The organism is Sphingomonas montanisoli (assembly GCF_008274695.1).
Classification (GTDB): Bacteria; Pseudomonadota; Alphaproteobacteria; order Sphingomonadales; family Sphingomonadaceae; genus Rhizorhabdus; species Rhizorhabdus montanisoli.
This window is the reverse complement of sequence record NZ_VTOU01000006.1, coordinates 1-55,935: the sequence shown is the minus strand read 5'-3', so window position 1 is coordinate 55,935 and position 55,935 is coordinate 1. Positions and strand designations below refer to the sequence as shown.

Sequence of the window (55,935 nt, the reverse complement as noted above, 5' to 3'; positions counted from 1 at the left end):
GCTTTCTGGTCGCAGCTTCCGGGTAACTTTGCGTGGCGTGCGCGGCCGGCGGCGATCACGTCACGCAATTTCGCCGCCCTCTCCCCCTTCCACACCTTTCCTGCCGGCAAGGCAGAGGGCAACCATTGGGGCGCTGCCATCGCGTTGATGAAGACCGCGGCCCAGTCCCCCTTCTACTTCAATTTTCATGTGAACGATCTCGGCCATACGCTGATCATCGGCCCGTCGGGTGGCGGCAAGACTGTCGTCCAGAATTTTCTGATGGCGCAACTCGAGAAAACCGGCGCGCAGCAGATCTTCATCGACAAGGACCGAGGCGCCGAAATCTATGTACGGTCATCCGGAGGCACGTATCTGGCGCTGCGCAACGGCGTGCCGACCGGCTTCGCGCCGCTCCGGGCGCTCGAGCAGACCCCCGGCAACATCGTCTTCCTCGGCAGGCTGATCCGGCATCTGGTGACCCCCTCGGGCACCCAGCTCGGCGTCACGCAGGAGCGGATGATCGACGAGGGCATCCTTTCGATCGGACGTCTTCCCCCGGAAGAACGGTCTATTCTAGCGCTACGTCAATTGCTCGGACAGCGCGATCCGGAAGGGATAGGCGCGCGGCTTGAGAAATGGTCACGCGGCGGAGCGCTTGGCTGGGTGTTCGACAATGACCGGGACGAATTGACCCTCGAGGCCCGGTTCATCGGTTTCGACATGACGGATTTCCTCGACAATCCCGAGATCCGCACGCCGCTCATGATGTACATGTTCCACCGGATCGATGCCTTGCTCGATGGCCGTCGCCTCGTGATCGACATCGACGAGTTCTGGAAGGCGCTGGGCGATGATGCCTTCCGCGCGTTCGCGCAGGACGGCCTGAAAACCTACCGGAAGCAGAATGCCTTTCTGGTCTTCGGCACGCAAAGCCCGGCCGACGCACTGCGCTCGGACATCTCGCATAGCATCATGGAGCAGGTCGCAACCAAGATCCTCTTGCCCAACCCGCATGGCCGGGAGGTCGATTATATCGATGGTCTTGGCCTCACCCGCGCCGAGTTCAAACTCATCAGAAACGATCTGATCCCCGAAAGCCGGCGCTTCCTGGTCAAGCAGGGTCACGATTCCATCGTCGTGGAACTCGATCTCGGCGGGCTGTCCGACGAACTGGCCGTCCTCTCGGGCACCACCGAAACCGTTGGAATCCTCGATCAGGTTCGCCGCGAACATGGCGACGATCCCAGCGACTGGCTGCCCGTCTTTCACGAGCGCCGTCGGGTCACCAGCAGAAGGAAAGGATAAGGTCATGAAGGTAATTCAAGCGCTGGCGATTGTCGGCGGACTGGCAATGTCCATGCCGGCATTTGCGCAGGGCATCCCGGTCTATGATTCCAGCACCTTCCTGCAGACGCTCTCGACGGTGAAGAACACCCTGTCGATGATCGAACAGGGAAAGCAGCAGATTTCGCAGGCAACCGAGCTCTACAACAGCGTCAACAAACTGACGAACGTCAATCAGATTGCCTCGTCCCTGAACACCGATGCCGTTCGCCACCTCTTGCCGAGCGAAGCACGGGATATTCAGCGCCTCATGTCATCCGACACCACTGGCCTCGGTAGCCTTGGGACCGCCGCAGATCGGATCCGTAGCAGCAACCGCGTCGAGCTTCCCGAGCTGCGCCCCGATGCGACGTCTTTCGAGCGCTCGAACCGCGATTCGATTTCTCGCAATGGAGAAATGGCGGCGCGGGATGCCGCCATTGCCGAAGCAGCTTATGGCGTCACGACGAAGCGGACGACAGGTCTTGAGGAGTTGCGATCATCGCTCGACACCGCATCTGATGCAAAGGACGTGATGGATATTCAGGCCCGGATTGGCGTCGAGAATGCGCATATCCAGAACGACGCTGTCCAGCTTCAGGCACTTCAGATGCGGCAGGCCGCCGAGGCGAGGCTGCGTTCGCAGCGAGATGACGAAACCGGCCTCGCCAAGCTTCAGCAGAGCCTGAGTAGTCGGCCGTGAAGGGGAGCGTGGCGATTCTGCCCGTTCTGACGGCCATGCTCCTCAGTGGTTGCGGACAGCCGGTCGGCAAGGCGGACCTGAAGTCCGATCCCAAGCTGCGCGCTGAAATCCTCGCCGCGTGCGCCGACGGCACCCACACCAATGCTCAGGAGTGTAGCAACGCAAAAGACGTCGAGAACGCTGACAAGCTCGAGCGTTCGCTGGGCCATAAATAAGCGGGGAATTGGCCATGGCGTCCACACTCTTCGCGGATATCTACACCAACATTGACGGTAAGCTCGATCTCTTCCTGAACGAGCGTCTCACCAACGTCATTGATGTCGTGCGGGGACCGCTGGCGCTTGGCCTAGTCATCTACATCGCCCTGTTCGGCTACATGGTGATGCGCGGAATCGTCAGCGAGCCCTGGGGCGAGCTCGTCTACCGGATGGTGAAGCTGTGCCTGCTCTATGTCGCGGCTACTACGGTCGCTTATTCCGAGTGGATCACGGACCCGCTTTTCCACGGGATGCCGGATGCCATCTCCCAAGCGCTTGCGGGCAAGACCATCACCAGCGTCGGTGCGGTTTTCGACGATTATTTCGGCCAGGTCGATTCCATCGTTCTCATCATCAGGACCGAGGCCGCGACCTATCTGGACATCAACCCATGGAAGCTCGTCCTGCTTACGCTGGCAGTCGCGATTTACGGATTGGCAGGTCTCTCCGCGGCAATCGGATTTGCGATAACCGTGTTCGCGAAAGTGGCGCTTGCTGTCGTGATCGCGCTCGGGCCGATTTTCATCGCACTGTCACTGTTCGAAACCACGCAGCGCTTCTTCTACGGTTGGCTCGGACAGGTGTTCAACTACATCGTCCTGATGGCGGTGATCATCGCCATCACAGCGCTCATCACCGATCTCGGCGCCACCGCGCTTACAGCGGCCCAAGGGACGCCGGACGTTACGATCGGCGCGGTCTTGTTCGCAGTCTACATCTTCCTCGGCACAATCTTCTTTTTCCAGGCCCCCTCGATCGCGACCGGCATTGCCGGGGGCGCGTCCGCCGGCATCGGCGCTTTCGCCGGCTCTGCGTGGGGGTCCATGGCGGCACCGTTCCAGCAACGCCGTATCGCTCGCAACAGTCGCAATCTCGAACGGGCCGCTCAGCGCGGCGGTTCGGTCAGCCGCGCATGAGGAAGGAACACCCAATGACGAGGCCGTCCACGATAGTCCGTGCGCTCCGACGAACGGCCATCGTCATCGCGCTGCTCCCAACGCTCGCCCAAGGGGCTTCCGGGCCGAAGAAACTGCCCGTCTGCAATGGCAAGCACCTGCGCGACGTCAACATCTATGGGAGCGTACTGCCGGGCTCGCCCATCCCCGCCGTGGTGGCGCCCCCTGCCTCACCACCCGTGCCGCAGATCAAGCAACCAGCTGATCGCGGCACACCGCCCCCGCCCGTTCCTTTGTCCGAGAAGACATCGGCGCGAACGGCTCCCAGCACCTATGGAAGCTGCTGATCATGCGGAATCAGACCGAAGGTGTCCCGGCCAAGGACGCCGAACTCTATTTCGGCCACGCCCGATCCTGGGATCAGGACCGTCAGCGCAAATCGTTACGGTCCGAACGCATCGCCTGGATGGTGGCCGGCCTGGGCCTGCTTGCCGCAACCGCGGAGGGTTTCGCACTCGCGGGCCTTGCGCCGCTGAAGACGGTCATGCCGTACATCATTCGGGTCAACCAGACGACGGGCGCCGTCGACGTGCAGACCACCGTCACCCAGAAGCCGATGCGCTATGACGAGGCGGTCACGAAATTCTTCCTCGCGCAATATGTCCGGACCCGGGAAAGCTGGTTGCCGGCGGCGGCCGAAGAGAATTTCCGCGCCGTCACTATCCTGTCTGAACCAGGCGAGCAGCAACGCTGGGGCCGGTTTTTCAGCTCGAACAACGCCGCGAGTCCACAGGTCGTGTGGGGCAAGGGTGCGGTCGTGCAGGCCCGCGTGCGCAATATTGCCTTCATCAACGATCGTGTCGCCAACGTCCGCTTCACGCGAACAGTCCAGACCGATACCGACACGCAGAGCAGCGACTGGATCGCGACTGTCACCTTCCGGTACACGAATGCGCCGATGGCGGAGGGCGACCGCTATCGTAACCCACTGGGGTTCCAGGTCGAGAATTACCGCGCGGACCCCGAGGTGGTGCGGTGAACCGCCTTCTTCCCATAGCGGGCCTTCTCGCCATTTTAGCGACACCAGCGCTCGCGGAGGACACGCCGCGCGGCGGGCCGGCGGATCCACGTGTGAAGTTCGTCGAGTATCAGGAGACCCAGGTCTACCGGATCGTCGGCACATTCCGGACGGCGACCCAGGTCGTGCTCAGCGCCGACGAGACGATCGAACATGTCGCGCTCGGCGACACCGTCTCCTGGGAAGTGGCGGTTGCCGGTCACATTCTGTTCCTGAAGCCGCGTGAGCGGGCCGGACCGACGAACCTTATCGTCACGACCAATCGCGGGGGTGGGCTGCGCAACTACGCCTTCGAACTGACAGCACGCCGGGGACCGATCGGCAGCGGGAGCCGCGATACGTTCTTCCAGGTTCGGTTTCGCTATCCGCGCGATGATGCTGACCGAGCCGCTCGCATGCGCGCGACGCAAGAAGCACAGCGCGTCGCGGCATTGCAGGCGAGCGCCGTTCGGGGAGCCCTTGACCACGGCGTCATCGATGGACCGCGCAATCTGAACTACAAGGTCCAGGGTGCGAGCGATCTTCAGCCGTCGGAGATCTCCGACAACGGCCAGTTCACGGTCCTGCGTTTCCCCGGCAATCATGAGATACCGGCGATTTATCTCGTGCGCCCGGACGGCTCGGAGACGTTGGTCCCATTCGATGTCCGGGACGAGTTCGTGGTCGTTCACGCCGTGGCGGCTCAACTGCGGCTACGCCGGAACCGGGAGGTGCTGTGCATCTATAATCTCGCGCCGACACCCTTCGGCGTCGATCACGGCACCAACACAGCGTCGCCGCATGTCGAACGCACCATACAAGACCCGAAGGAGTGAGCGCGATGGACGAGTCTGCGGCCGAGGCCCCTCGTCGCCCGCAAGGCGATCCAACACCTGAACGCGACGAAATCATCCGCGAGCGCGGCATCGATCCGATCGGCGGGATGACACCGGCAAAGCGGAATACCGCCCTGATTTTCGCCGGTACGGCGATGGTTCTCGGCATCTTGTGGGTCAACTCGGGGCCAAGCGCCAACAATGCCGGCAGCCTGATGGGCAAACCGGAGTCGATGGCCAAACGCCCCGATCTGGCAGCGCGCGAGACCGTCGCGTATGATGCCGTCGCGGCGAAACCCAAGCCGCTTGGCACTCTCGCCGCAGATCCCAACGCACCCGTCATCAATCCTCCGGCTGGCACGCAGGTCGTCGGCCCTGACGGACAGATCGTTCCTGCCATGCAACCGGGCGCAGCGCCGGCGGGCGCGCCGCAGAATACGCGCCAGAACCTGGCCGACCAGGCACGGCGATCGACATTGATCGCCTATGGAGGGCGCGATGCGCTACAGCCATCGGCGGGTGGAAGTGGCGCAGGTAGCGGCACCGCCAGTCCGGACGGTGGCGATGGTGCAAACGATACGGCCGCCCGCGGCGCACCCAATGCGCTCGACGCGCTTCGACAGAGTTCGGCGGTCGGCGAGGCACGGGCCTCGATGCTGCCCAATCGCAATTATCTCGTCACCGCCGGCACGCTGATCCCGTGCATCCTCCAAACAGCGATGAATTCGGCGCAGCCCGGTTACACCTCGTGCCTGATTCCGCGCGACGTCTATTCGGAGAATGGCCGTGTCGTGCTCATGGAAAAGGGCACAAAAGTCCTCGGCGAATATCATGGCGGCATCCAGCAAGGGCAGAACCGCCTGTTCGTGTTGTGGACGCGGGCCGTCACGCCGCAGGGCGTGCGCATCGACCTGGCTTCGCCGGGGTCGGACGCTCTTGGCCGCGCCGGCATCGCCGGGTCCGTGGACACCTTTTTCTGGGCGCGCTTCGGTAGCGCGTTGCTGCTCTCGCTGGTCGACGACGCCGCTTATATCGCCGGTCAGTCCGTCTCCGGCGGCAGCAACAATTTCAACAACACGACCCGCACGCCGAGCGAGGGGGCGAGCATCGCGCTCCAGAACAGCATCAACATCCGACCGGTGCTGAAGAAGAACCAGGGCGAGGAGGTCGGGATCTTCGTCGCCAAGGACTTCAACTTCGCCGACGTCTACAATCTCGAACTGCGGCGCTGAGGATGAGCGATACCGCTGTCCTGCGCCATTATCTCGCGCCGATCCTGCCGTTGCTGGAGCCGGTCGAGGTCACCGAATTGGTGATCAACAAGCCCGGCGAGGTTGGCATCGAGGATCATCGCGGTTGGCATTGGCATAGCGTCGCCGAACTCGACAGCGACTGGCTGGCGACGCTGGCCGTCGCGGCCGCAAGCTTCACCCGGCAGGACGTAAATGCCGAGACCCCGATCTGCTCGACCATTTTGCCCGGCGGGGAGCGATGCCAGATCGTCATACCCTCGGTGACGCCGAACGGTGCGCCGTCCTTTACGGTGCGCAAGCCTTCCCGGGTCAACCTTGCGATCGATCAGCTCGCGCAGACCGGCCTGTTCAAGGGAACCCGTTCAGCGGCGCTTGGGCTTGGCGAGGTCGATGCCCAATTGGTTGCGCAGCGCGACGCCGGCGACTGGCCAGCTTTCTTCAGGACCGCCGTTGCGGCCCGCAAGAACATCCTGGTGAGCGGCGCGACCGGATCGGGCAAGACCACCTTCGCCAAGGCGCTAATCCAGTTGATCCCGCCCGACGAGCGGTTGCTCACGATCGAGGATACGCGCGAGCTCGTCGTCGAGCATCGCAATGTCGTGCACATGGTTTATTCGAGCGAGCGACAGGGCCTGGCCAAAGTCGGCCCCAAGCAGCTGCTCGAAAGTGCGCTGCGCATGCGGCCCGATCGCATCCTCCTGCAGGAACTGCGCGACGGCACTGCCTTCTTTTATCTGCGCAACGTCAACTCAGGCCATCCCGGCTCGATCACGACCGTCCATGCCGGCTCGGCCATGGGCGCCTTCGAGCAGCTTACCCTGCTGGTGAAAGAGTCGGAGGGCGGACGCGATCTGGCCCGCGACGATATCCGTGGGCTGTTGCACATGCTCGTCGACGTCGTCGTCCAGACCCGCAAGCGCGCCGGAAAATTCGAAGTCGAGGAGGTGTATTTTGACCCGACTGTCGGACGCACGACCACTCACTAAGGTCGCGATCGTCGCGGGGATGCTCGCGGCAACCTTTTTGGCATGTGCCTTGTGCGCGGTGCTGGTCGCGCTCGTCGGCCTCAACCAGATCGGCCCGCGCACGCAGGTCTCGGCGATACCCGGATGGCTTTGGTACTATCGCGGCGACCCGCTGCTACGTCTGTGGCTGGAGCGCGGTGCGCTGGTCAGCGGCGCCATCGCCTTCGTCATCCTGCTCATCATCCTGAAGCGGGGGCGCACGCTCCATGGCGAGGCACGGTTCGCGCGCGAAAGCGAGATCCGGCGCGAACATCTGCGCAGCAACAGCGGGATCATCGTCGGGCAGAAAGGCGGCCGCTATCTGGTTTTCGGTGGCACAGAGCATGTTTTGCTCGAGGCGCCGACGCGCGCCGGCAAGGGCGTCGGCGTGGTGATCCCCAATCTTCTGAGTTGGGCGGACTCGGTGGTGGTGCTCGATGTGAAGCGCGAGAATTGGGACATCACCGCAGGTTTTCGCGCACGGCATGGCCAAGCGGTTTATCTGTTCGATCCGCTCGATCCCGAAGGGCGAAGCGCCCGCTACAATCCCTTGAGCTTCATCGACCGGCTCGACGACACCGATGTGATCAATGAACTCCAGAAGATCGGCGGCATGTTGTTTCCGGCTCCGGAAAAGGCTGATCCGTTCTGGGCGGAAGCGGCGCGCGCCGCCTTTGTCGGCGTCGGCGCCCTTGTCGCGGCCAACCCCGCCCTCCCCTTCACGATTGGCGAAATCTATCGGCGACTGACGACGGGCGATCCGAAGGTCGAACTGCCGAAGGTCGTCGAAGAGGCGCAGCGCCGCGGCCAGCGGCTGAGCCAGGCCTGTGTGTCGGCGCTGAGTGACTTCACCTCCGCGTCGGACAACACATTTTCGGGCATCAAGCAGACGATCACCTCGAAGCTCAATCTCTGGCTCAATCCCTATGTCGATGCCGCGACGTCAGAGACCGATTTCGATCTGCGCCAAATCCGCCGCGAGCGGATATCGATCTATCTTGGGGTCTCGCCCGACAATATCGACCGGATCGCGCCCGTCTATAACCTCTTCCTCCAGCAGCTGATCGATCTCAATACGCGAGAACTGCCTGAGAATGGCGGCCGCGTGCCAGTGCTCATTCTGCTCGACGAATTCGCCCGCCTCGGCAAGGCACCGGTCATCGCATCGGCTTTTTCCTATGTTGCAGGCTACGGGCTTCGCCTGTTGCCAGTCATCCAGAGCCGGTCCCAGCCCCGCGGTATCTATGGCGTGGACGTCACCGACGAGATCATCGCCAACTGCGGTCTGGAGATCGTATTCACACCCAAGGAGCTGAAGGTCGCCAACGAACTGTCCGAGCGGCTCGGTTTTTTCACGATGAACGTCAAATCGAAAAGCCGGACAATTCATGGCCTGCTCGCTAACCGCAGCATATCGGAATCAGACCAGCGGCGCGCGCTGATGATGCCCCAGGAACTGATGCAGATGCCCAAAGGCGACCTTCTGCTGATGCGCGGTGGCATTCCGCCGGTCAGGGGCCGCAAGATCGAGTATTTCCGCTCGAAGCGCTTCACGAGCCGCATCAGTGACCCGCCCAAGGTCGCGCCCCGCCCGATCGCGATCAACGCCGTGTCGTCCGCCGCCAAATTGGCAGGCGGGGCGAGCAGCAGTGATCCGTTAGCGCAGGCCCTTAGCGCGAAGCGGGCTGCTCTGTTGAACGACGGTCCAGAGACTGCGGCAACGGAGCAGGCGCAACCCAGCGCGCGCGCGTTGACCGATGACGAACTGTCGGGCTTTGCCGAAATCACCGATGACATGTTGGTGCTCGGCGACATGGTGGATCTGCCACCCCCCGGCGACGAACAGGCCGCTATCGCCTTTGTCACGGCGATGACGGCCCGGGCCGTTCTTGAGCCCGTGGGCGCAGGCGCCCAATCTCCAGCATTTGTGACCGAGAGGCATGACCATGGCAGAGAGTGATCGCAAGCAATCGGGTACGGCGCGGACTATTGCCAACAGCGTTGGCATTGACGCCGCCGAACGGGGCAAGGCGCAGGCGCCTGGGTCGGCTCCGCCGGAAAAGTCCTCGCCTGGGGGAGCGAAGGATAGTCCCACTGAATCGCCTGATCATGTCCGCGCCGCTGGTGCGTTGCGAAGCGCCCCCAAGGTGCTTTCCCTCGAGGCGGGCGATGTGCCGGACAGCGTGCGGAAGCGCTATTATGCCGACAAGGCAAAATGGTCGGGCGAACCCGCCTTTTTCACGACGGCGCAAGCAAAGGATCCCGCGTTTCGCGATCAGGGCCGGCGCTTGGTCACGGCGACGGAAAGCCAGGAGGTCGTCAAGGATCTGGTGGCGATCGCACAACACCGCAATTGGGATCGGATTCACGTCACGGGATCGGAAGAATTTCGGCGATCGGTCTGGATCGAGGCCAGTCAAAAGGGGCTCGAGGTACGTGGTTATAAACCCAACGATCGCGATCTCCAGGAGCTCGACCGGCTCCGCGGAGAGACGAACCGTAATTCGATTGCGCCCATGGCAGCAGCCCGTGATCTCGATGCTGTCCGCGGGTCATCCGGGACGAGTCGGCAGAGCGATGGCAATGGTTTGGAACGACCGGATGCCCGGCGCGGCGATCGTGGCAACACGCCGAATGATCGTGCGGCCGATAGTCAGATGCGCGTGATGGAAGCGGTGATCCGACGGACATTGTTCGACAATCCCGAAGCGGTCGCGCGGGTGATGACAGTCGCCCGCACGCAGCTCGATGCGCATATTGCGGCGGGACGGAACATCCGGCCGGCAATGGTCAAGGATGCCTCCCCCAACGTCAGGCAGGATATCGTCCGCGGCCGTGACCCGGCCACTCCCCCCATCCCTCGTCCTGGGCGCGAGCCCAAACCCCAGGAACGCAGCCGGTCTCGGTAACCGGGCATCGGTCTTTGTGCCGCAGTCCCTCTACGACAGATGGCTCAGGCGATCGGCTCTGGTTTAAGAACCGTCCCTTTTGTTCGTCCGTGCCGAACATTTTTCATGGTTGATAAGCCGCGAGCGGCCCAACCCAAGCCTGTCGGATGTATACTGTCTGCGCGGAGCGTCCCACAAAGCGCGACAATCTTGCCAGATAATATAATCGCCGTTATATCGAACGCGCCATACATCGCCCAGAGAGGCTCAAATTGCGCGAAGGATATAATCTCAAGACGCTTGGACCTCGTGCCGCTCAGCTGATCGTCGAACTGAACGAGCGCCGTCAGCCGATTTTTTCGCTCGCGGACGTCACCGAGATCACAGGTCTGAGCCCATCATCGGCACGCAGCCTCGTCGCGAATACCGAAGCGCGCGGGATCGTCACGCGCCTAAAGCCTGGTCTCTACAATCTGGTGCCATTCGAGCGGGGCCGCGACACCGAGCATGTGAGCGATCCTTACCTCATCGCAAGAACGCTGGTTGGCGACGCGGACTACTTCATCTCCCACGGCAGCGCCCTCGAGCTGCACCGCATGGTCACCCAACCGCAGTTGGCCATCATCGTCTCCTGCGCCAAACGGCTGCGCCCGCAGCACATCCATGGGTATGAATTCCGCTTCGTCGACGTCAAACCGCAGGATTTCTTCGGTCTGACCGAGATCTGGATCACATCCGAAGAGCAGGTCAGGGTTAGCGACCCCGAGCGGACCATCATCGATGGTCTCGACCATCCGCAATATGTCGGTGGTGTCACGGAGGTTGCCAAGGGACTCTGGATGAAGCGCGACACGCTGCGGGTAGAGTTGATGATCGAATACGCGCTTCGCCTCGGCGTTGGCGCGGTGATCCGCCGCCTGGGCTATCTGCTGGAATTTTACGGGCTGGCCGACGCAGCCGCATTGGAGCCTTTGCGCGTGCGGCTGACCCCGACCTATCAGCGCCTCGATCCCCTGTTTCCCAATGAGGGCCGGATGCTGGCCCGATGGCGCATCCGGCTCAACGTCGAGCCCGACGAACTCGATATAATCCGGAGCAGCTGATGATTCCCCAGCGCGATCTCTCCCGTATCGCCAACGGCCTTCTCAAGCCGCGCGGCCGCCGCGTTCCCGAGGCGGTGATCGAACGCGACTATTGTCTGGCCTGGTTCCTGACCGGTCTTGCCCAGCATCCTTTGCGCGAATTTCTCGCCTTCAAGGGCGGGACGGCATTGCGCCGCTGCTGGTTCGAGAATTACCGCTTCTCCGAGGATCTCGATTTTTCGCTGGTCAAGCCGATCGAACTGGACGCGATCCTCTCAGGCCTGAACGAGATCTTCGCCATCGTCGAGACGGCTTCGGGGATCAACATGGCCTATGATCGGCCGGACCGGCATGGCCATCAGAACACGCACACCTTCTATCTGAGCTACAAAGGCCCCCTGCCCGCGCGCAGCGACGTAAAGGTCGATATCACGATCAATGAGGTGTTCTGCTTTCCACTCGCCGAGCGTCCGATCCTGCGGACGTTCGAGGAATTTGCGGACCTGCCCGAAGGCCCGACCGTCCTCGCCTACAGCTTGGCGGAGATATTCATCGAGAAGCTGGCGGCCCTGTCGGACAAGGCCCGCACCGAGCCGCGCGATCTCTATGACCTTTGGAATTTGCTCGAGGAGCGTGACATCCGACCAGCGGAATATCTCGCCGAGTTCGCCCAGAAGCTCGCCCTTCGAGAGCGCACGCCCAGTGGCGTGACCGCCGCGATCGCCGCGAAAGAGAAGCGTCTGAGTACCCTCTGGACTGGACGATTACAGCAGCAGATGAGCGATCTGCCGCCATTCGAAGGCGTGTTTCGCGATGTTATGCGCGTTCTGCGCGAAGCCGACCTGCCGGAGTAGAGTGCGCTGTTCACCGCCCCGACGATGGGCGTAAATTAATAGATTTGCTTGCTGATTCTGCCAAAGGTTATGGTGGTCAAGTTCGGGGGATGAGTTGGACGACACGCAACGCTTTGCCTATGGGCTCAAGTTCGAGAACGCCTTTCTGCGCGAGCGCGGCAAGGCGTTCGAGACCCTGTTCGCCCGTATCATGGCGCATGCCTTTCCGGGCGATTTCCAACCCGTCCGTCCTTACGGTCCGAAAGGCGACCTGAAATGCGATGGCTTCCGGGCCAGCGATGGCACCGTGTTTCAATGCTATGCGCCCGATGCAATGAAACTCGAACCCCTCCTTGCCAAGGTCGATGAAGATTTCGCAGGCGCGCTCGTCCATTGGACGACAAAAATGCTGCGGTGGGAGTTTGTCCATAACGACAGTCGCGGCCTCCCGGCCGAGGCCGTCAAGAAACTCGCCACGCTCAACGCCGCGAATCCGAACGTCGCCTTGGCCGTCTGCGGCGAAGCGGAATTGCGGCTGATCGCCATGTCGCTCGCGCTCCACCAGCTCGAAGATCTCTTTGGCGCCGTTCCATCGGGCCGTGTGCTGGAGAAGCTCGATTTCGAGGCGTTGCGGCCGGTGCTGCTGGCAATTCAACGGCAGGAACCGGACGCGGAACCATCGCTGGTGGCGCCATCGGCGGCAAAGCTCGAACGCAATGCCCTCTCCCAGGACGCAGCCGGGCTGCTGCGACAGGGCCGCCGCCGGGAGCAGTTGGTCGAAGCCTTTTTTGCCGGCTGGCCTGATCCCGACCTCGGCGAAGAGATCGCACAAGCGTTCCGGGTGCGCTATCAGGCCCTGAAGGCGGTCGGGCTATCACCGGATGATATCTTCGGCGAGCTTCAAGCTTTCGCGGGAGGTATGACCGGAGAACCAGCGCGCCAGGGCGCGGTGCTCGCTGTGCTTTCCTACTTTTTTGAACGTTGTGACATCTTTGAGGACGCGATTCGAATCGACGCGATATGATTCTACCGACCAAACATATCCGGCCCGATCGGGCGCTCCTGGCGGTTGGTGCCGACGTGCTCGGCTGCCTGCGCGAGCCGATGACCGTCTCCCGTCTCTGGGATGAGATACGCATTTCTCGCAGCGATCGGGCGGTGTCGGCACCGATCAATTATGACTGGTTCGTGCTGGCGCTCGACCTGCTGTTTATCGTGAAGGCCGTGCAGTTCGATCGTGGTCTGGTCCAGAAGACCGTTTCATGATCCACGGCCTTTCCAGCGACCTTCCGAGCTTCAAGAGCTTGGCCTTCCGGCCCGGGCTGAACATCCTTCTCGCTGACAAGAGCGATGGGGCGACCGATCGGCAGTCCCGCAATGGCGCCGGCAAAACCAGCCTTGTCGAGCTGATCCACTTCCTGTTCGGCGCCAATGCCGACAAGGACAGCATTTTCCGCTCCGATGAACTGGCAGGCTTCAGCTTCGAGGCCCGCGTCGATATCGGACCGACGCTCGTCGATGTCGCGCGATCCGGCACCAAGCCATCCCGCATCCGATTGCAGGGCGACACATCCGATTGGCCGATCGCCCCGTCTCTCGAAGCCAAGACCGGCGATCTGGTCATCAGCAACGAAAATTGGCGCGCTGCATTGGGCGCGCTGCTTTTCCGCCTGAACCCGGATGTGGACGACGAAGCAAACGGCCGCTTTCGGCCGAGCTTTCGATCTCTATTCTCCTATTTCGTGCGGCGGCAGAATAGCGGCGGGTTCGTGTCGCCCACACAGCAATCCTCGATGCAGCAGGCTTGGGATCAGCAGGTAGCGATCAGTTATCTCCTGGGCCTCGACGCGAGCGTGCCGCAACAGTTTCAGGAGGTCCGCACGCGAGAGCGCGCGATGGCGGAGTTGCGCAAGGCGGCGAAGGACGGCAGTCTCGGCCGTTATTTCGGCACGGCGGCTGATCTCCGGACCCGCATGACGATCGCCGAAGCCCGTGCCAGAAGGATGCGCGAGCAACTCGACACCTTCAATGTCGTTCCAGAATATTCGGGGATGGAGCAGGAGGCTTCGCAGATCACGCGCGAGATTTCGACACTCAGCGACGACAATACCGCTGATCGGGAACTGATCCTACAGCTGCGCGCGGCGATCGACAGCGAGCTTCCGCCGGCGACGACCAGCCTGGACCGCCTCTATCGCGAAGCCGGTGTCGTACTGCCGGGATCGGTCGGTCGCCGCTTCGAGGAAGTGGAAGAGTTTCACCAGGCGATCGTGCAAAATCGGCGATCGCATCTGACGTCCGAGGTCCAGGCCGCGGAAGATCGTATCCGTACGCGCGATCGTGCGCGCGAAACCCTTGATGGCCGTCGTCGGCAGCTGATGGGCATCCTCCAATCCGGCGGCGCGTTGGAACATTACGCAGCGCTCCAGCAGGAAGCCGGTCGCGCGGAGGCGGACGCCGAGGGACTGAGACAACGCCTTACGACGGCGGAACAGATCGAAAGCACGAAAGCCGAACTCGACATTGAGCGCGCCCGGCTCCTGAAGACGCTTCAGGACGATCATCACGAGCGTCAGAGCATCATCGAGGAAGCGATCCTCGTGTTCGAGGATCTGTCCAACGCGCTTTACGAAAAAGCCGGGAGCCTGACGGTCAGCGCCACGCCCAACGGTCCCCAAGTCGATATTCGTATCGATGCCCAGCGCAGCAAGGGCATCACCAACATGCAGATATTCTGCTTCGATCTCATGCTGGCCGAACTGACCGCCCGCCGGGGCATGGGGCCGGGTTTCCTGGTTCACGACAGTCATCTGTTTGACGGGGTCGACGAACGGCAGGTGGCCAAAGCGTTGCAGCTCGGCGCCGATCATGCTGCCGCGGTCGGATTCCAATACATCGTCACGATGAATTCGGATGCTTTGCCGAAGGACGGCTTTCGTGACGGCTTTGATGTTAGTGCCTATGTGCTCGACACCAAGCTGACCGACGCAACCGAAACCGGCGGGCTATTCGGACTGCGCTTTAACTGAAGTACGCCCCTACCCCAACTTTTCGACGTCTTTAGCGCTCGCGATCAGGGGCCTTGCGTTTATCTTTGTCCGACTCAGCCGAGGGCAAAGCATCCGATTTACGGCTGGGGCTGTCCGCTGCCGCCGAACTCCGATCGGCGATCATGATCTCCCGCGCGCGCTCCAACCGCCGCGACACCGCCGCCGGCATATCGGCCACGAACCCCGCGATATCTTCGGCCAGTGCGCGATCCTCGTCCTTCCCGGTTGCCGCCAGCGCGGCCGCGGCCTCTGCGTAAGCCCCCCGGATCTGCTTCTGGCGGCCGAGTGCCAGCACGTCCTCCACCCGCCGCTCCGGGTTCTGTGACCGTGCGAACGCCTGCGCGCGCTCTTCGATCAGACGGTTGAGATCCAAATCCCTCCCCTGCCCGGCTGTCCGTGCCTCCAGATGGTGCACCGGCGAGCGCACCCGCTTTTGAACATGGCCGCGCGCGCGGCGCGGCGTCGCTTCGGCGGCGATGCCGCGCTGACGCAATTCATGGGCGAAGCTTTCGCGCCAATGATGAAGGTCGGCCTTGCGCGGATTGAACCGCGCGCCGTCCGCCCCCTGGGTCGCGACGGTCAGATGGACATGGGGGTGAGCGGTGTCGGTGTGGAGCGCCACCATATAGCTGAACTGCCCTTCGAACTCGGCGCGCGCAAATGCCTGGACGGCATCATGGATCGTTGCGGCATCGGTCGTACCGCCGGGCATCGACAACACCATCGACATCGAGGTCGGTCGCTCCTTGCCGTAAGGGTTCATCGCCTGATCGATCATGTCCCAATCGGCCGCGATCGCCTTCAGGCGCTTTTCGTCGGTGATGATCTCGCCTTCGCTGCTGCGAACCTCGAGCTTCCCGTGCCGTGATATATACCCAAAATGTTCGGCGAGGTGCTTGGCCCCACGCTGCTTGCCCGAGATTTTGACCATGACCTCGGGCGCCTTGCGCACGATCCGCTCAAGCTTGGCGCGCGCCTCGGCCGGCGATAACATCGGCGCACCGGCGCTCCCGCCCCTGCCCTTGCCCTTGCCACCACCCGAACGAATCCGCAGCGTCCCTCCACGCAGGCTGCGCTTGCCCCCGGTCGGCGGTCGCCAGGCTTCCATCAAACTGGGGAGCGGCAGGACGCCGTCATCATCCTCAGCCATCGGGCGTATCCCAATAGCTCAGGTCACCTTTGAGCGCGCGGCCAAGCGCGCGCAGCTGGTCGGCCACCTCGTCGCGGAAGGAGGCGACCCGCGCGGCCTCACGCGCCAGGTCGAGCCGCGAATCCACCATGGTCGCGGCATGAAGGGCATGGACCGCCTGGTTGAGATTGATGCCGATCCGGTTGAGCTCGCGCCAGGACTGCGCGATCTGTACCCGGTCGGCGCGCGGCGGAAGCGGATGTGTATGAAGCCGCCGACGCAACAGCATCACGAGCCATTCGGTCCGTTTTAGCCCGCGCGCATCGGCGGCCGCGTCGAGCCTCTCAATATCCTCGCGCGTGAGCCGAAGCTGCAGCCGGTCAGTCGTGCGGGTCCGAGGCGAAGCCGTCTCGCTCGACCTGTCCCCGGCGTTCTCAAGCGCATCGTCGATCAGCTTGCGCAGGAGCGCTGAGCGACCGCCGGCGGCAGTCGCCCTAGCATCGAAGCGCGCCGCGAGATCATCGGGCAGACGGAGGCCAAAAAACGCCACACCCCATTGCTATTGTTTAACAATGACGGCGCCAAGCCTATCCGGCCCTCACCTAAAACCACTCGTCTTATAGTCTGCTCAAGCAGACTCCGCCCGTCCTTAAGCCAAGTATCTCATCCCATCTGACATCGCAAAAAAGCAGAATATTTCCGAGCGATCCAATCCGCCCGATCCGCGAAAATGAAGACAGCCGCGCCCCTGAAGAAGGGGCGCGGCTGCCAAAACTGTCTGAAAAGCTCGATCGTTTCTACGCGGAGTGAGGGGTGAATGAGTGAGCGCCCGCCCCGCCCCGCCAATGGCCTACCCCACGGCGATGTCAGTTACGGGCGCTTCGACCTCCTCGCCGTCGTCGAACACCACCCGGACCCGCTCGGGCAAGACCAAACGTCCTGTCCGCCCGCCCAGGGTCACCCGAACCGCATCAAGGGGCCGGGGCTGGAAAGACACCTCCGTTCCGAACATCGACCGCAGGCCGGCACCGGCACGCACCGACCTTTTCGGCACAGCGCGCTCAGTGTCCTGCCCATTTGAGAGAGCCGGCACGACATGCAATCCGGCATCGGGCGAAGCCTCGGATGCCTTGAGCCCCGCGATGAACCGGCCGCCCTCGGCCAAGGTCACGCTTTCAACACCAAGCCGCTCGACATAGGCGCGCACCGCCTCGCCATGGGTTCGGGCAGCCCGGTGCAGGTCGTAAAGCAGCCGAATTGGCATCTGATCGATCGCTGCTCGCAACCAGGGCGCCATGTCGGCACAGGCGGCATAGAGCGACACGAACTGCTTCGAGCGGCCGAGCGCGCGGGCGATCTCCGCCTGGGTGACGCCGGCGGCCAGCATCCGTTCGATCCCGGTCGCGAGATCATGCGGGGTCAGGCCCGCGCGCTGATCATTCTCAACGATCTGATCGGCGAGCGTGTCGGCCCGGTTCACCACCGCCATCACGATCGCCGGAATAGTCTCGCGCCCGGCAAGGCGCGATGCCCGAAAGCGCCGCTCGCCGACGCGGATGACATGAAGCCCGTCCCCATTTTTCGGGGCGACGATAATCGGCTGCAGGACGCCGCGCGCCGCGATCGAAGCGGCAAGATCCTCGAGCTCGGTCTCGTCGAACACGCGCCTTGGGTTTTCGGGGTCGGCGATGATCCAGTCGAGCGGCAGATCCTCGACGCGCCGCGCGCTGTCGTGGAGACCGACAAGCAGTCCGAACTCTTCGGCGCGCTGATCGAACTTGCCCATCACGCCGCACTCAGGCGACGGTCATCCATCCGGCGGACTATTTCGGCCAGGATCGGTCGGATTTCGTCAGCCGCTGCTTTCGCGCCGCTGCCTGTTTCGCGCCAGACCGGATGATGCTGTTCGGCCGAATGCTTGTAGGTCGGTCGCGCCTTGATGAAGGCAGGAAACATCAGTTTCTCGCCGACGGCGCGGGCGAGCTTGACCGCATTGTCCATTTCGCGCCGGTCGAACGGATTGACCATCGAGGGCAACAGCCCGAGAAAATCGACCTTGCGCCCGCCTCTCGCCCCTTCCGCTTTTTTGAGCGCGGTGAGCAGCATCTTGGCGCACTCGATCGAATCCTCGGCGACCTGGACCGGCGCGATCACCGCGTCGGCCACCGCCATCGCGCTCAAGGTCAGCTCATCCCATTTGGGACCGGTGTCGATGACGATATGATCGAAATGGGCACCAAGTGCGGGAAACCGGCCGAGGAAGTCGCGGACATCCGCGGCTGCCTTAACCATCTGCAGGCGCGGATCAGCGGCGAAAACCGTGATGCCTGGCGCATCGCTCAGGTCGAGCCGCGCCTCGGGATCGAACAGGTCCGCTGCGAACCACCCGGTCCGCTCGCTGGCGAGCCGGCGCGTGGAACTGCCCTGCGGATCAAGGTCTAGAAACGCGACCCGGTTGCCGGCTTGCTCGGCAAGATACCAGGCAAGGTGCGTTGCGAGAAAGGTCTTGCCGACCCCGCCCTTGAGGAGGCTGACGACGATCGTTCGCATCGGCGCCGCGCCGTCAGGATTCATAGTCGTGCGGACCATCGCGCAGGTTGCGCTCATAATGCTCGCGCGACGACCGGTCGCCGCCCCCGCCGATGCCGGGTCCGACGTAACGGAACAGGTAAACGGTGATGACGAAGCAGGCGAATGCGAACAGCAACGCATGGTCTGGATGACGCGAAAAATAATCGGCCACGGCGGGTCTCCTTGGCATGTTCCAGGGAAACCGGTCGGTCCCCTCACCGCGCAGCAAAACGCGGCCGCTCTCGCCGCGCAGCCTCCCCTCTCGTGCCGGGAGCAAGGCCCGATGGAATGTCTGGGCGGCACCGACGATAGTCTGCTCAAGCAGACTTTTCGGCCATCCCCCCGGTCAGGGGGATGGCCGGGGTCACCATCGCTCGGTGAGACATTTTTTTGCGCAGCCCGGAGGCAGCTCCAGCGGGCTCGGTTGGCGCGACGCGATCAGCGCTCGCGGCTGACGCCCTGGTCAGTCGGCAGGCTCACGCAACCGCCACTGGTGGACCAGGGCGACGATCTTGTCCTCATAGCCGAGCTGGTCGGGATAGATCGCGCCGTGATGATCGCCCAGATAGACGAACGACGGCCATGTCGGCCGCAACGGCGTGGTCGACGCCGAACAGGTCGGCAAGATCGAACCCGCCATTGTCCTGCGCATTCCACCAGGCGAGCAGGAAGTTGGCGGCGCGGCGCGCCTGCCCCGTGTCCGAGGCGGCCAGATCGAAAAGCCGGTCGAGGGCTTGGATGACAGGCTCGCTCATCTGCGAATCCTTTCGGTAAAAGGTGGCCCCGACAGGGTCGGGGCCATGATAGCTCAATATTCGTGGGTGAGAAGCAGCGTCAGCACGCGGGTGGTGACGTCGGGATCGGTCGGATCGGGCGATCCATAGGTCAGCGCGCGATCATAATAATCGATCTTCCAGTACAGGGTTTCGCCGGCAAATTCGAAGCGCCCGAAATCACGCTCGCCATGGGGATCGACGTCGGGACCAAAGGCGTCATAGTCGCGCACGGTGCGCAGCAATTCGGCGCGACGCTGGAACCCGCGAAACAGGCTGGTATCGCCGATCAGCTCGGCGACGCCGGCGGTCATGACCACCTGGTTGACGCCCGGGCTATGGATGGACTGGCGCAGGGTATCATTGAGCCGCGCGATGGTCGCGACGCGCTGGTCTGCGGATAGGACTTTGTCATTCTGGGGGTCGGCCATGACGTTCGACTTCCTGATCTGTGTCAGACCCCGCCTATCGGGGCCTTTCGACAGGCGACCGGACCGCCGGGGCATAGCGCGCCCGCGCACCCGCAGGGTCGCAACGGATGTGGAGAAGCCCGGCATCGGGCTTGCGCTGGCAAGTGCCGCGGCGAGGACGCCAAGCCAGGAAGGGACGATCGGTGCAGCGGTGATAGGGAAAATGGAACGGCATGGCCGACTTTTCGGACGTGCTGCTGGACGCGCGACTAAGGGCTTCGCTATCCCCTCGATCATGACAGACACCGCCCGGATCATTGCCCTCTGGCCACGCTGGACATCGAGCGTGGGCGTGATGCAGCGGCTGCAGATCCAGGTTCGCACCCAGTGCCGCCGCTGCGGCGCCCTGATGCGCGCCGATCTGGACGATCTGGTCGCCCGCTATGGCGCAAGTGCGTCGCTGATCGATCGCCAGGAACGATGCCGGATGGTCGCGTGCGATGGCGCGACCTTCTACCTTGGCGCCCGGCGGCATGGCGAACCGTGGCGGATCCTGCTCGATGCCGCGGCGCTGCGCGACGGGCTGAGCCTGTGCCCGCCAGCGCATCTCGCCCATGGGCGACCAGCCCCTGTCGCGAATGCCGCAGACCTGCTCATTCCAGGGCGTCGTTGACGGCCTGCCCCACGGCAGGGATCGTGACCCGCATGGGCCGAGACCCGGCACGGGGCTCGGGGCGTTTCGCCTAGAGCCCGGTCCGGCGCAGCCGGAGCCGCCCTCCCCGCTCAAGCCCCCTTTGCATCGCCCAGATCACCGAACAAACGACGCAATATCTCGTCCAGGCTGGCGACCTTCTCGAACCTGGATATCCGCACCTTGCGGTGGTTCGGCCGCTCGTTCTTCTCGCCCTCCGCCGTGCCCTTGCTATGTTTGGCGACGGCAAACGAACTGATGTCCGGCAAAGGTTCGCCTGGCCCCGCGCCGAACCACAGATAATGGTCGAAGAGGAGGTCCGGCGTCACCACGATCCAGATGACGCATCCGTTCGGCTTCTCCATCAGCTTGAGGCTGATCTTGACCTCATCGGTCTTGCCGCCGACGATTTTGGTCTTGAACTGGATATGGCGGGTCACGCGGCCGCGGGCCATGACCAGATCATAGCCGCCCGCGTCGAATTCGGAACGCAGCACCTCGACGTCGGTCACACCCAGTTGCCATAGGCGGCGCAGCGCGTCCCCGACGAAGACATGCTCCACGATGCGCTCACGCAGGGTCGAGTGGATGAAATGCGGGCTCGCTTCCTCGGTAAGATCGTCCAATCAGCGCTCGCACAATAAGGGCGGGGGCGAACGCCCCCGCCTGAAGGTTTCAGCTGAACGGATCATATTCATTGATGACCGCGACGTCGCCATCGAACTCATCGGCGGTGATGACGGCGAACTGCGTGCCGATCCCGATGACCATCGTTGCAATCATGAGGGTTCTGGAGAGGCCGAGCGCGTGGAGGCGGGCGATCTTGATGTCGGTGAACATATCGAGGCTCCTTGCCAAGCCGGCGGGTTCATCCCCGCTCGACTGGCGCCCGATGTGTTCGGCCGGTGGCCGCGATCACTTTTTTGCCAACGGCCAAAAAGCCGTAGCGCAAGCGACCGGACCCTTTACGGGTTGATCGCATAAGGCCTCCGGCCGGACCAAGGATTGCGCCTCAAAGAGCGGGGTGGACCCGCCTGACGCCAGGATTTGGGCTTCGCACCGACCTTTCTAGAATGTCTCCAGGGTCGGCTCTTGCGCAGATCGCGCGGTCTTGGGCAGGATGCTGGAGAGCTCATCCATCGAATATGGTTTGTTGAGCCGTGCGAACCCGCTGGCTCCTTCGTCGGCTAGGACATGGCTATAGCCGCTTGCCAAGATGATCGGCAGGCCGGGATAGAGGGTGGCCTCTTGCCGTATGTTCTTTTTTTGTTCTATGTTTCTCTCATGCTCCGAGTCGATGAAGATAGCCTGACCCTCCATCTCGAGGTGTCGCTCGCAACCGCCGAACCGGCACTGGTGACGGATATTCGCTGCGGTGACGCGGCCGCACGGCGGCGTGCGGTGGCGCAGCTGGCCCGGCATCTGGCGGTCCGATTGCGCTGCTATGATATTCTCGCTGACGAGCCCGCCGCGATGGCGGGGACATTGCCGCTCTTCCCCGACGCATGACGAACACCTCGTCCCGATCCCATCGCTGATGCTCATAGCCTTGCTTCTCGCTGTCGCGACCGTCCCCGCCGGGCAGATGTTCACCTGCACGCCCATCAGGGTGTGGGACGGCGATGGACCGGTCTGGTGCCGGGAAGGACCACGGATTCGGCTTGGCGGAATAGCGGCACGCGAAATCGACGGCTCATGCCGGCGGGGGCAACCCTGCCCGCGCGCGAGCGGCATTGCCGCGCGGGACGCGCTGGTCCGATTGCTTGGCGGCGCCAGGGGCCGAAGCGGCACCGGCCATATCCTTGTCACTGGCCCGAGGCTCCATTGCCGGTCAACCGGCAACGCAAAAGGGGATCGCACCGGGGCCTGGTGTTCTGCGCCGGGGATCGGCGACCTGAGCTGCGCCATGATCGCGACGGGCACAGTGCTGCGATGGCAGCGCTATGCGGCAGGCCATTGCCGCTGACAGGGCCTGATGGTCTGCCGCATGCCAACGGCTCATCCCTGCACGGTTTGGGGCGCGATTGCGATCGACGAGAGGTCGTTCGTTGGATCTACTTGGATGCCCGCTTCGCTCCGTTCGGAATAGCGATCGACGAGCTGATCCGCATGCGGCCGCAGCAGGACGGTAAAGCGTACAAGCTCCTCGACCACATCGACGATGCGATCATAATAGCTCGACGGCTTCATGCGGCCGTCATCGTCAAATTCGGCGAACGCCTTGGCCACGCTCGACTGGTTGGGGATCGTGAACATGCGCATCCACCGGCCAAGGATGCGCAGTGTGTTGACGCTGTTGAAGGATTGCGAACCCGCGCTGACCTGCATCACAGCCAGGGTCCGCCCCTGTGTCGGGCGCATGCCCTGATACGCCAGAGGCAGATGGTCGATCTGGGCCTTCATGATACCGGTGATCTGCCCGTGCCGTTCCGGGCTGCACCAGATCTGCCCTTCCGACCACAAGGAATGCGCCCGTAGTTCGGCAACGGCCGGGTGGTCGTCCCCTTCGACCTGGTCGGGAAGCGGCAGATCAGAAGGATCGAATATCCGCGTTTCACATCCGAAAAACTGGAGAAGCCGCGCAGATTCCTCCACGACAAGCCGCGAGTAGGATCGCTTCCGCAAGCTGCCATAGAGGAGAAGAATGCGTGGCGGCGGATCGTTCGGGCCGAGACCAAGCGCGGGCCTCTGGTGGGCATAGGCCATCTTCAGACCCGGCAGATAATCCGGCTCGGATAGCTGGCGCAGGCGTTCAAAAGCCATGATGTCCTCGCTCATCGGCCCTGCTCGGGCACGGTATCGGGAAACCAGCGGCGACCGAACCAGAAGGCGACATTCACCAGCAGGATCAGCACTGGCACCTCCACCAGTGGGCCGATGACGGCTGCGAAAGCGACCGGGGACGCCAGCCCGAAAGCGGCGATCGCGACGGCAATGGCCAGTTCGAAATTATTGCCGGCAGCCGTGAAAGCCACCGCCGTCGTGCGTGGATAATCGCTGGCGATCAGCTTGCCCATGAAAAAGCTGATCGAGAACTGGACAACGAAATAGATCGTCAGCGGGATGGCGATGCGGATAGCATCCCCCGGGAGCGTTACGATCTCGCTGCCCTTCAGGCTGAACATCGCAACGATCGTGAACAGGAGGGCGATGAGCGTGACCGGACCGATCTTCGGGAGGAATACGCCCTCGTACCAGTCGCGCCCTTTGGCCGCGACGAGACCCTTCCGGGTCAGATATCCCGCGAGGAAAGGGATACCGAGGTAGACCGCGACCGCTTGCGCGATGATCCAGAAACTGACGTTGATGACGCTGCCCTCCAGCCCGAACAAGGGCGGCAGGAAGGCGAGGAAGAACCAGGCATAGAGGCTGAAGAACAGGATCTGGAAGATCGAATTGAACGCCACCAGCGCCGCGACATATTGATTGTCGCCCTTGGCAAGCTGGTTCCAGACGATGACCATCGCGATGCATCGGGCCAGCCCGATCAAGATGAGACCCGTCATATAAGCTGGCTCGGCGCGCAGGAAGATGACGGCCAGAAGGAACATCAGCACCGGGCCGATGATCCAGTTCTGGACAAGCGATATCGCCAGCACGCGCTTGTCCTCGAAGACGCGCGGCAGCTCCTCATAGCGAACCTTGGCCAGCGGTGGATACATCATCAGGATCAGGCCGATCGCGATCGGTATATTCGTGGTGCCCCAGGACAGGCCGTTGATCGCGGCAGGTAGACCCTCGATGCTCGTGCCAAGGCCTACGCCCAGGGCCATCGCCAGAAAAATCCACAAGGTGAGATAGCGATCGAGAAAGGATAGCCGTGGTCGACGGGTCTGGGTCATTGCGGTTCCTTGAGCGGTGGGGCGGCGTCACCGATGCCCAGCGCGATTTGCATGTAGACGGTGTCGAGCCAGCGTCCGAACTTGCGTCCCACCGACCGCATCGTGCCGGCATGTTCGAAGCCGAGCTTGGCATGGAGGGCGACCGATGCCGCTTCACTCCCGCCGATGACGGCAATCATCTGGCGAAATCCTGCCACCTCGGCCTGTGCCAGCAGAGCAGCAAGCAGCGCCTTTCCGACACCTCGGCGCTGATGCCCGGGATCGATATAAATCGAGTTCTCACAGCTCGATGCATAGGCAGGCCGATCGCGAAACTGCGTGGCATAGGCATAGCCGACAACATGGCCGCCCTGCTGGGCGGCGAGGAAGGGCCAGCCTTTCGCCAAGCATGCGTCAATCTTGGCTTCGGTCTCCATCACCGAGCGCGGGCTGGTATCGAAGCTGGCGGTGCCCTCCCGGACATGATGGGCGTAGATGGCGGCGATCGCCGGCGCGTCGGCGAGGACCGCCGGCCGGACCGTGACCGCTACCATCGTTCAGCCTGCCGTGACGCGGTTGCCGGCAGCGTCGACGACCTGCTCGCCGTCTTCCTTGGCGAAAGCACCGCGTTGGGCCGCGGGGATGAGTTCCAGCACCGCTTCGGAAGGGCGGCACAGCTTGACGCCGAGCGGCGAGACCACGAGCGGACGGTTGATGAGGATGGGATGGGCCATCATTGCGTCGATCAGCGCCGCATCAGAAAGACCTTCGTCGCCCAGGCCGAGGTCCGCAAAGGGCGTGCCCTTCTCGCGCAGCAGGGCGCGCGCACCGATCCCGGCGCGTGCGATCAGGCTTTCCAACTGACTGCGTGAAGGCGGCGTCTTCAGATATTCGACCACATGCGGTTCGATCCCGGCATTGCGGATCATCGCGAGCGCATTGCGCGACGTCCCGCATTCGGGATTGTGGTAGATGATGATGTCCACGGTCATTCACTCGCCTCCGCCTTGGCGCTCGCTCCTTCGCTCTGTCCGATGTCCTTGAGCTTGCGCCGCATCGCCATGTCATCGAGGCTCGAGATCGGGAGCGCCAGAAACAGCGCAATGCGATTCTGCAAATAGCGCAGGGCCTGCAGGAAGGCCTCGCGTTGCCCCTCGCCCTCGATCGCGGCAGGGTCTTCAATGCCCCAATGCGCTGTCATGGGATGGCCAATCCATACCGGACAGGTCTCACCGGCTGCATTGTCGCAGACCGTGAAGATGAAATCGAACTGCGGCGCACCGGAACCGGCAAACTCATCCCAGCTCTTGGACCGCATATCGGTGGTATCGAAGCCGAGCCCCTGAAGCACCGACAATGCCATTGGGTGGACCTGCCCCTTTGGCTGGCTCCCGGCGCTATAGGCTCTGAAACGCCCCTCGCCGAGCTTGTTCATGACCGCTTCGCCAAGGATGGAACGCGCCGAGTTTCCGGTACACAGGAACAGGACATTATAAATACGGTCGGGCATACAGGGCTCCGTCAGCAGCAGGGAACAAGCTCGGCGATCAGCGGCTCGCACAGTTCCGCCCTGCCCCCGCAGCAATCCTTGACTAGGAACAGGGTCAGCGCCTTGAGCTGATCGAGGTCGGCGCGGTAGATGATCTGGCGACTGTGGCGCTCGGCACGGATCAGGCCCGCACGCGCAAGCCCGGCCAGATGCGACGACATCGTATTCTGGGGGATATTGAGCTGGCGGGCGACTTCGCCCGCGGCCAGGCCATCGGGCTCATGACGCACCAGCAAGCGAAACGCATCGAGGCGAGTGCCTTGGGCAAGCGCCGCCAGTGCGCTGATAGCAGAATCATTGTCCATATATCGATAATATTGGATATATGGATTTCTGACAAGCCCAGCAGAGGAATGCCGACACAGCAAAAGGCCCGGTGGTTGCTGCCACCGGGCCTTCGCGGGTTTCAGAAGGGAATTTCGTCGTCATCGACCGAGCTGTCATTGCCGCCCTGGTCGCCACTGGCGGGCTTGGCGCGGGTGAGGAAGGTCACCTCGTCGGCGATGATCTCGACGCCGTACCGCTCGATATTCTCGTTGTCGGTCCAGCGGGTGTAGTGGATGCGACCGCGCACCATCACCTTCATCCCCTTGTCGACATATTGTTCGACGGTCTTGCCGACGCCGTTGAAGCAGGTGATCCGGTGCCATTCGGTATCTTCGATCCGCCGGCCATTGTCGTCCTTGACGATCTTGCCGTTGCTGTCGCGCTTGGGCCGCGAGGTCGCGAGGCTGAAGTGGGTGATCTTGGTGCCGCCCTGGGTGGTGCGGGCTTCCGGCGTGGCGCCGACATTGCCGGCGAGGATGACGAGGTTCTGCATGTCGAGGTTCCTTTTTTGGGTGCCGAAGGGACCGTCCCTTCGACTGACCCCCGAAAAAGGCGGGCATGGGCGGTGCTTCCACCGGAGCGCGTCAGCCGCGCAGGGCAACCCCGACACAAGGGGTGGTGCGGGCAGCCGTGGCACACGGCAACTCGGCCCGATGGGGAGCGGGTTGAAAGGACCGAACGACCGACTTAGGGATCAGGTCAAAAAGAAGGGATGGTGGCTTTGGTTCTATTAACCCAGGAACCGGTGCAGAAACCTTGCCCTATAGCCGCGGCATGTCCCCGCCAGCCAGAGACCCCACAACAGGCCGTCAGCGCTTTCCCCAACTTGGACTGTCATCCGCAGCAAAGCGACGGCAACGCTCAAGGCAACAGACATAATGGTCGTCTGACGCACGGTACGCCGCAGGCCCACCCATCTCCGGCTTCATGGGATTGGCGAGCGCCCTTTCGAACCGCGCACAGGATGATGCGGTGGTGCGCCGTCACGCGATCTGCGCCCGGATCACGGCAAGGAGACGGTCGACGCAGTGAGAGGCGTCGGCCACATTGAAGGGTGACGCTCCGGCCCGGAACAAGGCGTCGATCTGGTGGTGGCGATAGGCCGGCGAAAGGATCGCGGCGAGTGCCGGCAATTCCGGAGGCAGGTCGGACAGGCCCGTCTCCATCGCAAGCGCCAGGGCCTTTTCAAGGTCATGCCGAATATGGACGCGGTTCCAGTCGTCGGCATAGCCTGCCTTCATCAGAAAAGCTTTGAGACCGAGTTCGATCGCGATCGCCAGCGAATGTGCGGCACTCGCGGGGGCGATCTCCACGCTACCCGCCGCACCGCAGGCAAATCCCACAGCATTCTCCATGAAAGCGGCGACCAGCGCCGAATCCGCGATCCCGGCGAAACGGCGCGCGGCGTCATCGAGCGTTGCGGCAGGAAGCCCGATCAGCCAGCGCGGCCCTGCGATATTGCGCAGATGGCGCAAATGCGCAGAACCCGGTTCATCGGTGTCGCTGCCGGCCGACCAGCGTAGCAGCAACGCGGCCTTCCAGCAGCGCCCGTGACGCTGCCGGAACGCCAGCAGGGCGCGCAGTTCCTCATCATGCAAATCGCGCATCATCATCTCTCTCTAGTTCGTGGTAGGGCGACAGCCGGCGTTGCGTCGGCAACGCGGTTAGCTGGTGGACTCTCAACCGCGTCCCGGCCGCCAAAACGGCCTCGGCGCCCTCCCCTCTCGCCTGCGGGAATTTCCAGGGGACGACGGTAAGCGCAGCGAAAAGGGGCCGCCGGGAAACCGGCGGCCCGCGGCTTCAGTCCGCAGCGCGACGAGCAGCTGCGGGAGGGCTTCCCAATGGGCCGCGGCGATCAACGACACGCAGTCCCCGAGCCTTGGCTTCGATGACAAGCCGCTCCGTCACGCCGTTGCCCTGGAAGGCGACCACGAACCGCGGCTTGAGCGAGAGCATCTGCTCGTTGCGACGGAAGCCCGCGCGATCTCCGAGTTTGCGATCGAGACCGAACCGCACCTGCTGGATGCCATTCTGCTCGGCCCAGGACGCTGCAAGCCGCTCGATACCCTTCATATCGCCGCCGTGTACGAGATACATGTCGCCGACATGGGCGCGAACCTTGTTGAGGGTGGCCAGCAGGTTATCGGCGAACGTCTTCATATCGTCGTCGTTGGCGAAGCTGAGGCGGCCACCGGCGAACACAACCGGCGTACCTTGCGCGGTGTTGGCGTTCAAAGCCCGCTCGCGGCGCGCCCGCAGGAAGGCATGGCCATCGACGATCCCGGCGGTGACGCCGAGCGAGATGCGGTTGCCGGACGATGGCACCCACGATCTCCCGGTCTCCCGGATATAGTGGGCGGCGGCGACATCGCGCATGATTTCGAAGGCACCAGCGGATTCCTCGACCTTCTTGGCGAGATCGATCTTTTCCTCCAGATTGGCCGTGCTGATTTCGGAGCCGTCCTGTTCGGCGAGGAGAAGGCGGATGTCGTCGGTCAACCGATCGACCAGCCCGTGTTTCTTGGCGGCGGCGCGGTGGAAGAGGTTCACCAGGCCCCAGCCCAGGTCTTCGATGTCGCGCTCCAGCGCGGTGTTTCCCATCGTCGTGAAGAGATCGCTCCAGATTGCGGTGACGGTCTGCTCCAGCGCCTCGGTTGGAGGCGGCGCCATGCCACTGAGATCTTCAGCACGGGGTTCGAGGTGCCCTAGCTCCAGTGCCGCGAGTGCGGCTGCAAGCGATGTGGACATGATAGCGAGCCTTTCTGTCTGTGCCGGCGGCCTCTCCGCCGGATGCGCATCCTCCGGGCGCTCGCAAAAGAGGGGCTGGCACCGAGGCACAGCCGAGGGAAACTCGCGAACAAGGGGTGGTGCGGGCAGCCGTGGCACACGGCAACTCGGCCCGCCGTTCGCGGGTTGCCAGCGCCTCGCGGGCGCCCATATGCGGCATCCTCTGGCGGGGAGGTGTCGACACAAACCGGTTTCGCTTTGCCCTCAGCTTCTGCCGTCGATTCGGAACGGGGGTATCTCCAATTCCGCCGCTGCGAGATGCGACAGCACCGCCGCGTAGCTGCCGAGACCGCGCACCGTTTCCGCCGAGATCAGGATCTCGTCATCGTCCGAGGCGCTGAAACGCCGAACGGTCGTGCCGTCAAAGACCACCCGCTCCGGGCCGAACGCCCCGGGAGCGCCGCCAGCCCAGCGCGCGAAGACAAGGGCATGATTGACACAGAAAGTCTCGATCGCCTCGAACCGGCCCCAGGCAACCTCATGGTCGGCCAGGTACAGGGGAACGCTCGTATCGAGATCGTCCGGATCGAACGCGGTGCCCTCCCAATCGGTGAAGGCGCCGTCGCTCGCAAGGGCAGCGCAGAAGCCGGGAAGGAGGTCAGGGCACAGCGATCCGCTGATGCGGATCGCGACAGAAGCGCGATCGGCCATGAGAGTCTCCGTAGCTAGTGAGGGGTCAGCCTGCGGACTGACCCCGGTGGAATGCGTCGAGCCAGCGCGCCATCGACATGCGCTGCTCGATGGGTTTGCGCGCTTGGGCCGCCTGGAACGCGACCAGCGCGAGCGGTGCATCCGCGACGATCCGATCAACCTCGCTCGGTGCAAGAAGGCCGAGCTCACGGATATAGGCGGTGATATTGCCCGGTCTCGGTATCGCCCCGCCGCGCCCGACAACGGGCTTGCGCCAGAGGCCCTCGATCGTGCGCAAGCGCGGTTTTGCGCGGGCCTCCATCAGAACGATGGTGCGAAGCTCATCCTTGGAGAGCGCATCCACCTCGTGCGGCCGCATTGCGGGACAGAAGAAACATGAGGATTTGGGCGGTACAGGGAGGCCCGCACGCTCAATACGCGCAGTGCAATCCGCCCGGGTCCAGCCCAGTTCGCGAAGAGGATACCGATAGTCATAGCGAGGGTCGGCATATCCCTCGGCATGGGCGTAGCGGCGCTGATCGGCACTGGAACAGTCATAGCCGATCAGTTTGACGACACGTCCGCCCTCTCCCCAGCACCGTATCGCGGGCGCCCATTGCGCCGTCCATTTGTCCTGCGGCGCCACCTTCCATTTGAGCGAGCACGACCCCCGCCCAAATGCCTTGGACGGCAGGGTGGCGTTGGTCAGCATGTTGGTGCCCAAGCTATCATAGGGCGGCCAATGTTTGAAATTTCGCGGTTCGTAGCGGACGATCTCGGACACGACATCGTGACGGTCCATCCAACGACGAAAGACCGGAATGAACGCATAGGTATCGGTCTTCTCGGATCCGGTATCGGCGAACAACACCATATCGATCGGCTCGCCTCGTTCGACGAGCTCGATGATCATGGCGGTGGAATCGACGCCCGCGCCCCAAGCCGCGATCACTGGCGCGCGCTCAACCATCGGCCGAGTCCTTCGGGACGATGGTCGGGTTGATAAGCCGGTATGCACGCGTCTTGAACTTTGCGATCCGGCACACAGCGCCGGTTATGGGATCGCGAAAGAGCGGTGCCCTGCCCTTCGGATTGGCAATGACCGTGAAGCGGTCGCGATCTTCGCCGTCATTGAAACGCATGGGTTCGTCGAAGACGATGGTCTGTCCCGGTTTCGGGGCCGGCTTCGCGCGTTCGAGCTTGCGGCGAACCAGGTTGGCACGACAGCGTGCGCGCCATTCGGAAGCGTAGATGCTGTCGGTCTCGGTCAATTCATCGAGAATTGCAGCGGGACAGTCGCTTTCGCACGGTCCCATCGTTTCCGTCATATCTTTGTAGCCGAACGTGCAGCCGTCGCGCGCGCCGGTACTTTGCCTGGTCAGGCACACGACGGCGAAGACGGCCCGAGCGCCGGACGCCTCGATCCGTTCGCACGCCGCGTAATAGGTCGAACCGACCATCGAAGACGCGAGAACCGTGAGTCGATGATCCGCGTGCGCATAGGTGAACTGGTTGTCGAGATAGGAGCGCGGAGTGGCGTAGCCACCCATATCGCGCATGAAGAGCCAACCCATGAGGGATCTCCTGCAATTTCGGGGTTCAGGCGGCGGCCGCGAGGCGCACGGCGCCGATATCGCCGGGCGTGCCGGCAAGCCGGCGCTGGAACGCGGCCACGTCGAGCAATTCGGCGATCGGCGCGTGGTGGGGTTTGCCAACCTCCTGCCCGTCGCGACAGCGGCTGATCGATACCTCGCTGTCCGGGAGGAAGCCGCGCGGGACCACGCGAACGGCGAAATCCGCGTGGCGCAGCTCCGTCGTGCCGTCTTCGTGATCGGCACCCATGACGGTGTTGATACGAGCGTCGTCCGCGTCGAGGCCGATCGCCGTCGCGAGACGTGCAAGCGCGCGACGCGCCTGAGAGTGGAAGGTACGTTTGGCGTGGTAGTTTCCGCCGACGCTCTGCCCGGCGATGTCGAGCAGCGCTGGCGCGGCGGCGACCGCCAGGCGATCCGCTTCGCAACGGAGGCGAAGGACGTTCACGCTGGGCGTATCGCGTTCGGCAACGTCTGCCAGATGGCGGATGAGAAGAAGGATTGCCGCGTCGCCGGCGACAGGCTTGCCGGCACGCTGACAATCGTCGACGGCGGCGTTGAGGGCGTGGAGCGCCGCCGGCAGATGGTCCAGACCGGCGGGGGAAAGGGCCTGATTGTGGCGGTAGAGCGTATCGTAGAGCATGGCAGCCTCCTTCTGAGCGCCCTGGCGCGCTCAAAAAGCCGAAGGCGCCCTCTCCTCCCCTGCCCTTGCCGCGACTGAACGCTACGGCAAACCGGCGGTAGCCGCCGGGGTCTGGGCGGGCGATCGCCGCGATCATGCTGCTTCACGGATCTGCTCCTGGGCGACGTCCGACGTGGCGAGGCCAGTTGCGCGGAGCAGAAAGGCGGCGGCCGCTTCGGCTTTTGCCGCAGCCGTCATGATGGCGCGGGAATCCTTGCGCAGCACCGCGAGCCACGAGCCGATATACGCTGCATGATCGTCGATATGGGCGGTCGGGAGGCCAAGATCCGCGCCAAGCAGGGCGGATGTCATCTCGGCGCAAAGCTCTTCGAAAGCATAGGCGTTGTCGCCGAATTTCCTGCCGAATTCTCGGTTGAGCCGGTCAGGATGGCCGGTCCAATGCCCTGCCTCATGCGCTAACGTCGAAGCGAAATAGGCACGGGTGGAAAACAACGCGACGGGCGGCATCGTGATGCTGTCGGCAACACGATCGTAGAAGGCCCGATCGCCGCACTGGTGAACCCTCGCCGGAAGGGCATCGAGGAAGCGCTGCGCGCGAGCCGGCAGCTCGTCGTCGGGGGCGACCACGCTGAGGGGGCATGGATAAAATTTCTCCGGCAGCCCCTCGATCTGATCGGCATTGAAGACGGCGTAGGATCGCAGCACGCGTCGCATTTCGTCCGTGGAGTCGCCGGTGACGGGCGACTCCACGGTTTTGCTGTACGATTTGTAGAAAATGGCGATTTGCGACCGCTCGCCTTCGCGGACCTGGCCACCCATCGCCTGTGCCTGCTTATAGGTCATCCAGGTGCGAGAATGGTAGCCGGCGCCTTCGGCGCAGAGCCACAGCCAGAAGCAATTGATGCCCTTATACGGGTCGCCGGTCGCGCGAAGGGGACGGCCGCCAAGGCCAGGTCGCCACGGTTTAACCCAAGGGCGTACGCCCGCTTCGAGTTTGTCGATGATCGCGTTGGTGATGGTGTCGGCAGGCGACGGTTTATCGGTGGTCTTTGCCACGGTCATTCTCCTGATCTGGTAGAGGCGAGCCCGGACCGGCACCCTCCCCTCAGAGAGATTGCCGCCGGGGCACAAAAGGAGGGGCGACACTCCGCGAAGAGTGCCGCCCCCAGTCGCCTCGAACCGTGCAGACGGGCGTCAGGCCGCCTCGCTCAAGTCGTCCTGACCGTCGCGCGGCGCGTCCTCCAAGCCCGACTCATCATCGACATCATCACCATCATCGCCGGGATCGACGTCATCGGCCTCGTCGATGAACGTCGAGCGCAGCGCGATGGTCTCGGGCTGCTCGATGCCGTCGAAGCGCATGGCATCAGGCAGCCAGGCCGTCGCCTTTTCGCGGATTTCGGCCTCGACGATCCCCTGCCCGTTGCAGAGCGAGGCGCAGGTTGCGGCAAGGTCGCCCTTCTTGGCGTCCTTGTAGCGCCCGCGCAGGATCGGCCCGCCAATGTCCTCGAGCGCGGCGAGCATGACCTCCTTTTTCACGCGGCCGAAGAAGTTCTCGGCCGTGGGGCGCCACCAATGCTCGACCTGAATGTCGAGCGCGCGACCAAGATGGTCATGGAACCCGTTGGACCGTCCGCCCTCGGCAATGTTCAGGCTCGGTTCCAGCGTACGTGCGATCGAGAAGGCCACCCAACTGCCGCGGGCCTCGTCGTCGAGCGCACGAAAGGCTTCGAAGCGCTCGGTCATGGTCTTGTGACCGGCCCAGCTCGTATCGAGACGCTGGCGCTGATCCTCGATGGTCTGCGACGCCATCGACCCCTCGTCGCGGAAGCCGAAGATCGGGAATTGCGCGCCGCCGGACTTGAGCGTCGAGTGGGTGCGGACGTAGTTCTGCTCGAAGACGACATTCTGCGCCATCAGGAAGATGGTGAGGTCCAGCGCCATCGCTGGATCGCTGGCGATATGGGCGACGAGGATCTGCCGGCGCTGGGTCGCCAGTTCGTCGATCAGCGTAGCGCTGAGCTTGGGTCCATGATCGATGTCACCGGCACCATCATCTCCATTGGCGCCGCCCGTCGCCTTGGGCGGAGCATTGGGATCGACAACGGGCTTCTCGCTGAACATGCGGGTGTGAACGCGGGCTTCGCCATCGCCACCGATATAGACGAACGTCCCGATCTGCGCCCGGACCGCCGGATCGATCTCGCGACGGGAATCCTCGATGCCCTCAAGCTCCCGTTCGATCTCGTCGAGGCGATCGTTCGCCGCTTCAGCTTCCGGCGTCCCGTCGGCCAGTTCACACTCAAGCTGCTCGACGAGTTGGTCATTTTCGGCCGAAAGCGCTTCGACACGCGCGCTTTCCTCCTCGCTGAGCGGCCGCGCGGGCGCGTGAAACTCATGAAGTTGACGCTCGAGATCATAGGGAACGTGGGTGGCCGCGATCGGCGTCACGAACGCGAGGCCCTCCGCCTGCGCGAGTTCGGCAGCGGCCGCCTCCAGCTTTTTGCCGGCAAGATCTTCGAGAAGATCGACGTCGATCCAGTTCTCGTCCCCCTCGGCGGCAAAGAGATCACCCTCGATGCGGCCGCCTGCCGCGACATAGGCATCGCGACCGATGAACCGCGCCTTGGCATCGTTCGCCTTGATCGTGCCGTTGAGGATCGCACGCCGGATGTTGTCGGGCTGATCGCCGTAATAGGAGGTTCTCATCTGTGCGAAGACGCGCGCCTGTCGATCGATGTCGCTCGTCACGGCATAGGCCTGGGCGACACCCAGGGTGATTTCGCCAGCGGCGAGCGCCTGGAACACGCTCGGCGCGAGCTCGGCAAGCCGCACCCGCTGCTCGACGAAGCGGGTGGTGACACCCTGTCGCTTGGCAACGTCCTCGGCGGTCATCCCCTTCTGGATGAGGAAGTTGAACGCGGTGCTTTCATCCGCCGGGTTCATCGGAACGCGCTGGAAGTTCTCGGTGAGGCTGGCCTCGACCGAGTTGTCGTCGTCGGTAAGGACGAGGACAGGCACGACATGGTCGGCGGGCAACGTGCCCTGTTCGATCAGGCTCTGGAGTGCGCGCAGCCGGCGCCCGCCCGCCTTGACGGTGAAATGGCCCGCCTTCTTGAGCGGGGTAACGATGAGGTTCTGCAACAAGCCTTGCGTTGCGATGCTGGCGGCGAGGGCGTCGATACCGGCCTCACGGCTGGATTTGCGGACATTGTCCTTGGACAGCGAGAGGTTCTTGACCTTCACGGACTGGATCATCGGTCGTCTCCATCTGGAACTGGCGCGCCGCCTCGGCGGTCACGCGAGCCTGCTCATCAGGCCCACAAAGCCGAAGGCTCCCTCCCCTCTCCTGCGCTGAGCGCGGAGAGAGGACCTGGATCGTCAGGCGGTGATGCGCTCGATGACGGCAGCGGCATGCGCGACGGGGACGAACATCCGCGTCCTGTGCTGGATGATGTCGGTAAAACAGCCCGCCGCCTTGAGTTCGGCAAGCCGCGTGTGCGGCCAATCGAGCAGTTCCAGGCGCTGCTGGCCGGCGACCAGGCTGCGCTTGAGCCGGTAGGCTCCGACGGACGATATCTCGCCGGTCGTCATCACATGCTTTGCGGTATCGTCGCTGGACACGGTGATGGCGGCATTGATCCCGAAGGCGTCCGCGAGCTTCGACACCAGCGGTGCCGGGACGATCCGGCCGAGGAAGGACTGGCCGTCATCGGTGTTCAGCCGCCAGACCTGAACGTGATCGTCGGGCAGACGATCCCAGACCGGCAGGAGCAGACCCGCGACCAAATAGAGCGTGCTGGTGCGCGTCTTGTCCCGCATCTCCTCTACCTCGGCCTGCCACAGGGCCGAGAATTCCTCCTCGCTGGTCTCCTCCCACATCGTTTCGAGCAGCAAGTCTTGCCGCATCCGCTCGGAACGGGTCGGCCGAACCAGCTCGTAGCGGCGAACGATCTCGCCATCGTCGTCGGTGAGCGAATATGTGCTGCACCGGATCGCGGCCCTGCCGGACTTGCGATTGACGATTGGGCGCGCGTCGTCGCCGAGGATCCGCAACGCGCGGTCCAGCGGGACCGGCTTGTAGCGCTCCTCCGTTTCGAGGCGCAGGATCTCGGTTTCCGCGCCGCTCGTCTCGTCGCGCCGGATCACCGTGCGATCGAGGATCGTGATGCGTTCGGCATTGATGCTCTCGACACCAAGATCGAGCGTGCCGGCTTCGCGCGCCGCCTCGATCCGGGCCTCGATCAGACCGAGATATTCATCGAAGATTGCATTTTGCAGCGCGATGCGCAGCGCGAGAATGCGATTGAGCCAGCGCTGAATGGGCGGCAGCTCCTCCTTCAGCCCGCCGCCTTCGCCCTCCAGCTCAAGTCCGGTGAGGGTCTGGAATTCGTCGAGTGTGGTCGAGCGCAGCTTGCCGTTGGCCAAAAGGCGAAACCATGTCTCGAGGGATTCCTTGGCATAGTCGCTTTCAAGATTGTCCCGCGGGTCGAACAGACCCTGGCCGCCCGTCTGGCGCTGGCCCCGTGTCAGGGCGCCAAGGCTGTCGAGGCGGCGGGCGATCGTCGAGATGAAGCGCCGCTCGCCGCGGCAGTCCGTCGATACCGGACGGAACAGCGGCGCGGTTGCCTGATGCGTGCGGTGGGTACGGCCAAGACCCTGGATGGCAGCGTCAGCGCGCCAACCGGGCTCGAGCAGATAATGGTTGCGGCGCGACTGGTTCTCGGCGGTGAGGCTGGCGTGATAGCTGCGCCCAGTGCCGCCAGCATCCGAGAAGATCAGGATCTTCTTCTCGTTCCGCATGAAGGCGTCGGTTTCGGCGAGGTTTGTTCGCGGCGAACGGCTCTCGATACGCTGGCGACCGTGCGCATCGACGACGATACGCCGGCTGCGTCCCGTAACCTCGGCGACCGCATCGCTCCCGAAATGCCCGATGATATGATCAAGGGCGGACCCTACGATCGGCAGGGAGCAGAACCGCTCGACGAGATTGTCGCGCATCTCGATCGCTTCCTGGCTGAAGATGGGACGGCCCTCCTCGTCGGACATCGGCTCGGAGCGGGTCTTGCCGGTGTCATCGACGAAGGTCTTCATCTGTCGGACAGGAAAGGCCGCCGTGAGATAGGACATGACGAACTCTTTGGGTGAAAGCTCGATGTCCAGATTCGCCCGGTCCTCGGCATTCAGCGCGGCCAGTGCTCGGTTGAGCATCGCCTCGGACGTGGAGACCAGCTGGATCACGACGCTCTCGCCCCGGGCCAGATCGGCACGGATCGCCGGGATCAGCGACGGCAGCTTCATGCCGATCAGGATCTGGCCGAAGAAACGCTGCTTGGTAGATTCGAAGATCGACAGGGCAGCGGCCTTCGCGCCGCTGTTGTAGGTGTCGTTGGAGAAGCTGTCCGTCACCCGGGTGGCATCGAGCGCGGTACGCAAATTGGCGTGGATAATCGCCCACGCATCGGCATAGGCATCATAGACCTCGACCTGGTCGGGCGTAAGGCGATGTTCGAGGATGTCATATTCGACGCCGGCGAAACTGAGCGCCCTGGCGACATAGAGGCCCTGCATCTTCAGGTCGCGGGCGATCAATTCCATGGCCGCGATCCCGCCACGACGCAAACTGTCGACGAAGGCGCGGCGATCGGCGAAGGCGGTGGTCGGACCCCACAGGCCAAGCCGGGTGGCATAAGCAAGATTGTTGACGTCCGACGCGCCGGTTGCGGACACGTAGAGGACGCGGGCGCGAGGCAGCAGGTTTTGCAGGCGCACGCCGGCGATGCCTTGATCGGAGCCGTCCTTGATGCCGAAACGGCCTTCGCCGCCGGCGACACCCGCCATTTCGTGCGCCTCGTCGAACACCAACATGCCGTCGAAATCGTCACCGACCCAGTCGAGAATCTGCTGAAGACGGGTGCCCTTGTCGCCGCGGTTGGAGCGCAGCGTCGCATAGGTGAGAAATAGCACGCCCTCGGCCGCGCCGATCGGCGTGCCGAGTTTCCACTGATTGAGATGCTGGATGTCGAGCGCGAGACCGCCGACCGCGGTCCAGTCGCGACGTGCATCCTCGAGCAGCGTCTCGGTCTTGGATATCCAGATATGCTTGCGGCGCCCACGCAGCCACTGGTCGAGGATGATGGCCGCAACCTGACGGCCCTTGCCGGCACCCGTGCCGTCGCCAAGGAAGAACCCGGTCCGATAAGGTCGGCCGTCCTGGTCGGGCGCAAGCAACAACCCTTCCTCGGCCGCCTTGAACAGGCCAGAAATGTCTCGCTCGAAGGCGTCACCGGCATAGATCAGCGTTTCGAGCTGAGCGTCGGACAGCACCCGGTCTGCGACAACGCGGGTGGGCAGCTTGGGAACGTAAGAGGGCCGCGGTGCCGTAATCGAGCCCATGGCGCTCGATTCCACCAGAGCGGTCGGATGCGCGGATGCACAGGGAATGGCGATGCGGCTCGGCCGGTACGGCAAGTAGACACCGACCGCCTCGCCGGTTGGTACGGGTTCGGCAAAGACATCGTAGCCGATATCGAGCGCGCCGAGAGACGGGGCGGCCTTCGCGATCGGGGCCGAAAGCCGGGGCCTGCTCGAAAGCCCGCCGAGCAGGGATCCGTGCGCACGGGTTGGTGCAAGGCGCACTGGCGAGCATCGCGGTGTCGCCGTAAGGCTCGTTGCCGGTGTGCTGATCGCCGCAAGCACCTCGGCAAACGAGCTGCACCGGATGAAGGCGACATCGTCCTGGGAGCCTTTTTCCAGAACGATCAGCTTCACGACCTGGCTGGTGCCATGTTTGGCGTAGGCATTCGCGGGCAGTTCGACGTGGAGCGTGATCGCGCAACCCTCGGTCGCCTTCGCCCAGGCGCGGCTTGATGTATCCACGCGATCGGGAAGGATAGCGGCGCAGCGCCCCCCGGCACCAAGCCGCGTCAAAGCGGCGCGCAGATGACGGAACGCGGCAAGCGGGTCGGCATGCCTGCCCATGCTGCGGGAAAAGGGCGGGTTGATGAGCACGGCGGTCGGGCGGATCGACAGCGGCAGCAGATCGTGGATGAGCTCGCCATCGTGGCGACTGACCGGTGCGGTGGGAAATGCTGCCTCGAGCATAACGGCACGCGCGGGATCGATCTCGTTGAGGACAAGCTTGGCGCCAACGCGGGCGGCGAATACGGCGAGGAGCCCGGTGCCGGCGGAGGGCTCCAGGATGGTATCAGTAGCGGTGATGCGAGCGGCGAGCGCGGCAAGATAGCCAATCGCGGCCGGTGTCGAAAATTGCTGGAGTGCGATCTGTTCTTCGCTGCGCACGCTATGCGTCGGCAGGGATGCGGTGAGCGCGGTCAGGGCCGCAAGGCACTCGGCCGACTCTTGCGGGAGGTCAAGCGTGGCGATGTGCAGGACCTGGGCCAGTTCCAGCACATCATAGGCGTCGCGGAGTGACCAATGGCCATCGGCAGCGGTTGAACCATAGGCGGTTTCCATCGTCCGGAGCAGGCCAGGCCGGTCCAGGTCGTCGCCCTGGCGGAGCACGGCACAGATCGCCTTCGCAGCGGTGATGGATGGTTCGGTAAAATCGAGTTCGAGAGCAGCGGCTGAGGTGCGCATTGTAGGCCTCCATTGCATCGCCCGGTGCCCATCACCGGATCAACAAGCCGGAGGCCTCCTCTCCTCTCTTCAGTGGGAGTGGGTCTGAATCACGGGGCGAGGAACGGCGTTGCGGGCAAGCCGATCGCGCAGAGCATCGTTCCAATCGTCATGTTCCGATGGGAGCCATTCCTCGACTCTTCGCCCGTTGGCCCTGAGGTGATCCCCTGCCCTCTCGAGGCAGATTTTCGCCGCCTTGTTCCGCTGGCCGAACACGATGACGCGCTTCACATGCGACGGTATGCCGACATGGGCGTAGCGCTCGGCACCAAGCACGGCCCAAACCGGCAATTGGAACCAGTCGATGGCCGACAAGGCATCTTCGATCCCCTCGGCAATGCCCAGAACCTCATCCGGCTCACCAAAGCGCACGCTGCCAGAGCCGAGCAGACCTAGTGCCAGCTTGGGTTTGCGGAAGGGGCGCCGCAAAATATCCGTGGGATCGAGGAAGGTCCGGTGGACCGCGACCAGGCCCAGCTCGTTTCGCACCGCGGCGATCATTGCGGGAAGACAGCGCCGATCCGTCCCCTTCCCTATGATCGTCTGTGGGTTGAAGCGAAGGTCGGACGTCGGCGCGTAAAGGCCCCGAGCATGAAGATAGGCTTCAGCCGGCGTGCCAGCGATGGGGATGCTGTGCTGCCACAATGACCTGGCCAAACCGCTCAGATCGCGTGCCGGCGCGCGTGGTTCGACGTGAACCGGCACCCGATCGTGCAAACCCTGACGATCCAGAGCCTTGAGGATATCGGTCGACGTGCATCCCGCGAAGCATTTGAACAGGATCGCCTTGGTGCCCAGGCGGACCGAAAGGCTGGGGGAGTGATCGTCATGGGCGGGGCAGCGGCACTCTCCGCGCGATCCAGACCAGCGTCCGCCCAGGCTCTCGACGATTTGTTTGGCGCGGACTGCTGCATCGATGGTGGCGGGCATGGGCGAAACTCCAATCGAAATCCAAGGTCGCTCCGCGCATGCCCCCTCTCCTCTTGCCGATCGGCGCTGCCTCCTGCGATCTAGGCTGCCTTTGCTGCGAGCACACCGAACTCTTCGACGATCCGGTCGGTCGTGTAGTGGGTGGTGCCGTCGCGCTCGTAGGAGGTGTCACGGAGCCGTCCGGCAATCCGCACGAGATCGCCAACCTGGGCCTTCTCATCGATATATTTCCGCTGGCCGTCGCTGAAAATGACGACTCGGTTCCAGTAGCTATCCTCGATCCATTGATCGCCTTCTCCGCGGCGGCGATAGTTCGCGCATACCGAGATGTTCGTGACCTTGGGCTTGGCGTCGATTTCACCGATCCGTCCGATGATCTCGAATTTGGCAAAATTGATCATGCGACCTCCTCACTGCGTCTGCCCAGCGGCGACGAGCGGTGATGCAGCTACGATCGGTTCGCTGAGGATCTCGTCGCGGGGCGGAGCTGCCGAGGATCGAGACCGTGATGCTATCGTGGAACACCGATGTTGAGGTATCCCCCCAGCTAGGGGGATCGGTTACGCTGTCCGACCGGAGATGCTCAGCGAATCGCCTGCTTGGTCTTTTAGAATCATTCTAAAACAACGCCGCTGCTCGCAGCGGAAGGATTCATGATTCTAAGTGATTCAGATTCGGTGCCGAAAAGCTCCGCAATTTCAACGATCTGTCGGCTTTATCCTGACCGCGCGGGGGATTTTGCCTGACCCGGCGGGGGCGTTATCCTGACCGGTCGGGGGGAGATAGCTGACCTATTGGGGCTATCCTGACCGATTGGGGGCGATGGCATCTGGCGATCCCGCGCTTTGGAATGTTGGCATTCTGGCGCGTTTATCGCGCGTGAGCGAGCCGAAAACGGGCAGAACCCGAATCGCATTGCGACTCGGTGGAATTTCACGGCTTTTGCGGAAGCGCCGCTTGATTCCAACCTGACCGGATGGGGGCGACAAAAGTGTTTCAGCCTGCCCTGACTTGACGAGCGAGGACAGGTCAGGCAGCAATTAGGCGAATCTGCCCAATATGCGCTCGGCCTATATGACATGGAACATGCGGAAAATCTAAGCGCCGAAGTAGCGCAAGAGGCGCAAGCCGATTCGGCGCCGGGCCGTGCCATGCGCGTTGCAGCGGCCTTGCAGGCGAAGGGTGGCGAGGAATTCGCCAAACCCGGCAGCATCGTTGAGATCAAGTTCGTGAAAGGCCAATCGCTCAGCCTGACGGCGTCCCGGTTGCTCGCGTTGATGATCCTGACCGCAGGCGGGGATGCCTGGGAGGACCGGCCGCATCGCATGCGCAAGGCGGATATTCGCCGCGGTCACAAGGGTAACGAACGTATCTCCGACATGCTGGAGGAACTTCACCGCACCCTATTCGCGATCGACGATCGATCCTGGCGCGGCAAGAAGGCTACGCTGCGCTTTTCCCTAATCTCGTCGTCTCGCGAAGAGGCTGAAGATACAGACGGTGCGGATGCAGGGTGGATTGAATGGGAGTTTACGCCCGACGCGCGTAAGCTCATTCAGGAGTCCGAGAGCTATGCCGTCCTCAATCGACAGGCGGTGCTCGGCTTTCGATCGAGCTATGCCCTGAAGCTTTATGAGATCGGATCGCTGCGGCTCCATCGTCGCCAGTCGACCTGGAAGGGCGATATGGCGGCGCTGCGCGCAGCGCTGGGCATATCGCCGGATGTGTATAAGGATTTCGCGCAGCTCCGCCGCAAGGTGCTCGAGAAGGCGAAGGCCGAGATCGATCAGCTGGCCCACTTCCGTGTGGATTGGAAGGAGATACGACAGGGCCGGACGGTAACCGAGATCGAGTTTCGTTTCGAACCGAAGGATGCGCCGGCGCAGATCGCGACCGTCGATGAGATTGAGCGGCACTCGACAGGGCGCAAGGCGCGCCGGGAGGGCGCTGTTGAGACGGTAGCCGAAACGGTGGAAGTGGGATCGGTCGTGAAGGCCGCCATCAGCGCACTGGTCGCGCCGGAGAAGAGTTCGGAGATCGTCTTTCCGCAAGGAACGATCCGGTTCAATGCGGAAGGCTTGGCGACCATCGCCCGGTCGCATGGCGGTGGCTGGGATATCGATCTCATTGCTGACGCCTATCGCCAACAGATGGGCGACCGTCTGGCGAAGCTCAAGGGCGCGAAGCTGACCAGTTCGTGGACGGGTTTTTGCGAGAGCTTCGTTGCCCGGAGGGGGCGTCCATAAGCGAAATTGCACCGGTGCAATTTCGTCGTGCCCCCACCGAGTCAGGATGGCCCGCCCGATAGGCGATTGGCCACCGCTTTCGCCGCTCTTGCTGCCTATAGCAGTGGCCAACTTTCGAAATATCGCTTCTATTTGACGAAAAAGCGCAAGTAGCGCTACTATGCCCCCAATTTCGCAAAGGGGCGCCCTGTGGCAGCATCACTAGACATCGACGACACCCATGACCTTCTCTCGGTGGCGACGCTTGCCCAGCGCACCTCCTCGGTGCTGGAACGCCTTCGCGACTCTGCGCGCAGCGCACGGGCGGATGAACGTCGCGAGCCCACCTTCCCGATCGGAAAGGCCGCTGATCTGGTCGGGCGAACGCCTGCTGCAATCCGCGACGCGGAAAAGGATGGGCGTCTTCCGCCACCACCGCGAACCGAGAATAATCGCCGGGTTGGGTACACCCTCGCCCAACTCAACGATATGCGAGGCCTGTTCGGAACCCGACCCTGGCGAGCGGCCGACGATCCATGCTGTGTCGTCGCCGTCCAGAACTTCAAGGGAGGCGTCGGCAAATCGACCTTGTCAGTCCACCTTGCTCAATATCTCGCGATCCAGGGCTACCGCGTTGCCCTTATCGACTGCGACAGTCAGGCCTCCGCGACCACATTGTTCGGCTATGTGCCTGATCTCGACCTGAGCGAGGAGGACACCCTCTACCCGTTCCTCAGGGAGGAAGAGATGACGTCGCTCGATTATGCGCTGCGCAAAACGCATTTCGACGGCCTCGAACTGATCCCGGCAAACTTGCGGCTCTTCCAGTCGGAATATGAGATCGCGGCCCGAATGGCGCGAGGGCAGGGCGGGCTTATCGATCGCCTTTCCGAGGGTATCGCCAGCATCTCCGATCGCTTTGATGTCATCGTCCTCGATCCGCCCCCGGCCCTTGGCGCCATCTCATTGTCGGTGTTACGCGCCGCGAACGCACTCGTCGTGCCGGTGCCCCCAACCGTCATGGACTTTTCCTCGACCGCGGCGTTTCTGGCGATGCTTGATGAGACCATCGAGACGCTGGCCGAACGCGGTTTCGCACCGACCCTCAGATTCCTGCGCTTCGTTGCGTCCAAGGTGGATGAGAATAAGTCGATGCAGAAGGAACTGCTCAATCTGATGCGGACGCTGTTTGGTCAGGCGATGGTGCGCACGCCGCTCAAGGACTCGGCAGAAATCGACAACGCGACCGCCCGTTTGATGACGGTCTATGAGCTTGACGGTCCGGTGACGAGCAGTGCCGTCCGCAACCGCTGCCTTACCTATCTCGATGGGGTGAATGCCGAACTCGAGTTGGATATTCGGGCCATGTGGCCCAGCCATTTGAGCCGTTTGCGCAAGGAAGGTCTGGCGTGAAACGGCAAAATTGCACCGGTGCAATTCCGGGTGAAGGAACGGCTTCATGAGCAGAAAAAACGCGAGTTTCGCAGCAGAGCTGGCCGCTGGAATCGCTCCGCCCGAAGACGGTGCGCCCGCGCCGCGCCGTCCTGGGTTGGGCGCCAATGTCCTGACCAATCGGGAGAATCGATTGGCGGAGTTGGCGGCGGGGACGGTCGTCAGCCGCACCCACGAATTGGTTGATCCCGCGCGTTGCCGGATGTGGGCTGGGCATAACCGCGAATATGCCTTGCTCAACGAAGAGCGGTGCGCCGATCTTATCGAGAGCATGAAGGCGCAAGGGCGGCAGGAGATGCCCGCGATCGTCCGCCGTGTGCGGGGCGAACCCGATTATGATTTCGAGGTGATCTGCGGGGCGCGACGCCATTGGTCGATCAGCTGGCTGCGCAGCCACAACTATCCCGACTTCCGCTTTCTCGTCGATATTCGCGAACTGTCGGACGAGGAAGCGTTCCGCATAGCGGACATCGAGAACAGGGCGCGCGAAGACCTCAGCGATCTCGAGCGCGCGCGTGATTATCTCCGCGCGCTGGAAGCCTATTACGAGGGCAGGCAGAAGGTCATGGCCGAGCGGATCAATGTCACCGAAAGCTGGTTGAGCCGCTATCTCGACCTCGCGCGTCTGCCGGCCGAATTGATGATCGCCTTTCCCAATCCGCAAGATTTGCGGATCAAGCACGTCACAACGATCAAGCCATTGCTGAAACCCGACGATCGTCGCCAGCGGGTATTTGCCGAAGCGGCGGCCTTGAGGGCGCGATCGGGAGGGGAGGGCGCTCCGGTCGCCGTGCCGGAGATTGTTCGTGCGCTTGCGCTGGCGGCTGATCCCCCCAAGAAGTCAGGATCCCCCAAGAGGTCAGGATCGAGCGAAACCGTGGCCTCGCAGAACGGAAAACCGCTGCTTCGGTTTGAAGGCAAGGATCGCAAGGGGGTTAGGATCACCTTGCTCCCGCATGGTGGCGGTTCGCGGGACGAAGCGGAGGCAGCTATCAAGACCTTGCTCGATACACATTGGCAGTAGCGCTGCGTTACCTGAGTTTAGCCACCAGCTTGCGTGCCCCCTGCGGAGTTATGTCGAGAAGCCGCGCTACGGCAGACGGACGAAGCCCGGGATAGGCGAGCGCAAGCCGGGCAAGGAGTGGTGCCCGGCTACGGCGCGTTGCGGACACGGCCAGTGCCTTTGACCCCTGGCGCTCGATCCAGTCGAGATCCTTCAGGCCGGATTGGCAGGCAACGAGCAGTGACCGCGTAATGACATCGGTCAACTCACCTGCACCGTGTGGCGGGAATTTAGGCAACAGAATGAGCGACGGCAGGATGCCGAGAGTGAGTCCGGCATGATGGAGCATCGCGGGGACATGGCTGGCCACCAACCAGGCGCGATCGCGTGACCGAGGCTCGAGAGTGAGCGTTCGACCGTCGATCGCCGTCACGTCCACCGCAGACTGCTCGGCGACGACGACCGTCTTGAGCATAGCGGTAATCCGATCGGCAATGGAGGGCAGCGAAGGAGAAGGGTAGGGGGCTTGTGCTTCGGTACGAGCCTGCCGCCACGCGGGACCGAAATAGGCCAGGTCGCTGCCTGCCCAGACTTCGGCTTCGGATCGATCATCCAGGACAGTGCGACAGACGTTGAGCGTCGCACGCGCCAGCGGCCCGTTGTCGCCAACGCTGGCCTCGATCGCAAGATGAAACACCGCCGCCACAGAGACGGGATCGTTCAACCCTTCAGAGGCGCGGGGAGGGGATGTGCGTCCGCAAACCCAGTCCTGCAGATGCCGGACGTCGATGGGCACGCCGGCCAGACCGGCGAGTTGGGCTGCGCCCTGCAACCGCGCACGGGCCAGCCAAATGTCAGCCCATGGGCTGTTCTGCAGTCGTCCATCCAGTCGGCCGAGCAGGAGCATTGCCTGCTCGCTGGAGGCACAGGAAGGGGAAGGGGAGGCCATCCATCCAGACTCTATCCCAATCATTGTGGAAACCAAAGTCAGCAGTTGGTTTCCCTCTACGTTCCTGACTAAATAAGCACATATGATAATTGCAGTTATCACATAAGCGGAATTGACCCCTCCTTATAGGGTGCGCTACAAGCCCGCCTGAGGAGCGCGGCGCGTCATGGCCACCGAAACCGCCCTGAAGGGGCCAGAAACCGCTGTGGCGCCGCCTGAGGCGGTTCTGCCGGCTGTCAGGGCGCCGGCTGACCTCGCGTGGACGATCGTGCAGATGCGCGCCGGCGAGCGCATCACCGTCAACGAGGCGCTGATCGCCGCCTATAAGGCCGCCTCGTCACCCCACAGCATCCGCGCGCTCAAATCCGACATCGAGGCGTTCGACGCCTGGTGCCGGCGCACCAACCGGATCGCGTTGCCGGCAACGGCCGAGACGGTGGCTGACTATCTCGATGCGCGGGCGGGGAAGGGGAGCCGTCCCGCCTCGCTATCCCGGTACAAGGCGTCGATCGCCAAGATCCACCAGCTGCTCGACCTCAAGGACCCAACACCCGCGCCGCTGGTCAAGCTGCGGCTGCAGGCGGTGCGCCGTGAGAAGGGCGCGGCGCAGAAGCAGGCGCGGCCATTGCGGTTCAAGGGGCCGGTGCGCGACGTCGAGCGCGACAAGGCGCGCGGGCTTAACATCCGCGCTTTGCTCGAGAGCTGTGGAGACGATCTGCCGGGCCTGCGCGATCGGGCACTGCTGTCGGCCGCCTATGACACTGGTCTGCGCGCCTCCGAGCTGGTGGCGGTCGCGGTCGAGCATATCGAGGAGGCGATCGATCCCGAGGCGCGTCTGCTGCAGATCCTGCGCAACAAGGGCGACCAGGACGGGGAGGGAGCGACCGCCTACCTCAGCCCGCGTAGCGTGGCTGCGATCGCGGCCTGGACCGAGGCGGCCGAGATCACGGCCGGGCCGCTGTTCCGGCGGGTGCAGGTGCGGCGGTACAAGGCGCGCGCCGCTTTGCGCGGCCGGCCGATCGACAGCATCTCGGGCAGGGAGACGTGGGATCTGCGCAAAACGCTCTCCAAGCCGGCGGTAAAGGCGCGAGTCGAGTACGACATTGGCGCCGTGGCGCTGCATCCCGGGTCCATCGGGCCGATCTTCCGGTCGATCATCCAGCGCGCGTTCGACCGTGGCGGGCTACCCGATCTGACAGCCGAGGATTTGGCGCGGCTGCTCAAGGGGATCAGTGCACACTCGACGCGGATCGGGCTCAATCAGGACCTGTTCGCGAGCGGTGAGGATCTGGCCGGGATCATGGATGCGCTGCGCTGGAAGTCGCCGCGCATGCCGCTCGCTTACAATCGCAATTTGGCTGCGGAGCAGGGGGCAGCGGGGCGGCTGATGGCAAAGATTGGGTAGAAACGACCTTGAGTGCGATAACGCGTTCGAAACGCAAGATCGGTGCCAAATCCGTCAGCGCGGGTTTTCGGGGCCTATGAAAATCATCATTCCGCCGACCAGCAATTCGATAATCCTTTTGGTCGCCTCGCCGCAGATAGTGAGGCGGCGCATGTTCTGGTAGTAAAACGCGACTGGCGTTGTCAGGAAGTTGCGCGATTTGGCCCTCTCAGACCGGCTTCAACCTGATTTTCTTCTCGATCACCGCGGCCGCCTTTTCGCCTTTCTTGCGAGCGTTGAACACCTTGCGCATGTAGCGCTGATCCTGCTCGGTCAGCGTCTTTTCCGCTTCAAGGAACTGCTCGGTCTCCTCCTCGAGGATGTGATCGAGATATTCTTCCTTGAGGCCCGAAAAATGGCGCAGCCAACCCGGTGCGGTGATGTCGCGCGCGGCGGCATCCGCCATCAGCTTGTCGAGCTTATGATGATCGCCGACGGCGTGACGCGCGAACGGGGTTGTTTCCGGATTACGCATCACCGTCGACCACAATGCCTGCTCTTCGGCCGCGGCATGCCCATGAACATCGCGAACGAACTCGTCGAACAACGTTTTGCGCGCCGGATCCTTAGGGCTTGTCGCCTCGATCATCGATAATAGTGCACGATGCTTGTCGTGATCTTCCACCAGGCGCCCGAAGATTGCGGGGTTGCCACGGTATCGCGTTGCGGGCGTTGAGCCGAGCCGCGCCGACACATCTGGAGCAACCGTACGGGCTTCAGCAACAGAACTGGCCTTGGCTTCCCTTTGCGTAAGCGGACTCGCCGGGCGGGCCATTTTCGTTCCTTTGCCTTTGGGGGGAGCCGAGCCGCTCATGCGAGAGTCCGAAGCTTCGGCTCGCGGTCGTAAAACCGCTTGGCGGCAGCCTTCACGAAATCAGCGCCGACGTCGGTAACGCCATCATCAGGTTCAACACCTGCCTTCGCAAGCAGAGGCTGTGCTGCCGCGTTCGCGCCGATCGCTTTCAAATGGCCGAACGCGTCCATCGCCCATTGGATAGCTGCTCCTTCTTTCATCATCGCGGCACAGCCTGCTTCGGAGAGGATAATCGCCGCCGCATCGAAGATCTGGCTCGGAGAGCCAGCGAGCTGACCATCGGCCTTTTGCAAGCTCCCATCGGAAAGCTTGGCACCACCGACCTTGGGCGCGACGATCACGGCCTTGCCCTTAGCCTCAGTCACGGCGGTTACGACCGACTTCAGTTCGCCAGCGTCGGTGCCGTCAGCGATCAGGATGCCAACCGCGCGCCCTTCGAGAGTGTTCTTCATCTTCTTGTGGATGGAGAGCGCATCCGACACCGGCATGTCGAACGGCTCACGTGCTGCCTTGGCCTTATTCGGCAGGGGAATACCGAGGCCTGTCGCTACGCGCGCGGCAAGGTCCTCATCGACGTTGCGCAAATTAGCAACCATCCGCGGCGGCACTTGGTCGAGCAGACCAACCTTGGACAACTCGAACACAAAAGATGAAGCGATATGCGCCTGCTCGCTTTCAGTCTGGGAACGATAAAATAGCCGGGCCTGGCTATAATGATCCGCGAAGGTTTCAGAGCGGATCCGTAGCTTATCTCCGGTCTCCTCGGGGCCGGTCGCGGCGTCAACGGTGGCAAATCCCGCCGGCGCCTCACGCGGGCCGCCATCCTCGCCGTGCGCAGCAAGGCTGTTCGGCTCGTAATTGGCGCGCCCCTTGGGAACCATGGTCTGCATCAGCCCGTCCCGCTGAAAATTGTGCATCGGGCAACGCGGAGCGTTGATCGGTATCTGATGGAAGTTGGTCGTGCCGAGCCGCGATTTTTGCGTGTCCAAGTAACTGAACAGCCGGCCTTGAAGCAGGGGATCGTTCGAAAAATCGATACCCGGTACGATGTTGGTCGGCAAGAAAGCGACCTGCTCGGTTTCGGCGAAGAAGTTATCGACGTTGCGGTTGAGCGTTAGCGTGCCAATCACGCGAAGCGGCACATCCTCTTCGGGGATGAGTTTAGTCGCGTCGAGCACGTCATAAGGCTGGGCGTTGGCAAAGGCCTCATCAAATACCTGGATCGCCAACTCCCACTCGGGAAAGGCTCCTGTATCGATCGCCTCAAACAGGTCGCGGCGATGATAGTCATTGTCTGCCGCCTGGAGCTTCAGGGCCTCATCCCAGATCGTCGACTGAATGCCAAGCTTGGGCCGCCAGTGGAATTTGACGAAGCTCGCCTTGTCCTTGGAATTGACGAGCTTGAACGTGTGGACGCCGAAGCCTTCCATCATTCGTAGCGATCGCGGCAACACCCGATCGGACATCGCCCACATCAGCATGTGCGTGGTTTCGGGCATCAGCGACGCGAAATCCCAAAAGGTGTCGTGCGCCGTGCCCGCTTGAGGATAGGCGCGATCGGCCTCCATCTTCACGGCATGAACGAGGTCGGGAAATTTGATCGCATCCTGGATGAAGAACACCGGGATATTGTTGCCGACCAGATCCCAATTGCCTTCGCGCGTGTAGAATTTGACGGCAAACCCGCGCACGTCGCGCGGTGTGTCGACCGATCCTGCACCACCAGCGACGGTCGAGAAGCGCACGAACACTTCGGTCTTCTCGCCCTTGGTGAACACGGCCGCCTTCGAAAGGTCGGAAATATCGTCGGTTGCCTCGAACACGCCGTGCGCACCGGAACCGCGGGCATGGACGATCCGCTCGGGGATGCGCTCATGATCGAAGTGGAAGATCTTCTCACGAAGGACGAAATCCTCAAGCAAAGTCGGACCCCGCGCCCCGGACTTCAGGCTGTTCTGGTTGTCCGAAACCGGCACGCCATGATTGGTCGTCAGCATGTTTCCGCTCGCTGCCTGCTGATGGGTCTCACCGCCATTGCCGGCAGACGTCTTGATGTCCTCGCTCGCCATGATGCTCTCCTGAAAGGCTGGCGACAGTGCCGCGCTATAGGCTTAACGCGTGAGCGTTGATTTAGGCCGGATCGGCCTGACCTATTTGCGAATAAATACGAGGGTTCGGATATTGGTGTAATCAAGATCAATCGTTTGGTGTTCAATCTCCCAGGATGATCGGACACGCGACCAGTCTTTAGCATGGACCCCGCCTGCAATTCTCTTCAGCCCGTCAAGGCACCCGAACCTGCGTCGAGAGTTACGTGCACCATGGCCGATGCTTCCTTTTCCAAACCGCCGCAGTCCGTCGCGATCGTTACCGGCGGCGAGTCCGGTATCGGCCGGGCGGCCGCTCTGAAGATCGCGATTGGGGGCACGCCCGTCGTCATCACTTACTTCGCTGATCGGGGCGCTGCCGATGCCGTGCTCGCGGAGATCGAGCACGCTGGAGGCCACGGCATCGCGGTGCAGACCGACGTCGGCGACGAACAAGCCGTGGAAGCGCTGTTCGCCCATGCCGAGGCCGAGTTCGGCATCGTCGACCGGCTCGTCAATTCCGCGGGCCTCAACATGTCCGGCGTGATGCTGCGCGACATGGAGCTCGCGCAGTTTGACCGGCTGATGCGCGCCGATCTTTACGGCCCGTTCCTGACGTGTCGGCGGATGGTGCGCGCGCTCGAGGATGCCGGACGCGGCGGTCGGATCGTCAACATTTCATCGATACATGAAAAGGCGCCTAGGTCAGGCGGCGTCGACTATGACGCCGCCAAGGGCGGGCTGGCGCAGCTGACGGCGACGCTCGCGCTCGAGCTTGCGCCCAAACAGATAGCGGTCAACGGCGTCGCGCCGGGCATGATTCTGACGCCGATGAACCAGAGCGCCCTCGACCATCCCGAAGAGCTGAAACGTAAGGAGGCGGCGATTCCCTGGGGACGCGCGGGGACGCCCGAAGAGGTGGCCGAGCTCATCGCCTTCCTGCTGTCGCCGGCCGCCGACTATATCACCGGCACGACGGTGACGATCGACGGGGCGTTGTCGCTCACCGTGGCGCAGGGGGCCTGAGACGATGGCCGCCTATGTCGTCGAGGAGCTTCAGGACGTGACGCTCGATATCGCCGGACCGGAGGGCAGGCTTGCGGGCCACGACCTGATGAGCCCGTTCGTCTGGACCGAGGGCAAGACGTTCCGTCTCCTCGTGCGTGTGCTCAACAACCCGCTCGGCCCGACCGATCCAACCGGGGTAATCTGGGGCGGCGACTCCGATGACGGCGTCATGTTCCGCATGCGCCATGTGCCAGCGATCGTGCCTGGCCCCAATCCCGACGATGCCGGCGGGTGCGAGGATCCCACCGTGGTGCGCGGCGAAGGTGGCAACTATCTCGTCTTCTATACCGGCGTCGATGCGGCCCGGTCGCAAGGGTCGCTGCTCGTCGCCAAGGGGCCGGAACTGACCGAACTCCATGAGCAGCGCGTCATGCTCAAGGCGCCGCAAGGCGAAGGCAATATCAAGGAAGCGACACTGGCGCAGGGTTCGGACGGTCAGTTCCGGCTGTTCTATGAATATGCCAAAGACGGCGCTTCGCGGATCGGCATGGCGGTCGGTCAGTCGGCCGAAGGTCCGTGGACGGTGGTCGATGACCCTTTCCCGGTCCGCGAGGATGCATGGGACAATTGGCATCTCTCGACGGGCCCGATCGTGCAGGAAGATGGCCGCGACCCTGTCATGTTCTACAATGGCGCGACGGTGGACGCGCGTTGGCGGATCGGCTGGGTGAGCTTTGCACCAGACTTCAGCCATGTCACCGGCCGCGGCGTCGAACCCATCCTGATGCCGCCTCCGGCCAAGGTGCGTGACGCGACCGATATCGCGTTCGCGGCGTCCTGCGTCGTCATGGGAGAGAATATCTGGCTCTACTACTCGCTCGAGGACAAGATCCTGCGTCGCGCACGCGTCCGCTATTACACGTGAGGGGCTGCCTTCACGCGAGCCAGAGCCCAGCCAGCGCCGCGATCGACACCATGACCAGGAATCCGTTGACGAGGATCAATAGCCAGCCGGGTAGCTTCGCCGTGTCGGGCTTGGGCGGCGGCACGCCCGGTGCGAACTCGCGCCAGATCGCAGCGATAAAGCACAGGGCGCTGAATAGGATCAGAACCGAGCCGGTGGCCGCGATCATCCAGTTGGGCACCAGCTTGTCGAGCAAGGCGCGAGCACCGATGCCGGCTGCCAAAGCAGCGAGCCCGGTTCGCACCCAGGCGGCATAGGTCCGCTGGCGGCGAGCACCGTCCGATCGGCGGCGAGAACAGTGCGGCGATCGGCGCTGTCGGTCTGCTGCTCGGCGCTGGTCGCGAGCTTGTCGGCGCTGTTGACCAACTGCTTGGCCGCATGGGCGGGCTTTGCCGGCTCCGGCGGGTTGTCGTCGGTCACAGGTCGAACCCGTCACCGGGCTGCTGGAGCCGGTGGAAGGTCATGCCAGCCTTCTCGAAATAGGGCTGATAGGTATCGTAGCGCTGCGTCAGGAACCAGTCGCGGGCATAGCCATCGTGGACCGGGAGCACATGGCTTGGACGCATGGAGCTGGCGAACTCGTAGGCGCCGATCTCGGTCAGGAACGGCGCCATCACCGGCAGCGCCAGCGCCTCAATTCCAGCAAATTGGCGGAGCCGTTCATCAAAGCTATCGCCGGGATTGAGAAGGCGATCATTGACGACGAATGCCAGGACGGCCGGAATTTCTTCGGCGAGGATCGGCTCATGGCGCACCGGCAGGGCACGGACCGTGAATGGTCCAAGGTCGAGCCCTTCCTCTCCGACCTCGCTGACGGTGAAGCCCTGGCTGCGCAACGTGGCTGCGACCTTGTTGCCTCCGAATATCCGCGGTTCGCCATCGCCGACGATGGTGCGTAGCGCCTTGCAGTCGAGATGATCGGGATGGCCGTGCGTAAATAAGATGAAATCCACATCGCTGAGGTCTCGAGGATCGACACGCCCATCGACGAACGAGAATTTGCCTGGGTCGAACAACAGCCGCTTGCCCTGGAGCGTCAGCCTCAAGCAGCTATGCACAAATTTCTCGATACGCATCGGGTGCCTCCTTCATCCGATCAACGCGGCGCGCGGCGATAAGTCACTCAGCCAGTCCCGCCGGACGCGTCGGGAGCGCCCTGACTTCCGGATTCCTTGCCGGCCGGCGCCGCGCTGCCCTGCTTCGCGCTCAGCGCCGTCAGATAGTCGACGATCGCCGAGATATCCTTTTCAGCGACCGGCGCCTTGTAAACCTCCTTCATCTTGATGACCGTCGCCTTCCACTGGTCGGTCGTGAGCGCGGGCTGGGTCAGTGCCATGCTGGCCGAATGGCACGAGGTGCAGTTGGCGTTGATCACATCGGCGTGTGGGCCATCGGGATATTGCTGGTCGTCGATCGGCAGGTCGACCGCGTCCGATGTGAGTGTGAAGCCTCCAAACGCGACACTCGACGGCGCCGGCCCGCTGGGAGCCGGAGGTGGCGGGGCTACATGGCTGCCGGGTGGGCCGATCGCGATCAGGACTATGGCCGCAAGGCCGACCGCACCGAAGGATAGCGTGCCGATCGAAGGGACTTTCATCTCGGCTCTCCTCAGGACGCGGTGATGTTGGTGGTTTCGATATTGCCGCGCATGAACCCGCCCGGGTTCCAGATCGGCGCCATCGGCTGCGCAATCCCTGCCGTGTTCCAGCAGCGCGACATGAGACGCACATTGCCCCGGCCCGGCAGCGGCACCTGCGTGTCCCAGCGGCGGAAGCTGTACTTGCCGTGATCGGGACCGAGCCGGGTGTGATACCAGGTACGCCCGCCATCGGTGGAGACGTCTACCTTGGCGACCCCGCAATCGCCTCCCATGGCGATACCACCGAGTGGTATCGTCCGGTCAAAGGCAATGGCCTGTCCTTCGCCGAGGCTCGTCACCCAGGAGCGCGGGATCATCCGGTTGATCGGGACGGTTGGGAAGTCCTTGGCACCGGGCTTCACATTGGCACCCGGGGTCGCCGGGATTTTGTAAGCCTTGGCCATCCAATATTCGTCATCGGGGCCGGGCAGCACCTCGATGTCATTGAGCACCTTGACCCAGTAGGTCGAATACCAGCCCGGCACGATCAGCCGGCATGGAAAGCCGTTGAGCAAGGGCAACTGCTCGCCGTTCATGCCGAAGGCGATCATCACCTCGCCGTCGCGGGCATGGTCGATGTCGAGCGCCTTCTCGAAATCCGGCGCACCGGCAACTACGGGCTGGTCGAGGGCGCCGAAGCGCACCTGCACCGCGCCGGGCTTTACGCCGGCATAGTCGAGGATGTCACGCAGCCGCACACCAAGCCATTTGGCATTGCCCATCGCGCCATTGCCCCATTGCGCGCCCGGTACGCGCGGCTGGAACAGGCCGCGGCTGTTGCCCGAGCACTGATTGACCGCCGCCATCTCGACGCGCGGCAACCGGAGCAGCTGCGCAAGGCTGATCGAAAGCGGTCTATTGACGTGGCCGCGGACGGTGAGCCGGAAAGTATCGACATCGATCGACGTCGGGATGTCGGCCCAGTGCCAGCGCACGAAGAACTGGTCGTTGGGCGTGAACACGTCGCGGTCGAACACCTCCATAGGAGTTTCGAGCAGCGGCGGGTGCATGCGCTGAAGGATCATGCTGCCTTTGCCGGGAAAGGCGCTGGTTATCGGCCGCCCGGCATTGCCGCCGGGCAGGTGCAAGTCGACGAGACTCTGCGCGAGTGCGGGGCCGGCAGCGAGCGCGGCACCGCCGAGCGCGGCCTGACCCAGAAAGCGGCGACGACTGCTCTCTGCGGCGAGCCAGGTGTCGAGTTTGTCCATGATAGCATCCCCTTCTTCGGGCGAATGTGGCCGACCCGGCTCGTCGAGCCAAGCGATCGGATTTTCGATTTTGATCGCCTCAGGCGATCAGTTGGGTGTTGCGATGCAGGGCGATACGAAGAGGTGCCCCTTCCATGCTCCGGCCAGAGTCTTGGCGGCGACCACCACCCACATCATGGTGAGGGCAAGGGTGAGCACCGTCCCGAAGATCCCGAAGAAGGCGAGGTCGAAGGTCGTACCGAGGCGGAAGGTCGCGACCGTGTAGACGCCGAGCGGGAAGGTATAGCCCCACCAGCCGAGGTTGAACGGGATGCCAGCGCGCCAGTAGCGCCAGGTGATCAGCATCGCGAGCGCCAGCCACCAAAGGCCAAAGCCCCAGAGCAGCAGCCCGGCGATGCTGCCGAGACCCTGTGCCACGCCGGCGATCGACGCGAGGCCGTGTGCGGAAAGGATGGCGGGCGCGTCGCCTCCCAGCACCAGCATGCCC

60 protein-coding genes (1 of these 60 only partly in view) are annotated in these 55,935 nt (G+C 63.2%); 23 read left to right on the top strand and 37 right to left on the bottom strand.

From position 1 onward, the window contains the following. The 15 genes from FYJ91_RS19520 to FYJ91_RS19445 all read left to right on the top strand — a co-directional run. Window positions 1–1,287: the 3' portion of a VirB4 family type IV secretion/conjugal transfer ATPase gene (locus FYJ91_RS19520; RefSeq protein WP_149524009.1), read on the top strand. The gene continues 1,131 nt to the left of window position 1, outside the view; only the last 1,287 of its 2,418 coding nucleotides appear in the window; the start codon falls outside the window, past its left edge; its stop codon occupies window positions 1,285–1,287. Between the two features lie 4 nt (window positions 1,288–1,291). Continuing rightward, window positions 1,292–2,008 carry a TrbJ/VirB5 family protein gene (locus FYJ91_RS19515; RefSeq protein WP_149524008.1) on the top strand — a complete coding sequence of 239 codons (717 nt, stop codon included), beginning with the start codon at window positions 1,292–1,294 and terminating at the stop codon, window positions 2,006–2,008. A gap of 8 nt (window positions 2,009–2,016) precedes the next feature. Then, window positions 2,017–2,223, top strand: a complete 207-nt coding sequence (locus FYJ91_RS19510) for an EexN family lipoprotein (protein WP_246152758.1) — start codon at window positions 2,017–2,019, stop codon at window positions 2,221–2,223. 14 nt (window positions 2,224–2,237) lie between these two features. Beyond that, window positions 2,238–3,182: a TrbL/VirB6 family protein gene (locus tag FYJ91_RS19505; protein WP_149524006.1), complete on the top strand. Its 945-nt coding sequence runs from the start codon at window positions 2,238–2,240 to the stop codon at window positions 3,180–3,182. Between the two features lie 328 nt (window positions 3,183–3,510). Beyond that, window positions 3,511–4,200, top strand: coding sequence for a VirB8 family type IV secretion system protein (locus FYJ91_RS19495; RefSeq protein WP_149524004.1), 690 nt, complete (start codon window positions 3,511–3,513; stop codon window positions 4,198–4,200). Continuing rightward, window positions 4,197–5,054: a P-type conjugative transfer protein VirB9 gene (gene virB9, locus FYJ91_RS19490; RefSeq protein WP_149524003.1), complete on the top strand. Its 858-nt coding sequence runs from the start codon at window positions 4,197–4,199 to the stop codon at window positions 5,052–5,054. Before FYJ91_RS19495 ends, virB9 begins: the two co-directional genes overlap by 4 nt. 5 nt (window positions 5,055–5,059) lie before the next feature. Further along, on the top strand, window positions 5,060–6,286 hold the full coding sequence (virB10, locus tag FYJ91_RS19485; protein WP_149524002.1) for a type IV secretion system protein VirB10: 1,227 nt from the start codon (window positions 5,060–5,062) through the stop codon (window positions 6,284–6,286). A gap of 2 nt (window positions 6,287–6,288) precedes the next feature. Further along, window positions 6,289–7,293, top strand: a complete 1,005-nt coding sequence (virB11, locus tag FYJ91_RS19480) for a P-type DNA transfer ATPase VirB11 (RefSeq protein WP_149524001.1) — start codon at window positions 6,289–6,291, stop codon at window positions 7,291–7,293. A 19-nt stretch (window positions 7,294–7,312) separates the two neighbouring features. Continuing rightward, entirely contained in the window at window positions 7,313–9,271 is a 1,959-nt protein-coding gene (locus FYJ91_RS19475; protein WP_149524076.1) for a type IV secretory system conjugative DNA transfer family protein, read from the top strand. Continuing rightward, window positions 9,252–10,220: an LPD7 domain-containing protein gene (locus FYJ91_RS19470; RefSeq protein ID WP_181008596.1), complete on the top strand. Its 969-nt coding sequence runs from the start codon at window positions 9,252–9,254 to the stop codon at window positions 10,218–10,220. Before FYJ91_RS19475 ends, FYJ91_RS19470 begins: the two co-directional genes overlap by 20 nt. Window positions 10,221–10,471: 251 nt before the next feature. Next, window positions 10,472–11,302 (top strand): type IV toxin-antitoxin system AbiEi family antitoxin domain-containing protein, encoded by an 831-nt coding sequence (locus tag FYJ91_RS19465; protein WP_149524000.1) that lies wholly within the window; start codon window positions 10,472–10,474, stop codon window positions 11,300–11,302. Beyond that, window positions 11,302–12,135, top strand: a complete 834-nt coding sequence (locus FYJ91_RS19460) for a nucleotidyl transferase AbiEii/AbiGii toxin family protein (protein WP_149523999.1) — start codon at window positions 11,302–11,304, stop codon at window positions 12,133–12,135. The genes FYJ91_RS19465 and FYJ91_RS19460 overlap by 1 nt, the downstream gene beginning before the upstream one ends. A gap of 94 nt (window positions 12,136–12,229) precedes the next feature. Continuing rightward, window positions 12,230–13,138: an ABC-three component system protein gene (locus FYJ91_RS19455; protein WP_149523998.1), complete on the top strand. Its 909-nt coding sequence runs from the start codon at window positions 12,230–12,232 to the stop codon at window positions 13,136–13,138. Further along, window positions 13,135–13,380 carry an ABC-three component system middle component 6 gene (locus FYJ91_RS19450; RefSeq protein WP_021243503.1) on the top strand — a complete coding sequence of 82 codons (246 nt, stop codon included), beginning with the start codon at window positions 13,135–13,137 and terminating at the stop codon, window positions 13,378–13,380. The genes FYJ91_RS19455 and FYJ91_RS19450 overlap by 4 nt, the downstream gene beginning before the upstream one ends. After that, window positions 13,377–15,143: an ABC-three component system protein gene (locus FYJ91_RS19445; protein ID WP_149523997.1), complete on the top strand. Its 1,767-nt coding sequence runs from the start codon at window positions 13,377–13,379 to the stop codon at window positions 15,141–15,143. Before FYJ91_RS19450 ends, FYJ91_RS19445 begins: the two co-directional genes overlap by 4 nt. A gap of 31 nt (window positions 15,144–15,174) precedes the next feature. Here FYJ91_RS19445 and FYJ91_RS19440 read toward each other — a convergent pair whose 3' ends face one another. From FYJ91_RS19440 to FYJ91_RS19410, 7 genes are all read right to left on the bottom strand, one after another. Then, complete coding sequence (locus FYJ91_RS19440; RefSeq protein ID WP_149523996.1) at window positions 15,175–16,314, bottom strand: relaxase/mobilization nuclease domain-containing protein; 1,140 nt, start codon at window positions 16,312–16,314, stop codon at window positions 15,175–15,177. After that, window positions 16,307–16,843, bottom strand: coding sequence for a plasmid mobilization protein (locus FYJ91_RS19435; RefSeq protein ID WP_149523995.1), 537 nt, complete (start codon window positions 16,841–16,843; stop codon window positions 16,307–16,309). The genes FYJ91_RS19440 and FYJ91_RS19435 overlap by 8 nt, the downstream gene beginning before the upstream one ends. A gap of 300 nt (window positions 16,844–17,143) precedes the next feature. Then, a complete protein-coding gene (locus FYJ91_RS19430; protein ID WP_149523994.1) occupies window positions 17,144–18,079 on the bottom strand; it encodes a ParB/RepB/Spo0J family partition protein in 936 nt (311 codons plus the stop codon). Further along, window positions 18,079–18,843 carry a ParA family protein gene (locus FYJ91_RS19425; protein ID WP_149523993.1) on the bottom strand — a complete coding sequence of 255 codons (765 nt, stop codon included), beginning with the start codon at window positions 18,841–18,843 and terminating at the stop codon, window positions 18,079–18,081. Before FYJ91_RS19425 ends, FYJ91_RS19430 begins: the two co-directional genes overlap by 1 nt. A 13-nt stretch (window positions 18,844–18,856) precedes the next feature. Beyond that, the gene (locus FYJ91_RS19420) at window positions 18,857–19,036 is read right to left on the bottom strand and encodes a hypothetical protein (RefSeq protein WP_149523992.1); all 180 of its coding nucleotides are present in this window, start codon (window positions 19,034–19,036) and stop codon (window positions 18,857–18,859) included. 346 nt (window positions 19,037–19,382) lie between these two features. Beyond that, complete coding sequence (locus tag FYJ91_RS21130; RefSeq protein ID WP_425474078.1) at window positions 19,383–19,619, bottom strand: DUF7673 family protein; 237 nt, start codon at window positions 19,617–19,619, stop codon at window positions 19,383–19,385. A 53-nt stretch (window positions 19,620–19,672) separates the two neighbouring features. After that, window positions 19,673–20,068 carry a DUF3768 domain-containing protein gene (locus tag FYJ91_RS19410; protein WP_149523991.1) on the bottom strand — a complete coding sequence of 132 codons (396 nt, stop codon included), beginning with the start codon at window positions 20,066–20,068 and terminating at the stop codon, window positions 19,673–19,675. Window positions 20,069–20,342: 274 nt separating this feature from the next. Between FYJ91_RS19410 and FYJ91_RS19405 the strand changes: the two genes are divergently transcribed. After that, window positions 20,343–20,720 carry a hypothetical protein gene (locus FYJ91_RS19405; protein WP_149523990.1) on the top strand — a complete coding sequence of 126 codons (378 nt, stop codon included), beginning with the start codon at window positions 20,343–20,345 and terminating at the stop codon, window positions 20,718–20,720. 110 nt (window positions 20,721–20,830) lie between these two features. Here FYJ91_RS19405 and FYJ91_RS19400 read toward each other — a convergent pair whose 3' ends face one another. The 3 genes from FYJ91_RS19400 to FYJ91_RS19395 all read right to left on the bottom strand — a co-directional run bounded on the left by FYJ91_RS19400 (window position 20,831) and on the right by FYJ91_RS19395 (window position 22,283). Then, window positions 20,831–21,364: a hypothetical protein gene (locus FYJ91_RS19400; RefSeq protein WP_149523989.1), complete on the bottom strand. Its 534-nt coding sequence runs from the start codon at window positions 21,362–21,364 to the stop codon at window positions 20,831–20,833. 49 nt (window positions 21,365–21,413) lie between these two features. Further along, window positions 21,414–21,578 carry a hypothetical protein gene (locus tag FYJ91_RS20740; RefSeq protein WP_021243491.1) on the bottom strand — a complete coding sequence of 55 codons (165 nt, stop codon included), beginning with the start codon at window positions 21,576–21,578 and terminating at the stop codon, window positions 21,414–21,416. Window positions 21,579–21,806: 228 nt separating this feature from the next. Then, on the bottom strand, window positions 21,807–22,283 hold the full coding sequence (locus tag FYJ91_RS19395) for a hypothetical protein (RefSeq protein ID WP_149523988.1): 477 nt from the start codon (window positions 22,281–22,283) through the stop codon (window positions 21,807–21,809). On the opposite strand from FYJ91_RS19395, the gene FYJ91_RS20960 reads away from it, so the two are divergent. Beyond that, on the top strand, window positions 22,276–22,704 hold the full coding sequence (locus tag FYJ91_RS20960) for a thermonuclease family protein (protein ID WP_149523987.1): 429 nt from the start codon (window positions 22,276–22,278) through the stop codon (window positions 22,702–22,704). The two genes, FYJ91_RS19395 and FYJ91_RS20960, sit on opposite strands and share 8 nt — an antisense overlap. Window positions 22,705–22,736: 32 nt before the next feature. Here the strand turns inward: FYJ91_RS20960 and arsH are convergent, their stop codons facing one another. From arsH to FYJ91_RS19300, 18 genes are all read right to left on the bottom strand, one after another. Continuing rightward, entirely contained in the window at window positions 22,737–23,516 is a 780-nt protein-coding gene (gene arsH / locus FYJ91_RS19385; protein ID WP_281290639.1) for an arsenical resistance protein ArsH, read from the bottom strand. Continuing rightward, the gene (gene arsB, locus FYJ91_RS19380) at window positions 23,513–24,580 is read right to left on the bottom strand and encodes an ACR3 family arsenite efflux transporter (protein WP_149523986.1); all 1,068 of its coding nucleotides are present in this window, start codon (window positions 24,578–24,580) and stop codon (window positions 23,513–23,515) included. Before arsB ends, arsH begins: the two co-directional genes overlap by 4 nt. Continuing rightward, window positions 24,577–25,113, bottom strand: a complete 537-nt coding sequence (locus FYJ91_RS19375) for a GNAT family N-acetyltransferase (protein WP_149523985.1) — start codon at window positions 25,111–25,113, stop codon at window positions 24,577–24,579. The genes arsB and FYJ91_RS19375 overlap by 4 nt, the downstream gene beginning before the upstream one ends. 3 nt (window positions 25,114–25,116) lie before the next feature. Then, window positions 25,117–25,551: an arsenate reductase (glutaredoxin) gene (gene arsC, locus FYJ91_RS19370; protein WP_149523984.1), complete on the bottom strand. Its 435-nt coding sequence runs from the start codon at window positions 25,549–25,551 to the stop codon at window positions 25,117–25,119. Then, the gene (locus FYJ91_RS19365) at window positions 25,548–26,069 is read right to left on the bottom strand and encodes an arsenate reductase ArsC (protein WP_149523983.1); all 522 of its coding nucleotides are present in this window, start codon (window positions 26,067–26,069) and stop codon (window positions 25,548–25,550) included. The genes arsC and FYJ91_RS19365 overlap by 4 nt, the downstream gene beginning before the upstream one ends. A gap of 11 nt (window positions 26,070–26,080) precedes the next feature. Next, complete coding sequence (locus FYJ91_RS19360) at window positions 26,081–26,413, bottom strand: ArsR/SmtB family transcription factor (protein ID WP_021243482.1); 333 nt, start codon at window positions 26,411–26,413, stop codon at window positions 26,081–26,083. A 101-nt stretch (window positions 26,414–26,514) separates the two neighbouring features. Further along, entirely contained in the window at window positions 26,515–26,928 is a 414-nt protein-coding gene (locus FYJ91_RS19355; protein WP_056366854.1) for a single-stranded DNA-binding protein, read from the bottom strand. 490 nt (window positions 26,929–27,418) lie between these two features. Further along, complete coding sequence (locus FYJ91_RS19350; protein WP_246152757.1) at window positions 27,419–28,048, bottom strand: hypothetical protein; 630 nt, start codon at window positions 28,046–28,048, stop codon at window positions 27,419–27,421. A gap of 187 nt (window positions 28,049–28,235) precedes the next feature. Continuing rightward, entirely contained in the window at window positions 28,236–29,183 is a 948-nt protein-coding gene (locus FYJ91_RS19345) for a DUF2493 domain-containing protein (protein WP_149523981.1), read from the bottom strand. A gap of 243 nt (window positions 29,184–29,426) precedes the next feature. Next, entirely contained in the window at window positions 29,427–29,873 is a 447-nt protein-coding gene (locus FYJ91_RS19340; RefSeq protein WP_149523980.1) for a hypothetical protein, read from the bottom strand. 25 nt (window positions 29,874–29,898) lie between these two features. Continuing rightward, window positions 29,899–30,822, bottom strand: coding sequence for a hypothetical protein (locus tag FYJ91_RS19335; RefSeq protein ID WP_149523979.1), 924 nt, complete (start codon window positions 30,820–30,822; stop codon window positions 29,899–29,901). Beyond that, window positions 30,815–31,426 carry a DUF6927 domain-containing protein gene (locus FYJ91_RS19330; RefSeq protein ID WP_149523978.1) on the bottom strand — a complete coding sequence of 204 codons (612 nt, stop codon included), beginning with the start codon at window positions 31,424–31,426 and terminating at the stop codon, window positions 30,815–30,817. Before FYJ91_RS19330 ends, FYJ91_RS19335 begins: the two co-directional genes overlap by 8 nt. Before the next feature lie 25 nt (window positions 31,427–31,451). Then, on the bottom strand, window positions 31,452–32,087 hold the full coding sequence (locus FYJ91_RS19325; RefSeq protein WP_149523977.1) for a hypothetical protein: 636 nt from the start codon (window positions 32,085–32,087) through the stop codon (window positions 31,452–31,454). Between the two features lie 132 nt (window positions 32,088–32,219). Continuing rightward, a complete protein-coding gene (locus FYJ91_RS19320; RefSeq protein WP_149523976.1) occupies window positions 32,220–33,143 on the bottom strand; it encodes an ArdC family protein in 924 nt (307 codons plus the stop codon). Between the two features lie 138 nt (window positions 33,144–33,281). After that, window positions 33,282–35,345 (bottom strand): ParB/RepB/Spo0J family partition protein, encoded by a 2,064-nt coding sequence (locus FYJ91_RS19315; protein ID WP_149523975.1) that lies wholly within the window; start codon window positions 35,343–35,345, stop codon window positions 33,282–33,284. Between the two features lie 123 nt (window positions 35,346–35,468). Beyond that, window positions 35,469–39,686: a strawberry notch-like NTP hydrolase domain-containing protein gene (locus tag FYJ91_RS19310; RefSeq protein WP_149523974.1), complete on the bottom strand. Its 4,218-nt coding sequence runs from the start codon at window positions 39,684–39,686 to the stop codon at window positions 35,469–35,471. Window positions 39,687–39,755: 69 nt separating this feature from the next. Then, window positions 39,756–40,655 carry a DUF7146 domain-containing protein gene (locus FYJ91_RS19305; protein ID WP_149523973.1) on the bottom strand — a complete coding sequence of 300 codons (900 nt, stop codon included), beginning with the start codon at window positions 40,653–40,655 and terminating at the stop codon, window positions 39,756–39,758. Between the two features lie 80 nt (window positions 40,656–40,735). Further along, window positions 40,736–41,056, bottom strand: coding sequence for a single-stranded DNA-binding protein (locus FYJ91_RS19300; RefSeq protein ID WP_021243468.1), 321 nt, complete (start codon window positions 41,054–41,056; stop codon window positions 40,736–40,738). A 750-nt stretch (window positions 41,057–41,806) separates the two neighbouring features. On the opposite strand from FYJ91_RS19300, the gene FYJ91_RS19295 reads away from it, so the two are divergent. From FYJ91_RS19295 to FYJ91_RS19285, 3 genes are all read left to right on the top strand, one after another. Next, entirely contained in the window at window positions 41,807–42,901 is a 1,095-nt protein-coding gene (locus tag FYJ91_RS19295) for a replication initiation protein (protein ID WP_149523972.1), read from the top strand. Between the two features lie 189 nt (window positions 42,902–43,090). Next, window positions 43,091–44,293, top strand: a complete 1,203-nt coding sequence (locus FYJ91_RS19290) for an AAA family ATPase (protein ID WP_149523971.1) — start codon at window positions 43,091–43,093, stop codon at window positions 44,291–44,293. A gap of 46 nt (window positions 44,294–44,339) precedes the next feature. Beyond that, on the top strand, window positions 44,340–45,356 hold the full coding sequence (locus FYJ91_RS19285) for a ParB/RepB/Spo0J family partition protein (protein WP_149523970.1): 1,017 nt from the start codon (window positions 44,340–44,342) through the stop codon (window positions 45,354–45,356). Window positions 45,357–45,363: 7 nt separating this feature from the next. Here FYJ91_RS19285 and FYJ91_RS19280 read toward each other — a convergent pair whose 3' ends face one another. Beyond that, a complete protein-coding gene (locus tag FYJ91_RS19280; protein WP_246152755.1) occupies window positions 45,364–46,242 on the bottom strand; it encodes a hypothetical protein in 879 nt (292 codons plus the stop codon). Between the two features lie 208 nt (window positions 46,243–46,450). Between FYJ91_RS19280 and FYJ91_RS19275 the strand changes: the two genes are divergently transcribed. Continuing rightward, window positions 46,451–47,689 carry an integrase gene (locus tag FYJ91_RS19275; RefSeq protein ID WP_149523968.1) on the top strand — a complete coding sequence of 413 codons (1,239 nt, stop codon included), beginning with the start codon at window positions 46,451–46,453 and terminating at the stop codon, window positions 47,687–47,689. Window positions 47,690–47,897: 208 nt separating this feature from the next. Here FYJ91_RS19275 and FYJ91_RS19270 read toward each other — a convergent pair whose 3' ends face one another. Both FYJ91_RS19270 and FYJ91_RS19265 read right to left on the bottom strand, forming a co-directional pair. Continuing rightward, window positions 47,898–48,503 carry a hemerythrin domain-containing protein gene (locus FYJ91_RS19270; protein WP_149523967.1) on the bottom strand — a complete coding sequence of 202 codons (606 nt, stop codon included), beginning with the start codon at window positions 48,501–48,503 and terminating at the stop codon, window positions 47,898–47,900. A gap of 35 nt (window positions 48,504–48,538) precedes the next feature. Beyond that, window positions 48,539–50,611: a catalase gene (locus FYJ91_RS19265; protein WP_149523966.1), complete on the bottom strand. Its 2,073-nt coding sequence runs from the start codon at window positions 50,609–50,611 to the stop codon at window positions 48,539–48,541. A gap of 252 nt (window positions 50,612–50,863) precedes the next feature. On the opposite strand from FYJ91_RS19265, the gene FYJ91_RS19260 reads away from it, so the two are divergent. Both FYJ91_RS19260 and FYJ91_RS19255 read left to right on the top strand, forming a co-directional pair. Next, entirely contained in the window at window positions 50,864–51,655 is a 792-nt protein-coding gene (locus FYJ91_RS19260) for an SDR family NAD(P)-dependent oxidoreductase (RefSeq protein ID WP_149524074.1), read from the top strand. A 4-nt stretch (window positions 51,656–51,659) separates the two neighbouring features. Continuing rightward, on the top strand, window positions 51,660–52,562 hold the full coding sequence (locus FYJ91_RS19255) for a glycoside hydrolase family protein (protein WP_149523965.1): 903 nt from the start codon (window positions 51,660–51,662) through the stop codon (window positions 52,560–52,562). 10 nt (window positions 52,563–52,572) lie between these two features. Here FYJ91_RS19255 and FYJ91_RS19250 read toward each other — a convergent pair whose 3' ends face one another. The 6 genes from FYJ91_RS19250 to FYJ91_RS19230 form a co-directional block, all read right to left on the bottom strand. Then, on the bottom strand, window positions 52,573–52,845 hold the full coding sequence (locus FYJ91_RS19250) for a hypothetical protein (RefSeq protein WP_219822624.1): 273 nt from the start codon (window positions 52,843–52,845) through the stop codon (window positions 52,573–52,575). Further along, a complete protein-coding gene (locus tag FYJ91_RS20825) occupies window positions 52,767–53,021 on the bottom strand; it encodes a hypothetical protein (RefSeq protein WP_219822623.1) in 255 nt (84 codons plus the stop codon). The genes FYJ91_RS19250 and FYJ91_RS20825 overlap by 79 nt, the downstream gene beginning before the upstream one ends. Beyond that, on the bottom strand, window positions 53,018–53,677 hold the full coding sequence (locus FYJ91_RS19245) for an MBL fold metallo-hydrolase (protein ID WP_149523964.1): 660 nt from the start codon (window positions 53,675–53,677) through the stop codon (window positions 53,018–53,020). The genes FYJ91_RS20825 and FYJ91_RS19245 overlap by 4 nt, the downstream gene beginning before the upstream one ends. A gap of 47 nt (window positions 53,678–53,724) precedes the next feature. Further along, window positions 53,725–54,198 (bottom strand): hypothetical protein, encoded by a 474-nt coding sequence (locus FYJ91_RS19240; RefSeq protein WP_149523963.1) that lies wholly within the window; start codon window positions 54,196–54,198, stop codon window positions 53,725–53,727. A gap of 11 nt (window positions 54,199–54,209) precedes the next feature. After that, a complete protein-coding gene (locus tag FYJ91_RS19235; protein ID WP_149523962.1) occupies window positions 54,210–55,448 on the bottom strand; it encodes a molybdopterin-dependent oxidoreductase in 1,239 nt (412 codons plus the stop codon). Between the two features lie 87 nt (window positions 55,449–55,535). Continuing rightward, window positions 55,536–55,935 (bottom strand): TDT family transporter (locus tag FYJ91_RS19230; RefSeq protein ID WP_484385951.1); only part of this gene is annotated, 400 nt, incomplete at its 5' end.

Coding starts and splice junctions, on each gene's coding strand:
- FYJ91_RS19515 (WP_149524008.1), top strand. CDS start 1,292: ATGAAGGTAATTCAAGCGCTGGCGATTGTCGGCGGACTGGCAATGTCC.
- FYJ91_RS19505 (WP_149524006.1), top strand. CDS start 2,238: ATGGCGTCCACACTCTTCGCGGATATCTACACCAACATTGACGGTAAG.
- FYJ91_RS19495 (WP_149524004.1), top strand. CDS start 3,511: ATGCGGAATCAGACCGAAGGTGTCCCGGCCAAGGACGCCGAACTCTAT.
- virB10 (WP_149524002.1), top strand. CDS start 5,060: ATGGACGAGTCTGCGGCCGAGGCCCCTCGTCGCCCGCAAGGCGATCCA.
- virB11 (WP_149524001.1), top strand. CDS start 6,289: ATGAGCGATACCGCTGTCCTGCGCCATTATCTCGCGCCGATCCTGCCG.
- FYJ91_RS19475 (WP_149524076.1), top strand. CDS start 7,313: ATGCTCGCGGCAACCTTTTTGGCATGTGCCTTGTGCGCGGTGCTGGTC.
- FYJ91_RS19470 (WP_181008596.1), top strand. CDS start 9,252: ATGACCATGGCAGAGAGTGATCGCAAGCAATCGGGTACGGCGCGGACT.
- FYJ91_RS19460 (WP_149523999.1), top strand. CDS start 11,302: ATGATTCCCCAGCGCGATCTCTCCCGTATCGCCAACGGCCTTCTCAAG.
- FYJ91_RS19450 (WP_021243503.1), top strand. CDS start 13,135: ATGATTCTACCGACCAAACATATCCGGCCCGATCGGGCGCTCCTGGCG.
- FYJ91_RS19445 (WP_149523997.1), top strand. CDS start 13,377: ATGATCCACGGCCTTTCCAGCGACCTTCCGAGCTTCAAGAGCTTGGCC.
- FYJ91_RS19440 (WP_149523996.1), bottom strand. CDS start 16,314: ATGGCTGAGGATGATGACGGCGTCCTGCCGCTCCCCAGTTTGATGGAA.
- FYJ91_RS19430 (WP_149523994.1), bottom strand. CDS start 18,079: ATGGGCAAGTTCGATCAGCGCGCCGAAGAGTTCGGACTGCTTGTCGGT.
- FYJ91_RS19425 (WP_149523993.1), bottom strand. CDS start 18,843: ATGCGAACGATCGTCGTCAGCCTCCTCAAGGGCGGGGTCGGCAAGACC.
- FYJ91_RS21130 (WP_425474078.1), bottom strand. CDS start 19,619: ATGAGCGAGCCTGTCATCCAAGCCCTCGACCGGCTTTTCGATCTGGCC.
- FYJ91_RS19410 (WP_149523991.1), bottom strand. CDS start 20,068: ATGGCCGACCCCCAGAATGACAAAGTCCTATCCGCAGACCAGCGCGTC.
- FYJ91_RS19405 (WP_149523990.1), top strand. CDS start 20,343: ATGACAGACACCGCCCGGATCATTGCCCTCTGGCCACGCTGGACATCG.
- FYJ91_RS20740 (WP_021243491.1), bottom strand. CDS start 21,578: ATGTTCACCGACATCAAGATCGCCCGCCTCCACGCGCTCGGCCTCTCC.
- FYJ91_RS20960 (WP_149523987.1), top strand. CDS start 22,276: ATGCTCATAGCCTTGCTTCTCGCTGTCGCGACCGTCCCCGCCGGGCAG.
- FYJ91_RS19395 (WP_149523988.1), bottom strand. CDS start 22,283: ATGAGCATCAGCGATGGGATCGGGACGAGGTGTTCGTCATGCGTCGGG.
- arsH (WP_281290639.1), bottom strand. CDS start 23,516: ATGAGCGAGGACATCATGGCTTTTGAACGCCTGCGCCAGCTATCCGAG.
- arsB (WP_149523986.1), bottom strand. CDS start 24,580: ATGACCCAGACCCGTCGACCACGGCTATCCTTTCTCGATCGCTATCTC.
- FYJ91_RS19375 (WP_149523985.1), bottom strand. CDS start 25,113: ATGGTAGCGGTCACGGTCCGGCCGGCGGTCCTCGCCGACGCGCCGGCG.
- arsC (WP_149523984.1), bottom strand. CDS start 25,551: ATGACCGTGGACATCATCATCTACCACAATCCCGAATGCGGGACGTCG.
- FYJ91_RS19365 (WP_149523983.1), bottom strand. CDS start 26,069: ATGCCCGACCGTATTTATAATGTCCTGTTCCTGTGTACCGGAAACTCG.
- FYJ91_RS19360 (WP_021243482.1), bottom strand. CDS start 26,413: ATGGACAATGATTCTGCTATCAGCGCACTGGCGGCGCTTGCCCAAGGC.
- FYJ91_RS19355 (WP_056366854.1), bottom strand. CDS start 26,928: ATGCAGAACCTCGTCATCCTCGCCGGCAATGTCGGCGCCACGCCGGAA.
- FYJ91_RS19350 (WP_246152757.1), bottom strand. CDS start 28,048: ATGATGATGCGCGATTTGCATGATGAGGAACTGCGCGCCCTGCTGGCG.
- FYJ91_RS19345 (WP_149523981.1), bottom strand. CDS start 29,183: ATGTCCACATCGCTTGCAGCCGCACTCGCGGCACTGGAGCTAGGGCAC.
- FYJ91_RS19340 (WP_149523980.1), bottom strand. CDS start 29,873: ATGGCCGATCGCGCTTCTGTCGCGATCCGCATCAGCGGATCGCTGTGC.
- FYJ91_RS19335 (WP_149523979.1), bottom strand. CDS start 30,822: ATGGTTGAGCGCGCGCCAGTGATCGCGGCTTGGGGCGCGGGCGTCGAT.
- FYJ91_RS19330 (WP_149523978.1), bottom strand. CDS start 31,426: ATGGGTTGGCTCTTCATGCGCGATATGGGTGGCTACGCCACTCCGCGC.
- FYJ91_RS19325 (WP_149523977.1), bottom strand. CDS start 32,087: ATGCTCTACGATACGCTCTACCGCCACAATCAGGCCCTTTCCCCCGCC.
- FYJ91_RS19315 (WP_149523975.1), bottom strand. CDS start 35,345: ATGATCCAGTCCGTGAAGGTCAAGAACCTCTCGCTGTCCAAGGACAAT.
- FYJ91_RS19310 (WP_149523974.1), bottom strand. CDS start 39,686: ATGCGCACCTCAGCCGCTGCTCTCGAACTCGATTTTACCGAACCATCC.
- FYJ91_RS19305 (WP_149523973.1), bottom strand. CDS start 40,655: ATGCCCGCCACCATCGATGCAGCAGTCCGCGCCAAACAAATCGTCGAG.
- FYJ91_RS19300 (WP_021243468.1), bottom strand. CDS start 41,056: ATGATCAATTTTGCCAAATTCGAGATCATCGGACGGATCGGTGAAATC.
- FYJ91_RS19295 (WP_149523972.1), top strand. CDS start 41,807: ATGCGCGTTGCAGCGGCCTTGCAGGCGAAGGGTGGCGAGGAATTCGCC.
- FYJ91_RS19285 (WP_149523970.1), top strand. CDS start 44,340: ATGAGCAGAAAAAACGCGAGTTTCGCAGCAGAGCTGGCCGCTGGAATC.
- FYJ91_RS19280 (WP_246152755.1), bottom strand. CDS start 46,242: ATGCTCCTGCTCGGCCGACTGGATGGACGACTGCAGAACAGCCCATGG.
- FYJ91_RS19275 (WP_149523968.1), top strand. CDS start 46,451: ATGGCCACCGAAACCGCCCTGAAGGGGCCAGAAACCGCTGTGGCGCCG.
- FYJ91_RS19270 (WP_149523967.1), bottom strand. CDS start 48,503: ATGGCCCGCCCGGCGAGTCCGCTTACGCAAAGGGAAGCCAAGGCCAGT.
- FYJ91_RS19265 (WP_149523966.1), bottom strand. CDS start 50,611: ATGGCGAGCGAGGACATCAAGACGTCTGCCGGCAATGGCGGTGAGACC.
- FYJ91_RS19260 (WP_149524074.1), top strand. CDS start 50,864: ATGGCCGATGCTTCCTTTTCCAAACCGCCGCAGTCCGTCGCGATCGTT.
- FYJ91_RS19255 (WP_149523965.1), top strand. CDS start 51,660: ATGGCCGCCTATGTCGTCGAGGAGCTTCAGGACGTGACGCTCGATATC.
- FYJ91_RS19245 (WP_149523964.1), bottom strand. CDS start 53,677: ATGCGTATCGAGAAATTTGTGCATAGCTGCTTGAGGCTGACGCTCCAG.
- FYJ91_RS19240 (WP_149523963.1), bottom strand. CDS start 54,198: ATGAAAGTCCCTTCGATCGGCACGCTATCCTTCGGTGCGGTCGGCCTT.
- FYJ91_RS19235 (WP_149523962.1), bottom strand. CDS start 55,448: ATGGACAAACTCGACACCTGGCTCGCCGCAGAGAGCAGTCGTCGCCGC.